This window comes from Bradyrhizobium iriomotense, assembly GCF_018129405.1.
Classification (GTDB): Bacteria; Pseudomonadota; Alphaproteobacteria; order Rhizobiales; family Xanthobacteraceae; genus Bradyrhizobium; species Bradyrhizobium iriomotense_B.
Genome location: NZ_JAFCLP010000020.1, coordinates 111,332 through 152,373 on the forward strand (window position 1 = coordinate 111,332; position 41,042 = coordinate 152,373).

Sequence of the window (41,042 nt, forward strand, 5' to 3'; positions counted from 1 at the left end):
GCGACATGGGCCGGCATCCGCAACGAAGTGTTTGCGGCATGAGCGAGCCCGACATCAGCACAGCGGATGCGGTGGCGATCGGCAGCCGTCTGGCAGCCGCCCCGGTCGCGGCCGCCCAACCGGCGCGGGCCGGCGGCAACAACAGGGTGTTTCGGCTCGAGATGGCAAAGGGACCGGCCCTCGCCCTCAAGCATTATCCGTCCGACGGGCGCGATCGCCTGGGACAGGAATATGACGCGCTGTCGTTTCTGTCGCGCCACGGCATCATGTCGACACCGCGTCCGATCGCGAGGGATGCGGATGCGTTCTGCGCGCTGTATCAATGGTTCGACGGCGAGGCGGCGGTGCTGCGCCCCCACGACGACGATGCGGATCAACTGGCCGATTTCCTGATCGAGCTGCAGAAACTGCGCAACGCCGACGGCGCGCAGACTTTGCGGAACGCGTCAGCCAGCATCTTTTCGCCCGAGGAAGCCATCGCGCAGTACGAGCAGCGCCTGGAGGGGCTGAGGCGGGCCTCGGATGATCATCCGGACCTGCGCGCATTCATCGACGGCAGCCTGGTGCCCAGCACCTCGTTCGCTATTCGAAAGCTCCGCCTGCGCTATGCGGAACTCGGCCGGGATCCCGCAGCGGATCTTGCACCCGCACATCGCGCATTGAGCCCGTCCGATTTCGGACTGCACAATGCGCTGCGCGGCGAAGATGGCCGCCTGCGATTCATCGACTTCGAATATTTCGGCTGGGACGATCCCGTCAAGCTCGTGTCCGACACCGCGCTTCACCCCGGTAGCGATCTGCCCGAAGCCAAAGCAGATCGGTTGACCGAACGCCTCACGCAAGCTTTCGCGGCTAGGGATGACGCGTTTGCGATCCGTCGTGACGTACTGTATCCTGTGTTCGGGGCGATCTGGTGCCTGATTGTCCTGAATGCCTATTTGCCGGAAAGCCGCTCCCGACGCGCATTGGCCGCGCAAGGTGGCGATCTGACGGTCCGCCTTGCTGGTCAGCTCGACAAAGCGCGCCGGCTCCATCAAACGATTTGCCAACGTGATCCAGATCTCACCCCACGCTGAAGCCGCCCTCACCTGCACGCTGGACGAGCGCAGCCTTTATTTGCGCCGCCTGGTGCTCGGTTCCGTCCGCTCGGCGGGACGCGGACATGTCGGTCCTGCCCTGTCGCTGATCGAGATGGTCCGCGTGCTCTACGACGACGTGCTGCGGATCGATCCGAAGAACCCGCGCGATCCCAATCGCGACCGCGCCATCCTCAGCAAGGGACACGGTTGTCTCGCGCTCTACGCGCTCCTGGCCGATCGCGGTTTCTTCCCGCTGTCGGAGCTGGAAGGCTTTTGCGGCCCCGACAGCATCCTAGGCGGACATCCTGAATACGGCATGGTGCCGGGGGTCGAGGCGTCGACCGGCGCGCTCGGGCATGGCCTGTCGATCGGTGTCGGCCTTGCGCTAGCCGCGCGCATGCGCGAGCGCGACTACCGGACCTTCGTCCTGCTCGGCGACGGCGAGATCAACGAGGGATCGGTGTGGGAAGCTGCGATGGGCGCGGCCAAGCACGGGCTCGACAACCTGATCGCGCTGATCGACTACAACAAGCTGCAGAGCTACGGGCCTACCGACTACGTGCTGCCGCTGGAGCCGCTTGCGGACAAGTGGCGCAGCTTCGGCTTCGCCGTGCAGGAGGTCAACGGCCACGACGTCGACGCCCTGCGCCGCGTGCTGAAGCAGGTCCCGGCCGTTGCGGGGAAACCCACCGCCATCATCTGCCATACCGTCAAGGGCAAGGGTCTTCCGGCAGCGGAATCCAACGCCGACTGGCATCACAAGAACAAGCTGACCGACAGCGAGCTCGACGCCATTCGCGTTGCTGTCGGCGATTTTTGATCGGCTCCCCATGCGCAACACCGCGATGAACATGGTCCACAAGCTCGCCACGCGCGACGAGCGTGTGCTTTACATCGGCTCCGATCCCGGCGCCGGTACGCTGCGCGCGATGAGCAAGGAGTTTCCCAAGCGCCACCTGATCGAGGGCATTTCGGAGGCGCACATCATCGGCATGTCGGCCGGCCTCGCGATGGAGGGCTTCGTGCCCTACGTCAACACCATCGCGACCTTCCTGACGCGGCGTTGCTATGAGCAGGTGGCGGTCGATCTCTGCCTGCACAATCTGCCGGTACGGCTGATCGCCAACGGCGGCGGCCTCGTCTATGCTCCGCTCGGCCCCACCCACCAGGCGATCGAGGACATCGCCATCATGCGGGCGCTGCCGAACATGACGGTGATCTGCCCGTGCGACGCCGACGAGGCGGCGCGCATGATGGAGCAGACGCTGGACTGGAAGGGCCCGGTCTACATCCGGCTCGGCAAGGGCGGCGACGCCATCGTCTCCAAGGCCGAGCACGGCTTCGAGATCGGCAAGGCCATCCTGATGCGGCCGCCCGGCGACGTCCTCATGGTGACCACCGGCATCATGCTCCAGCGCGCCCTCGCTGCAGCCGACCTGCTGGCCGCGCAAGGCATCCGCTCCGGCATCCTGCACATGCACACCGTCAAGCCGCTCGACACCGAGGCGCTGCTGCAGGCCATCCGCGGCATCAGGCTCGTGGCGACGCTCGAGGAGCACGTCCCCTCCGGCGGCCTCGGCAGCGCGGTCGCGGAGACGCTGATCGACAAGCTCGGATCAAACCTGCCCGCGATGCTTCGGCTGTCGCTGCCGGACCGCTTCATGCACAATTACGGCTCGCAGGACTCGCTGCTGAAGAAGCACGGGCTCTCCGCCAACGCCATTGCGACCTCGATCGAGCATGCGCTCGCGGCGTCGCGCACCTCCTCTCCTCAACTTCATTCCACCTGACGGGTCACATGTACGACGTTCGATATTCCTATCTGCTCGAGCAATTCGCCGATCCCGCGCCGATCCTCGCCGAGATCGGCCGCCTGGTGGCGACCGGTGACTTCACTCTTGGCAAGCCCGTCGCCGAATTCGAGAAGCGCTTTGCCGAGCTGATCGGCGTGCGTCACGCCATCGGCGTCGGATCCGGCACCGATGCGCTCAAGCTGCCGCTCAAGGCGCTCGGCATCGGTCATGGCGACGAGGTCATCACCGCCGCCAACACCTTCATCGCCACGGTCGGCGCGATCGCGGAGACCGGCGCGACGCCGGTTCTGGTCGACTGCGACGATTCCTTCTGCATGAATGTCGACTACGTCGAGGCGGCGATCACTGAGAAGACCAAGGCGATCATGCCGGTCCAGCTGACCGGCGAGGTCACCGACATGGGCAAGCTGATGGCGATCGCCCAGCGCCACAACATCCCCGTGGTCGAGGATGCCTGCCAGGGCATTCTGTCGGAGTTCGCCGGAAAGCGCTCCGGCACCCACGGCATCGCGGCGGGTTTTTCGCTACATCCGCTCAAGAACCTCAATGTCTGGGGCGATGCCGGTGTCGTCGTCACCAATGACGACGGCATGAACGAGAAGCTCCGCCTGATCCGCAACCACGGCATGAAGAACCGCGACGAGATCGCCATCCTCGGCTGCAACTCGCGGCTCGATTCCTTGCAGGCAGTTGTCGGCAACTGGCTGATCGGCCAGACCAGCGAGATCACGCGGCGCCGGATCGAGAACGCGGCCTATTACGATGCGGGTCTTGCCGGCCTGCCCGGCCTGCGCGTTCCGCCGCGCCGGCCCAACGTGAAGCACGTCTATCATCTCTACATGGTGTTCGCCGAACGCCGCGACGAGCTCTACAAGTACTGCCTGGACAACGGCATCGAGGCCAAGATCCACTATCCGATCCCGCTGTATCAGCAGGAAGGCCTCAAGCATCTCGGTTACGCGCCGGGCACGTTCCCGGTCACCGACCGCCATGCCAAGGAAGTCATCAGCTTCCCCGTCGATCAGCACCTGACACGTGCCCAGCAGGACCGCGTCATCGAGACCGTCAGGAAGTTCTGCCATGGACGCTGACACCGGCCGCCGGCGTATCGGTTACGTCAATCTTCCCGCGCAATTCGAGGAAGAGCGCGCCGAGATCATGCAGGCGGTCGAGGACGTATTCCGGCGCGGTGATTTCATCGGCGGAGCCGCGGTCGGAAAGCTCGAGGAGGAATTGTCGGCCTATCTCGGCTCGCCGCATGTGGTGACGCTGAATTCCGGCACCGACGCGCTGATCCTCGCCATGCGGGCGCTCAACATCGGTCCCGGTGACGAGGTCATCACCCCGCCGAATTCGTTCGTGGCCTCGACCGCCGCGATCGTCGCGGTCGGCGCCACGCCGGTCTTTGCGGATGTGCTGCCGGACCAGAACATCGACCCGGCCGCGGTCGAGGCCGCGGTCACGTCGCGCACCAAGGCGATCATGCCGGTGCACCTGACCGGGCGCATGGCCGACATGAACCCGCTGATGGCGATCGCGAGCAAGCATGCTCTCGCCGTGATCGAGGACAGCGCGCAGGCCGTCGGCTCGACCTATGACGGGCGCATGAGCGGCACCATCGGAACGTTCGGCTGCTTCTCCGCGCATCCCCTGAAGAATCTGAATGCCGCGGGCGATGCCGGCTTCCTCGTCACCGCCGACGCGGAGCTTGCCGCAAGAATCCGCCGGCTGCGCAATCACGGCCTGATCAACCGCAGCGACGTCCAGGAATGGGGCCTCGTGTCACGGCTCGACACGCTCCAGGCCGAGGTGCTTCGCATTCGCCTGCGCCACCTGCCCTCGGTGATCGAACGCCGGCGTCGCAACGCCGCGCAATATCGCGCCGAGCTGGCGGGCCTGCCCTTGTTCATCCCGCCCTGCCGCAACATCGAGTTCAACACCTTCCACACCTTCGTCGTGCAGACCGACCGTCGCAACGATTTCCAGAAATATCTTGCCGACAAGGGCATCGAGACCGCGATTCACTATCCGGTTCCGATCCATCTGCAGCCGGCGGCAGCGCATCTGGGTCATGGTCGCGGCGCGTTTCCGGTGACCGAGCGGCAGGCCAACCAGATCCTCACCCTTCCCATCAACCAGTTCCTCTCGGCCGCCGATATCAGCCATATCTGCGCGACCGCCCGGGAGTACTTTGCATGACGGATACCGACTTCCTCGAGGCCGATGAGCAGGCGCTGGCGCAGCGCTTCGTCGACGACGGCTTTGTCACCACGCCCGCTGACGACCGCGCCGGGCTCGACCGCATCCAGCGGCGCGCCGCCGAACTCGCGGCGGACTTTCTCAAGCTGCCGCACAGCAACGATCCCTATGCGATGCTCGACACCATCCACACGCGCGTGAGCGTGGATGCTCTCAACGGACTGCGGCTGCACGTCTTCAACGGCCTCAACGCCGAGCCCTGGTTCCGGCCGACTTATTTCCGTCTGGCGCGCTCGACGATCGAGACCATCGTCGGCAACGAGCTTTGCATGCAGCGCCGCGTCAATCTCAGCATCCAGCTGCCCGGCGACGATTCGTCCCTGCTTGCCACCCATTCCGACGTCTGGTCGGGCGACTCGCCGTTCGAGGTCGTGGTGTGGGTGCCGCTGGTCGACGTCCGCCGCACTAAAGCGATGTATCTGCTGCCGCCGTCCCAGAACGGCGACATGCAGGACCGGATGGCAAGCCTGCGCAGCGCCGAGGAGCTCTACAAGACCATCAAGCCGCACGCGACCTTCATCGAGATTCCCTACGGTCACGTCATGCTGTTCAACCAGACCTTGATGCACGGCAATCGCGTCAACGAGGAGCCCGGCACGCGCTGGAGCATGAACTGCCGGTTCAAGAGCATCATGTCGCCCTACGCGGACAAGCGCTTCGGCGAGTTCTTCGAGCCGATCCTGCTGCGTCCGGCGACGCGGGTCGGCATGCAGTACAAGCTGCCGGGAGGCTTCCATGGCTGAGCGAGCCGGTCACCGCGGCTATATCGGCGCCCGGCCGCTCAACGGCAGCCGCACCCCGCAGCACGTTCAGAACATCGTGATCCGCGACTATGCGCGGCGGAAGAACTTGCACTATCTGCTGAGCGCCGTCGAGCACATCATGCCCGGCAGCTACATGGTGCTCGAGGACATCCTGGACGAGCTGCCCCGCCTGAATGGCCTGATCCTCTACAGCATCTTCATGCTGCCGCCCGATGAGGCACGGCGACGGCAGATCTACGACCGTGTGCTGCGCGAGGGCTGTGATCTGCATGCGGCGGTGGAGGAGATCACGCTCTCGTCGCAAAAGGACATCCAGGCCGTCGAGGACATCCTGCTCGTCAACAAATTCGCGACCATCCTGTGACGAATCCGCGATCCGGTTAACGACCATGGCCGAGGTCAACCTGCTCCAGCCGATGCACGCGTCGACCAAGCGGAACTACGTTCAGCGTGTGGTCGAGCATGACAAGGCGGAATCGGCGGCCGTGGCCCGGCAATGGGGACGCGATTACTGGGACGGCGACCGGCGCTACGGTTATGGCGGATATCGCTACGACGGAAGGTGGCGCCCGCTCGCCCAGACCCTGATCGACCGCTATGGCATCAAGCCCGGCATGAGCGTGCTCGATGTCGGCTGCGGCAAGGGCTATCTGCTCTACGAGTTCACCCAACTCGTCCCCGACCTCACGATCGCCGGCATCGACATCTCCGACTATGGCATCGCCAACGCCAAGGAGGAGGTGCGGCCGCACCTGAAGGTCGGCAGCGCCGTCGAGCTCCCCTACCCCGACCACAGCTTCGACCTCGTGGTGTCACTCGGCGTGCTGCACAACCTTCCGCTCGAGGACGTCTTCCGCGCGGTGCCTGAGATCGAACGCGTCGGACGCGGCGCCTCGAAATATCTGATGGTGGAATCGTTCCGCAACGAGCGCGAGAAGGCGAACCTCCTCTACTGGCAGCTCACCTGCCTGAGCTTCCACGGTCCGGAAACCTGGGCCTGGATCTATGACAAATGCGGCTATCGAGGCGACCATGGGTTCATCTTCTTCGAGTGAGACGGCGCGTCCGCGCCCGCCGACTTCGCTGCGTGCACAAAATCCGGAAGTCTACTATTCCGACGACGCCATCGTCACCGCGGACGACGCCACGATCGCGGAGCTGAAGCGCATCGCCGCCGGCAACCCGCGTCTGCGCAGCCGGCTGTGCACGCATCCCGATCCCGCGTCCGGCCTGCACGAGATGCTGATCGTGCATCACCGCGATGCCTATGTGCGGCCCCACAAGCATCTTGGCAAACCGGAATCGTTTCACGTGATCGAGGGCACCGCGCAGGTCGTGATCTTCGAGGATGACGGCGGCATTCACGAGGTGCTCGAGATGGCGCCCTACGGCCAGGGCAAGCGCTGCTATTACCGCATGCCGGAGAAGGTCTTCCACTCGATCCTGATCACCTCGGAATGGCTGGTGTTTCACGAAACCACCGCAGGCCCGTTCGACCCCTCCCGCACGGCCTTTCCCGATTGGGCGCCTGATGGTAGCGACGCAGCCGCGGTCCAGGACTACGTGACGAGGACTGGCACGCTCGCCGCGGAGCATCTGGCGAGAAAATAGGCTCCGACCGCTATTGCTGCTCGACGAGCCCGCCGCGAACTATCGAGGACGACACCAGCCAATGAAGCCGCCTGCAAAAGCACTGGTTACTCTGGCCAAGTTCGCTGTCTCGATCGGCATTCTCGTATTGTTGCTGCGTGCCCAGGATTTGTCGTCCCTGAAAGCCGATCTTCTCGCTGTCAAATTGGACATGCTGGCGCTTGCAGTGCTGCTGCTGTTCGTCCAGACCTTCGTGCTCTGTCACCGCTGGATCCTGATCCTCCGCGCCATGAAGGTGCTCCTGGATTGGCTGCCCGGCTGGCGCATTCTCATCGTCAGCACCTTTTTCAATCAGGTGCTGCCCGCGGGCGGTGACGCGGTCCGCATCTGGATGCTGCGGCGTCACGGCGTTCAATGGTCGCCAACCATCAGCAGCATCGTGGCCGATCGCTTCCTCGCCCTGTTGGCGCTTGGTGTCGTCATATTGGCAGGAATGCCGTTCCTGCTGCCACGAGTCAGCGATAATTCGCTCCTGTTCGCTATTCTCATCGTTCTCGTAGTCGCGTGTTTCGGCCTGATCGCCCTGCTCACGCTGGATCGCTGGCCGCCCCGCATCATCGCGGCCCTGCCGGACCGGATCGTGCAGTTTGCAATGCTGGTCAGGGCTCCGCTGGCGGCTGAAGGGCGCGGGACGCTGATCACGGCTGCCATCATCATCCACCTGATCACGATCGCGGCCTGTTACGTCCTCGCGATCGGCCTCGACGCGCCGCTCTCCCCGCTTAGTGCATTCGTTCTTGTTCCGCTTGTCATTCTGTCGTCCGCAGTTCCGATCTCGATCGGAGGCTGGGGCGTGCGAGAAGGCGCAATGGTTGCTGCGCTTGGCCTGGCCGGGATCGCGTCCGACAAGGCGCTCGCGATATCGGTTTTGCTCGGCCTTGGCGGCCTGATCGTGGGACTGTTCGGCGGCCTGGTGTGGCTGGTCGCACCGGAGCGCACCAATTTCAGCACAGAGCACGCAAGGGCCGTCGCCGATCGGACCGACGCCGCATCGGTTTAGCAATGGGCAACAGCGGACAAGATCAAACCATGGGAGCCGCCAAGGTGCACTTGCCCACCAGCCTCGAGGCGTGGCTGTGGCGGGTGCTTATCTTCGCGCCGGCCGCTGTTTCGATCTGGTGCCTGAATCGGCCCGACACTTACCGAACGCTGATATTCGATGGCGGTTGGGTAACGCGATTTTACGTTGTCGCCTGGATCATCCTGACACCGTATCTTGGCTGGCTCATCATGGCGACCGGCCGCCTGACGTTCTCCCTCGTCAAGCACGAACCCGCTCAGCGGGTCGACGAATTCTTCGTCGGCGCGGCCACACTCGTATTGACGGGATTTGGGTTCGGCGCTCTTTCACTTCTCTATCCGCAAATCGTGCTCGGGTTATCGATCGCAATTCTGTTGTGGGATATTCGGAGCGTCTGGACGCCGCAGAAACTCGCGCTAAATCTCTCGCTGATCACGACATCGCTGCTCGGTCTTTGGCTTCTGGCAACGGTGTTTCTGGATCGCGCCGTCATACCTGACGTCATTTCGACCGACGTTCAGCAGCTCTATGCACCGTATCTTGCGGAAGTTGCGAGAAATCACAGCATCTGGCTTGCGGACGACAACCCCATCTTTTCCGACTTCGAAATCGGCCACGGAAATGGGCTGCACTTGTTGCTGGCGACGTTTCTGCCTCCGCACGTCGCCCAGATCATTTCATTTCTCTACTTCGTCGGCATCGGCGCGGTCATTTTCGAGCTCGCCCGCCTCATTCTGCCATTGCAGATTCTGGGACGGCGGTGGCAAGCCGCAGCGATACCGGTTGCACTCGGCTTGGCAATTCTGGGTCTTGCTTGGCCCAGAACGATGCCGAGCGTCACACCCGGTCTCCACACCATGGAGTTCGGAAAATACCACCTTCAGACCGCGGCGTTCTTCGTCTATTTCCTTCTGGTTGTCATTCGGTCCTCCCAACATCGAGACAGACTTGCCGCCGGCATTTGCGCCTTTGCCGTTGCCGCTTCCTATCCGCTCTATGTCGCGTTTGTCTTCTTGATTTCGTCATTGGGAGTGCTCACCAAGGCGCTTCAGCGCGACTTATCCGGCGTCATGACTGGCGCACTGCTCGGAGCGGGAGCTATCGCCGGGTGCATACTGGCCTTCTCTGTCAACTATCTTTACCTCGGAATCCCGGCAACCAACCCGTACTCGCTGTTCCGAAGCGTCGCGTCGGTAGAGCGCTTCTCGCAGTTCGGCAGCCTCGATATTCTCGACTACTTTGTGCTGGCGCAGTCGCTGGAGGTCAGCGACTTCCTCACCAAGGCGGGCTTGTACGCCTTCTTCGAGCAGATCAAGTCCGTTCTCCTGGTCGCTATTCTTCTCACGACGACGGCTTTGGCCGTCATTTTCATCGACTGGAAGCTGTTTCCCGACCGGTCCGACGCCTCGAAGCCGCTGACATTGCCCAATCCCGCGGGGGCTTTCATCGTTATCGTCTACTTAGCCAGCGTCCGGCTTCTGGATATGACCTTGAATATTCCGAGCCTGGTCAGACTATCCATTCATGCCAACGCACTATTCCCGCTTGCGACCGTCGCAATCGCCTGTTGGGGACTACTCATCGTTCGGCGACTGACCCCGATTTGGTTCGCCGGGCGCTACGCTCCTGATGTAGCTGTCCTGGCGCTCTTGATGGCCTGCGGCTGGGCGACCGTTTCGTATCCCTGGCGCAGCTTCAGGGATGACGGAGCCATCGCTTTTCTGACCGGGCGCCCGCTTCGTCAGATGCCGCGTGTTGAGGTGGACTGGCAACGATGTGACGTGCTGCAGCAATCGACGGGCTCTGATCGCATTCTGCCCCTCAACGGCTATCGCGCGATGGTGCCATGCTATTTCTCGCCCCTGCTCACGCGCGGCAAGGTCGTTCATACCTATGAGAGCGATGTCGCGCGCGATTTCAAAAAGATCGCGCTGGGGACTCCCGATACGGCAGAAGCCGCACTTCGTGCGTTGAAAGTGAATCTCTTTTACGTTCAGAAGGAGAATTGCGATTTTTGGCTGAACGGGTTCTCTGATCTCTTCCAGAAAGACGAACTGGCGAAGCGCTTTACTGTTCGCATCGAGACTCCGGATTACTGGCTGTTGACGTGGCAAAATGGCGATCAACCGATGAGTCCAGATGCAGAGACCGAAATCTCGATGCTAAGAGCGAGATCGAAAGACATCTACCGGGACGCTTATGGCGTGGAACCATTCGAGGCGATCAAGCACCGTCTGCCATCAAGCGACAAGCGCAGAGATCTCAGGCTTCTTGAGCAACTCTCCAAGTGCCGCTGAGGGTTGCCGATTTGATGGCGAAAAACGATCCTGCACGGAGATTTCAGATGCATTTCAGCAGATTCTTGTCTTGGAGCGGGCCCCGCTGGCAAACGAGCGCGCGCGCCGCCCTGATGACAGCTCCCCTCCCCATCGCGGCGTTCGGCCTCCTGGTGAAGATTCCTCCCGAGGTCGAATTTTTCAGCGGCGGCTTCCTGACGGCGTTGAACAGCTTGTGTCTCGCTGTCCTCGCTCCCTATGTCGTTCTCGCGTTTGTCGGAACGGGAGCCCTGCTCGTTAGCCCGCTCGCCGACGAAGATATCTACCTCGACACCGCTGACCTGCTCGTGCTGCAATTCTTCGGCGGCGCCGCTCTATGCAGTTTGATTGGCGTTAGCCTCGGTGCGGCCGGGTTGCTCTTCCCGTGGATCACCATCCCATTCCTGACGGCCATCGTAGCCTGCTACCTTGCGCGGCAATTGTGCTCGACGCGACCCGCGGTGATATTCCACAGCTTTATCTTCCGCTTCTCGCCGACCTGCAGAACCGGCACACCCTCTGGCTCAATCCCGAAGCACCGAAGCTGTTCTGGTTGCTCGCGAACAGCGTGGAATCTCTTAACTTATCAATTGAGATGAACGCTCGGGCCCTATATAGCCGTACAATGGTTGCCAGTTGCGGGCCGTAACGGCTCGGGGCCACAACTTCAGAACTTTTCCTGCAAAGAGCTAGACCCGTGACCGATCATTGCCGCCTCTGCCATTCGACCGACCTGCGACCGGTCATCGACCTCGGATTGATGCCGATTGCGCATCGGCTGCGACACAGCCGGAACGAGCAGGACGAACGGTACCCGTTCGAGGTCCTCGCCTGCGGCGAGTGCGGTCTGCCCCAGATCGTCAAGCCGATCGATCCCGACATCCTGTATCGGCAGTTCAATTATAACTTCAGCAGCTGGAAGCCTGAACCGCACCAGGTCGACGAGCTCGACACCATTGCGAAATTCTCGAAGCATCAATCCGTGTTCGAGATCGGCTGCAACGACGGCCTGTTCATGGACAAGCTTCGCGAGCGCGGCGCGAAGGTCCTGGTCGGCGTGGAGCCCAACCCGGTATCGGGCAAGATCGCCCGCGAGCGCGGCATCAAGGTCTATGCCGACATGATCAGCCCGGCGATGTGTCACGACGCCGTGGCGCAGGCCGGCAAGTTCGACCTCGTCGTCTCGCGCCAAGTGCTGGAGCACATCGTCGATTTCGAGAACTTTTTCGATTGCGTGAAGATCGCTCTCAAGGACGACGGGCTGCTGTTCATCGACGTGCCCGACTTTGATCCCGGCTCGACGGCGGGAGACCTCTCCGTCCTCTGGGAGGAGCACGTCAGCTATTTCACCGAGCCGACCCTGCTCGCCCTGCTGGCGCGCCACGGCTTCGAGGCGGTGTCCGTGAAGAAGTATAATTTCAGCGGCGGCAGCCTCGCGATCGCGGCCCGCCGCGCCGCGCATGCCGTGACACCGCCGCCCGCCCCTGCCGGCGTCGGCGAGAAGTTCGGCCAGCGCGCAAGAGAGTATGGCGCACGCCTGCGACCGATTCTCGCCAAGGCTCGCGCCAGCGGCGCCGAGATCGCCATCTACGGTGCAGGCTGCCGCGCCTGCACTTTCACCAATGCGCACGAACTGGCGGACCTCATCGACCTCTCGGTTGACGACCAGAAGGAGCGCCAGGGGCTGTTCCTGCCGGGCACCGGAATCCCGATCCGCTCGCCGGAGGACCTGACCGGCAAGTCGAACGCGCTCGTCTGTCTTCTGGCCGTGAACCAGGAGAACGAGGCCAAGGTCAGCAGCCGGTTGCGCGAGAACGTAAAGCGCCCGCTGCACATCGTCTCCATCTTCGCGCCCTCCGATATCTGGAGCGAGCTCGATCGCCTCGAAGCGGCCGCAGGGTCGCGGCATGGCTGACGACAAGCTCTTCAATTACTACGAACGTCAGAGCGTCCTGCCGACGTTCGGGAATTTCAAATCGGCCGCCGAACTCGATGCATATGCCAGACAGCGGCGCGAGCTGTTTCTGGACAAGCTCGCGCTGCCGCCGCGGCTGTTCCGCGACGCCGAGGTGCTCGAATTCGGTCCTGACTCCGGTGAGAACGCCTTGGTGTTTGCCGGCTGGGGCGCGAACATGACCCTCGCCGAACCGAACCGGCATGCTCATCCGAAAATCGAGGCCTATTTTGCGCATTTCGGCCTGACCGAGCGCCTGCGCGAACTCGCGCTGGCCGACGTCGAGGGGTTTCACAGCGATCGACGTTTCGACATCATCGATGCCGAAGGATTCATCTACACGGTGCAGCCGAGCGAAAAATGGCTCGGCATCTTCAACCGGCTGCTCAATCCGGACGGTTATGCCGTCGTTTCCTATTACGAACGTTATGGCGGCTTCTTCGAGCTCGCGCTCAAGGCGATCCATGCCGCCGGCAAGGTGCTGACGGGTCGACCGGCGCTGGAGACGGCGAAGTCGCTGTTCGAGGCGAAGTGGAACAGCATTCCGCACACCCGCAGCTTCGAATCCTGGCTGATGGACGTGCTCGAGAATCCGTTCGTCCGATACCGGTACTTCCTCGATTCGGGCGCCCTCTGCACCGCGGCACATGAGCAGGGGTTCGACATCCATTCGGCATGGCCCGCCTATCACGACAGCCTGGATGTCTACTGGCACAAGAAGGTCCTGTCGGCGGACGAGAAGCTGCGTCGCGCGGCGCGCCACCTCGACCGCAGCCGCCTGAGCTTCCTCGGCGGACGAAAGCTTTATCTGGTCGGTCAAGCCGACACAGTGAGCGCGATCTCGGCCTCGATCGAAGCGCTGGTGCTCGATGTCGACAGGATGATCGACGACCCCTTCGGCGACAGCCTGCCCCGCGTGATCGCGAGCCTCGCTTCGTTGCGCGAGACGATCCTGACGACGGACATTCTTGCCGACGATGCTTCCGACATCGAAGCCATCACCGCGACGCTCGATAGTTTCCATCGCATCTTCGGCGCGATCGGGCGGCGCGATGCGTCCGCGATCACCGCCCTCACCCAATCGGACCCGGCGTTCATCAACACCTGGGGTCAGCCGGCGCATTTCCTCGTCGTCCGGAAGCGCCTCGAGGGATCGTAGCCAGTGAGGCCAGGCATTGGCATCATCGGAACAGGCATGGTCGGCCAGATGTGCCACCTCGCCAATTTCGTTGCCAATCCCGCCTGCCGCGTCGTCGCGATCGCCGATCTCCGGCCCGACCTGGCAGCCGCCGCCGCGCAGAAATTCGGCATCTCGCGGGTCTACAGCACGCACCGGGAGCTGCTCGCGGATAGCGAGGTGTCCGCCGCCGTCGTCGTGACGAAGCGTCGCGCCACCGGCCCGATCGTGCTGGACGCGTTGAACAGCGGCCGGCACGTGCTGTCGGAGAAGCCGATGGCTTACACGACGGTTCAGGCCGCTTCGCTGGTCGAAGCTGCGCGGCGACAGCGCCTCGTCTACAGCATCGGCTACATGAAGCGTCACGACGCCGGCGTAGCGCGCGCGCTGGCTGAACTGACTCGCTTGCGCGCAGACGGCTCGCTCGGACGCATTGTCGGAGCAACAGGCTGGTGCTTCGGCGGCGAGACCGGCCGATCGCACGACAACTTCGTCATGACCGGCGAAACCCGGCCGGACGGGCTCGATCTCTGGCAGGATGGTCCCGACTGGATGCCGGGCGCGTTGCGGCCCGGCTACGACAACTTTCTGAATGTGTTCAGCCATATCATCAACCTCGCGCGCTACCTGCTCGGATCGTCACCGACAGTCGCCGCAAGCGCCGTCGAGATCGCCGGCGCAGCGACCGTTACGCTCGATTTCGACGGCGTCGCGTGTGAGCTGCAATTGTCGAACGGGTCCGAAGGTGCTTGGCGCGAGGGACTGAGGATCGAGTTCGAGCGGGGCGCGGTGACCATCGAGTTGCCCCCACCCTTTGCCGAGCAGGAGGCGGAGGTCATCATCGACCGGGACGGTCAAATCACACGTCTGACGGGCGAAGGCAGCTGGGCGTTTCGGCGTCAGGCCAATGCATTCGTCGCCGACATCGTCGAACGACGGACGCCGCTTGCGTCCGGCGAAGATTCGGTGACCGACATCGTGCTTGCCGAGACGATCTGGAAGCGGCAGGTCAGCGGTTAGGCATCGCGTCCGCTTTCGGGTGACCGAGTGGCATTATTCCCGCGATGGGCCCCGGCCTGATGGTGACCTCGGCGAGTTGCCGCAGAAGCTCTGATACGTCGCAGCGCGACAGCAGACGGCATGCGTAGTACTTGCGCGCCAGAGCCTGGTTCGGCGCCGCGCCGGGACCCGGCTGGAGCGAGATCGTCGCCTGCGGCCCCGACGGATCGAAATGACGGAACGCGCTTCCCGGCGCCGTCCGCATCATTTCCATTTCCTGGAGGACGGTCGGACGCTCGGCCCGCAACGCAAATCCGAAGAAGGATTGATTGCCCCAGGCAAGGCGGAGCATGCCGGTGACCTCGGCGACGCCGAACGGAACATGCCGTGAGGGGTAGTCGACGAAACCGTCATCGAGCGCGAAGACCGTTGCTGCCGGCTGGGCCCGGCTGACGAGGTCGTTCGCGAGGGCCTCCTGCTTCAGCGTTCTCGCCTGCATGAACATGTATGTGTTCCACAGCAGGCCGATCGACAGCACCGAGCCAAATCCAAGCACGATCGCGAAGGCTGCCTTCGGACCAATCGCGTGTTCGACCCATCGCTTGAGACCGAGGAGGATCAACGCCGATGGCAGGCCGAACATCAGCAGATGACGGCTCTCATAAAAGTGCGAGCTGTCGGGCCGCGATCCCGCGACCAGATAGGGAAGCGACAAGGCCAGAAACAAGACGACGGCGAGCAGGAGCGGCGCGACAACCATACATTTCGCGGTGGTCGGCTCCGCCTCGGACCGCAACAAAAACAAGGCGGCGCCGATGAGGAGTGCGGCCACGACGAGCGGCGCCGGTGCCTCGATCGTCATCTTGAGCACGCCGACCACGACGTCCCAACAACTCGTGATGAAGAACACTTTCCAGCCGTTCGCCAACTCGCCGAGCGTCGGGAAATGGGCGCCATAGTGCTGCGCGTACACGCCGATTCGCTTGAACCAGATATTGAGCGCGCCCCAATAGACCAGAGGAAGCACTATCAGTTCCGGATAGCCCAGGGCGCAGCGCCAGGCTGCGAGCCATGTGCGGCGAACGAAGCCGTGTGCCGCGTCCCCGCCCCGCCATATCGCGATAAAGAGACCGAGCACCACGAAGGTATAGAGCACGATCGTCGAGTTGAGCGCGAAGCTCAGAAGGAATACCAGCGCGCCGGCAATGCGAAGAAGAACGCGTCGCAGGCCATGAGCGCCGAAGGCGAGCGTCAAGATCCACGTTCCCATGAACACGAGCCCGAAGCTGAGTACATAGACCGCATTCGCCTTGCCCGCCCATAGCTGGTAACCGGGATAGGTCCAGACGATCAGCGCAAATCCAACCGCCTCGGCGCGATCGAGCAGATCCAGCCGCGTTGCGGTGAGCACCAGACACGTCGCACCGAGGAGAATTCCTGCGAAGGCCATCGCCACCATCACGGCGACGGGCGCGCCGGTCCAATTGGCGAAGGTGTCATAGCCGTAGAAGATCGGATGGCCAGCACCGGACAGGAGGAAGTCGATGTCGATCGTGTAGTCCGGACGCGGCTTAAGCACGAACCAATCGTCCATGAAGAGGCCGTCGTTCAGCAGCATCGGCGCATGCGCAACCAGCAGCAGCACCAGCAGAACGACTGTCGCGCGCAGCATTCCGGATGTACTGGGAGGGGAAAGAGACGGCATCGGTGGCAAGAATTCGCATGCCTATCTGAGCGCCGCAAGAGCCGGAAGGCCGGATATCGATTGGTCATTGACCCCCAAAATCCGACCTCCTATAGACACCGCACAGACTGGGCAGCACCGAGGCGTCCAAGGCGATCTTCCGCGATGAACTTCCTACCGGGCCCGGCGCAGACAACTGCGATCTGTCTCAGTGCCGCGCTTCCGCTGCTGTTGCTTTGCTATGCACGCATCACTGCCATTCGCGGAGCTGGCCGCCGTATTCGGCTGGGCTGTCTCAGCGTGGTCGTACTTTTTGCGATCGCCTGCATCGCAATCCCAGGTCCAAGGCATCTCGATGACGTGGTCAGCGGCCTCTTCCTCCTGACGACGGCGATGATGCTTTGCTACGTCCTGTTCAGCCTGTTGGCCTGGGGCTTCACCCTGACGCTACTCACGGCGCTCGCCCGGGCCGGATCGCCCCTCACCTTGGAGCAATGGGCTGCTGCCTACATGCAGGGGGGCGACCTCGGTAACTTCGCGCACAATCGATTGAAGCTGCTGATCGGTTCGGGGATGGTGATCATCGCCGACGGCAAATTGGCGCCGACAGCCAAGGGGCTTGCGGTGGCGCATCTCGTCAAGTTCGTTCGCTTCTCAACGGGGCTGGGATAAGCCACGATGTCATTCGCTGTCGGTTTCATCGCTGCCGTCGCATTTGCCGTGCTGGCGCCTGTCCTGCAGTCCGTTGCTCGCGCGCGGGCATGGTCGCTTGCACCGGTGATCGTGCTCGCGATCACCGCAGTCGTTTCGCATGTTATTGGCGTGCTGTTCGGCGTCTTGATCGTTCCGCAATTCCGCTATTGGGACGCCGCATCGATTTTCAGCTTTGGCGTCATGGGTTACGTTTTTGCTTTCGGCGCAGTCTCCAAATCGGTCTCGCTGGACATCCTGCTCGGTCTTGCCGAGCGGCCCGACCGGACGGCTCCGCTGTCGGACGTTGTGGAACGACAAGTTCCAGCTCTGTTCCAGGGACGGACCGGGATCTTGATTGACGGCGGCCTGGTCGAGCAGATCGATTCTCGGTTTGCCGCGACGGCGGCAGGGCAAATCATGGCAAGCCGGATCGGGCGGCTGCGGCGTGCCTTCGGCATCGGCGACACCGGACTCTACGATTTTGGGGAGTAGTTGCCCGAATGCAACGCAGTTGCGTTGACCTGACTGACAGGACCGATATTGTTGGCTGCATTCTGATCACCTAGAGTTGTGGGTGGGGTTCCAACAGTACTGAGTGGCCGGTAACGGCGGTAGACAATGACACCTTCCAGGGCGGCAAAAAGGCTTACGATCGTCATCCCTGCGCTGAACGAGCAGGAGAAGATCGCCGATACCATCGACGGCGTGCTGCCGCTCGCACGCGAGCTGCTGGACGATTTCGAGATCTTTCTGATCAACGATGGCAGCACCGACGCCACCGGCGCGATCATGGACGAATTCGCGGCCGGGGAGCCGCGGATCACAGTGCATCATAACCCCGAACGGCGGGGCGTCGGTGCCGGCTTCGAATACGCCCTGTCGCGCGCGAAGTTCGATGCCATCACCCTGATCCCCGGCGATCATGCCTTCCAGAACGAAGGCATTGAGAGGATGTTAAAGGCGGTGGGCGCCGCCAACATGGTGATCACCTACCGCGACAATCAATCGGACCGTTCCGTCAACCGTTCGATCCAGTCGCATTCGCTGCGGTTCATCTTAAACTGTCTGTTCGGCTTCTGGCTGTCCGACTACCACAGCATGATCGTGTACCCGGTGAAATGGCTGCGCCGGATCGCGGTCAAGGCCGACGGCTACGGCTATCAGATCTGTGCGTTGATCTCGCTGCTCCAGCTCGGCCTCACCCATGTGCAGGTACCGGTCAGCCTGAACGCGGAGCTGAAAGGCTCCTCCCGTGCGCTGCGGCTACACACCTATTTCGAGCTCGGCGGGACGATCTTCTCGCTGCTCCGCCGCGTTCCCATCCGACACGTCGATCTCAGCCAGATTCCCGTCGAAGCCGGCCGGACCTCCGCACGCTGATCCACGGACGTGCATAGGCCCGTCAGGATGGACCAGGTCGGCGAGCTCTGCATCGTGGGGCTCCAGGATGGCCGAATTCTAATCAAGAAGATCCAGCGCAGCCGCGCGCGCCAAGGCCTGTATCACCTCCTCTCGAACACGGAGGTTCCCATTCTCGACGTAGAGATTGAGCGGGCGGCCAAGGTGCTTAATATGGTGCCACAATAGGTGGATTTTATGTTTTCCAGAAAACGGCTGCGCGCCTTCTGGCCGCGGGAGCGATTTCCGCGGGCAAGAAGAGTTTTAGCGGGCGCATACCGCTCCAGCAACCAAATGAGATTTCTGGCGTGGAGCATTGGTTCCAAGCTGCGCTTTGGCCCCACTCGGTGGGCGACTGTCTATCAGGGCCTAAGGATTAGGGTGCTGACCGATGATTACCGTGGGTATCGCGTCGCAGTTCTGCGCGGCACTCAGCGCGAGAAGATTGACGTTTGGAATCAGATCGTTGGTTTCAAGCCGGACGTCTGTGTCGATGTTGGCGCGAATTACGGAGAGTTCTCGGTTTCGGCCGCCGCACTTGGCGCGAGACAAATGATCGCCATCGAGGCGAATCCGCTTCTAATACCATGCCTTCGAGCAACGCTCGGTCAATACCAAGCAACCGCGGTTATTCACGCTGCGATTGCCGATCGCGACGGCGAGGACACGGATTTTTTTTTCAACGCCAGGGAGACCGGCTCCGCCTCGATCGCCGCCGCCAGTCCTAGCTCCGGACCAAATCGGTACGGCACCGACGTCTCGAGCGCAAAGGTACCGACCCGGCGCCTCGATACGCTGGTTCCAGAACTACTTGGCGCGCAGCCTAGATCATTGTTGCTCAAGGTGGACGTTGAGGGATTCGAGGAGGCCGTTCTCGCAGGCGTTGGAGGACTGATCAGCCAAGCCTCATGGTGGCGCGCCATTATTGAATTCAACCCGAGCGCTTTGCGCAATTCGGGCAGTGACCCAGCGCGGGTTTGGGAGAAACTCAGGGAATTTCCAGGGTTCGTGATCGACGGCACCGCCGTTAACGAACAAAAGCTAGCTCGGCTTGAAGCAAGACTGCCTCTGGTCACGCCCGGGGAATGCGACGTCCTCATCGGATTTGGCAGCCCTCCACCATGACGTAAGATTCGCGGCCGGAAGGTGCCCTACATCGACGGTGATCTTGTGGACCGCGCCACAGTCATTGCCGACGTCGCCGAGGACGTTTTGTGGCCGGGAACGGCACCACCCATCAGCTCATGGCCATGTTCGATTGGGACTCCGTTCGGATGGCGGAGGTCTGTACCACGGCTGCAGAGCAAAAGCGCCTGGCTGGCGAGGCCATGTTCCTGATCTCGCTGGATCGCAAGGAGAACAGCGATTGTCGCACCACTGAGCCGGCGCTGTCGCACCGGCCAAAAACGTGAGGTAAATCAAATGGATGAAAATCGGGTGGCAGGAGTGGCAGGGCTCGAACCTGCGACCCCCGGTTTTGGAGACCGGTGCTCTACCAATTGAGCTACACTCCTACGAAGCTGCGTCGCCGCGGCTCAGGGCCGCTTTCAAGCACAGGGGGCGACCGGATTGCAAGGGAGAAGCGCACAAGGGCCGCTTGTTCACACTGCGACTTCTGGGCGACAGTTCGTCCCGAACGACAAGAACAACCCGGGAGCCCTCATGAACGCCGCCCAAGCCGCCCTTAATTCCGCCACCGTAGCCCGGACGCCGGCTTTGCCGGAAGCCAGGCCCGAGACACTCGGCCTGTCGCGCCCCCGCCTGCAGGCCATGTCGGACGCCTTCCAGCGCGAGATCGACAAGGGGACCATCCCCGGCGTCACCGTGCTGGTGGCGAGGGGCGGCCAGGTCGGCTGGTTCGAGGCACTCGGCAGGCAGAGCCCGGCGGGCGCAGCGCCGATGGCGCGCGATTCGATCTTCCGGATCTTCTCGATGACCAAGCCGATCGTCTCGGTGGCGGTCATGGCGCTGGTCGAGGACGGCTACCTCCTGCTGGGCGATCCCGTCGCCAAGTTCATTCCGGAGTTCGCTGACCAGAAGGTCGGCGTGGTCAGCGGCGGCAGGCTGGAGCTGGTTCCGCCCAGGCGGGCAATGACGGTGCAGGACCTGCTCCGCCATACCTCCGGCCTCACCTACGAGCACCAGGGCGACGGGCCCGTGCACAAGCTCTACCAGGAGTCCCGCGTCCGCAGCCGCAAGATCACCAATGCCGAGCACGCGGCGCTGGTGGCGAGCTTCCCGCTGGTCTGCCATCCCGGCGACGAGTTCAACTACAGCCGCTCCACCGACATCCTGGGCCGCATCATCGAGGTCGTCAGCGGCAAGTCGCTCGGTACGTTCTTGAGCGAGCGCGTCCTGGCCCCGCTCCAGATGGCCGAGACCGGCTTTGCGACCTCCGGGGCCAATGCCAACAGGCTCGCCGAGCCGTTCGCGGCCGATCCCTGGACCGGCGACAAGGTCGCCCTTTTCAACATGCTCGAGCAGCCGGTGATGGAATCCGGCGGTGGGGGTCTGGTCTCCACCACGATGGACTACGCCCGCTTCGCGCTGATGCTGCGCAACGGCGGCACGCTCGACGGCAACAGGATCATCGGCCGCAAGACGCTGGAGCTGATGGCCTCCGATCATCTCGGGCCCGGCGTTGCCACCAACGGCACGCTGCTGTCGCCCGGGCACGGTTTCGGCCTCGGCTTCGCGGTGCGCACGCAGGCCGGCATCGCGCCCTTCCCCGGCAGCGTCGGCCAGTATTTCTGGAGCGGCATCGCGGGCACGTTCTTCTGGATCGACCCGAAGGAGGACCTGTTCACCGTGTTCATGAGCCAAGGGCCAGGCCAGCGCGACTTCACGCGGACCTTGGTGCGGGATCTGGTTTACGCGGCGGTGGAGTGAGGCGACGTCGGTTAGACGCGGCGCTGCCTCCTCACACTCGCTGTCATGCCCCGGCTTGACGGGGGCATCCAGTACTCCGCAGCGGCAGTTCGTTCACATAACTTCGGCCGCGGAGTACTGGATCGCCCGCCTTCGCGGGCGATGACACCTGTGGTTATCTCAACTGATCGTCGCGCCGCCGTCGATCACCATGGTCTGGCCGGTCATGAAGTCGCCGGCCGCAGATCCCAGGAACACGGCCGCGCCGGCGATCTCGTCGGGGATGCCGATGCGCAGCAGCGGCGAGCGCGAGGTCGAGGCTTTCAGGTTCTCCGGATTGTCCCACAGCGCCTTCGCAAAATCAGTCTTGATCAGGCCGGGCGCGATGCAGTTCACGCGAATGTTGTGCTTGCCGTATTCGCAAGCGAGGTTGCGCGCAAGCTGCATGTCGGCGGCTTTCGAGATCGCGTAGGCGCCGAGGATAGTCGAGCCCTTCAGGCCGCCGATCGAGGAGACGATGATGATCGAGCCGTCCTTGCGTTCGATCATCTGCGGCACCACCATCGAGATCAGCCAGTTGTTGGCGACGATGTTGTTGTCGAGAATTTTTCTGAACTGATCGTCGGAGATGCCGGCGAGCGGCCCGTAATACGGGTTCGATGCCGCGTTGCAGACCAGCACGTCGATCTTGCCGAAGGCACGGTTGCTCTCATCGACGAGGTTTTGCAGGTTCTCCTTCGAGGAGATGTTGGCGGCGACCGCGACGGCAGTCCCCTTGCCGAACTTGTCGCTGATGCCTTTCGCCACCTGCTCGCACACATCGGCCTTGCGCGAGGAAATCACCACCTTGGCGCCGTGCTCGGCCATGCGCTCGGCGATCGCAAGCCCGATGCCGCGCGTCGATCCCGTGATGACGGCGACTTTCCCCTTCATGTCGAACAAGGTCATGTTTCTCTCCCAGATTTTGATTTTCGTAGGCGATGTCATTCCGGGACGGTCCGTAGGACCGGACCCGGAATCTCGAGATTCCGGGTTCGATGCTTTGCATCGCCCCGGAATGACAACTTAAATCACGCGAGCTTCTTGACTTCCGGTCCTGCCGGCTGATGCATCGCCGCGTGCGCGTCGTCAGCGATCCACGGTTGCTGATTGACCATCGGCAATCGCCAGACGGTGCGCTCCGGGCTTGCGAAATAGTCGAGCCGCGTGATCGAGACATTATCGATATCGAAGGACAGCGCCCGCTCCACCTGGCCGTCGAGTGCAAGGCCGATCGCAGCCTTGATGGTGCCGCCATGTGCAACCGCGATGATGTCCTGCCCGGCCGCCTCCACGTTGATCCGCTCGATGGTGCGGCGCGTGCGGTTGTAGAGATCCATGAAACTCTCGCCGCCGGGCGCGGGCTCGTTGATATCGGCGAACCAGCTCGTGCCAACGGGGCGGCTGGCGATGAACTGGGCGCGGTTCATACCCTGCCACCGGCCGAGATTCTGCTCGGCGAGGTCCGCTTCCCGTTTCATCGAGGCAGGCCGCGGAAAACCGGCCGCCCAGATCGCTTCGGCCGTCTGATGCGTGCGCATCAGATTGCTCGAATACCAGACCCCCTTGCGTGGCAGCACCTTGGCAACGGCATTGAACACGTAAGTATCGCTGGTGTCACAGGCGATGTCGCTCTGCCCGTAGATGTTGCCGCCGTCATTGCGCACCGGCGCGTGACGGACCCACCACCATCGTGTCGTGACCACATTGGGCTTGTCTTCGGCTGCCATCGAAACCCTTCCATCCCGTCTGATGTCGCTGTACGTGAGTAGGCAACGTGTCTCAAGACACTTTACCGTTTGAAATCTTGTTTGAAATTCCGTCGCGCGGCAAGCGTCACGCGAGGCACCAGAGGGAGAAACGCATGGGCCGTCTGCAAGGCAAATCCGTCATCATCACCGGCGCCGGCAGCGGCATCGGCCGTGCGGCTGCGCTGCTGTTCACCAAGGAAGGCGCAAAACTGATCGCGGTGGATCGCACCGAGGCGGTGAACGAGACCGTCGCGGAGATCAAGAAGGCCGGCGGTGTCGCGGAAGCGATGGTGGCCGATGCCGGCTCCGAAAAGGACGTGATCGCCGTCATCGACAAGGCGGTGAAGACGCACGGCCGGCTCGACGTGATCTGGGCCAATGCCGGCGTCTCCGGCGGACTCGTTCCGCTCGCCGAGCAGACCGTCGAGCATTGGCAGGAGATTTTGCGCATCAATCTGATCGGACCGTTCCTCGCGGTGAAACATGCGATGCCGCACATGGTCAAGCAGCAGTCGGGCGCGATCGTGCTGACCGCCTCTGTCGCGGGCCTCAAGGCCGGCGCGAGCGGGCATCCCTATGCCGCGAGCAAGGCTGGCGTGATCAGCCTAGTGCAGACCACCGCCTATTCGCTCACCGGCACCGGCGTGCGTATCAACGCGGTGTGCCCGGGCCTGATCGAGACCGGCATGACCAAGCCGATCTTCGACCGCGCCAAAGAGCGCGGCACCCAAGACAAGATCGGCCAGCTCAACCCGCTCAAGCGCGCCGGACAGCCACACGAGCTCGCTGCAATGGGACTGTTCCTGGCAAGCGACGAGGCCTCGTATGTGAATGGGCAGGCGTTCCCGGTGGACGGCGGTTTGACGGCGTCGATGCCGTATACGGGGAAGCCGGTGTAGTTCGCCCCCGTGTCCCGGACGCGACGCAGCGCGTAAACGTTGCGGCGCAGAGCCGGGACCCAGAGTGTCGCAAGCATGGGCCCCGGCTCTGCAGCGCACCGCTGAAAAAGCGCTGCGCTGCGTCCGGGGCACGAGACCTGAGTTTTCGTGCGCATCTGCATCAACGCCGTCATTGCGAGCGCAGCGAAGCAATCCAGAATGCCTCAGCGGAGGCAGTCTGGATTGCTTCGTCGCAAGGGCTCCTCGCAATGACGGAGTGTGAGCAAGAGCGGCGCTCGTTCAATTCGCATTGCCATTCGCAGACACACCTTCGCATCCTCGCGGCATCTTCCGCCCGAGCTTTGCTTGGCTGCCCCCGGTGAAAAGGGCGCAGGGAAGGCCGGGTGCCGGCCGGGCACCCACGGTCCACTGTGCGAAAGGCGGCAACAAGGAATTTGCACAGCGGCATACAGGTGAAGCCAAACATCCGGCCTTCCCTGCGCAGTGGTTTTACGGCTTATGTCGTGATCTCCCCGGGGAGCGATGCACTATTGCCCCCGTCGCCTTGCGGATGACTGACGTGCGGACCCGGTCGGGCCGCAACATCACCGCAAGACTTGACGCACAGACCCCGGGCGTCAGGACCACACGATTTTGCCGTACGTAAGCCGCACCTGTCGTTGGCGCGAGGTCTTCGCTCACGGCTCTCCGCCCTGCGAAGCTTTTCGCGCCGATGCGGCCCACGTCCACCGCCGCCCGGCCCGCGTTCGTGACGATCGCGATACGCCCCTCTTCCTTGGGCCGGGTTGCCGCGACACATACGCCGTTTCCGAATTTCGGTAAAGTGGAATATTTTTGGCGAGGCGTCTTGACCGATCGTTTGGGTGTTTTGCCCGACAGGCAACACAAGGTCTCGTAGCCCGGATGAGCGAAGCGACATCCGGGATTCACGGCACTCGCTTTTCCCGGGTGTCGCTACGCTCACCCGGGCTACGGGTCTGTGTTGATTTGCACCACCCGCCGCCACGTTGGTATGGTTCCTGCAGGCAACTCAGCCTCCATTCCCTGACAAGACCGTGACAATGCCAAGCTCAAGACCCGACCGCATCCGCAAGCTCCTCGCCGACCTCGTCGGCTTCGACACCATCAGCGACCGCACCAACCTGCCTCTGATTGCCCATATCGAGAGCTATCTCGCCTCGTTCGGCATCAAGGGCGAGCGCATCACCGACGAGACCGGGCAGAAAGCTTCGCTGTGGGTCACGATCGGGCCGCAGGACCAGCCGGGCTTCGTGCTCTCGGGCCATACCGACGTGGTGCCTGTCGTCGGCCAGGACTGGAGTCATGATCCGTTCAAGCTGGTGGAGCGCGACGGCAAGCTCTACGGCCGCGGCACCACCGACATGAAGGGCTTCGTCGCGGTGTGCCTTGCCATGGTGCCGGAGATGGTGGAGGCCAGGCTCAAGACGCCGATCCACCTGGCGATCTCCTATGACGAGGAGATCGGCTGCGTCGGCGTGCGGCCGATGCTGCGCGAGGTCGCGAAGAAGAGGGTCAGGCCGCTCGGCGCCTTCATCGGTGAGCCGACCCAGATGCAGGTTATCATCGGCCACAAGGGCAAGCACGGCGTGCGCGCGACGTTCCACGGGCTCGCGCGCCATTCCTCGATCGCGCCCGAGGGCGTCAATGCGATCGAATATGCCGCCGAGCTGATCGTCGAGATCCGCCGCCGCGCCGTGGCACTCGCGGCCGCGCGATCGACCGACAGCCTCTACGACGTTCCGCACTCGACGCTACTCACCAGCATCGTGCATGGCGGCGCCGCGCTCAACATCGTGCCCGACACCTGCACGGTGGATTTCGAATGCCGCGGCATCGGCATCGCCGAGTCGCGCGAGGTGACGGATGCGATCGTCGCCTGGGCCAAGGCCGAACTCGAACCGGCGATGAAGGCGAGACATCCGGAGTGCGGCATCGATTTCGAGGAGATCCTCGACTATCCCGCGCTCGATACGGCCGCCGATGCGGCGATCGTCACGCTGGCCAAAAGCCTTGCCGGCCGTAACGACCACGCCAAGGTCGCCTTCGGCACCGAAGCGAGCCTGTTCGCCAGCATGGCCGACATCCCGTCCGTGGTGATCGGCCCCGGCGCGATCGCGCAGGCGCACACGCCGGATGAGTTCGTGGAGATGGCAGAGCTGGAGAAGTGCGCAGGCTTCGTGGAGAGGCTGATCGCGCATTGTACGAAGTAACAACCGCCAGCGTGGCCGCGTAGCCCGCCATGAGCGAAGCGACATGCGGGACCACCTGCCCCGGATATCGCTTCGCTCATCCGGGCTACGGCAGCACGCTGCCGCTCAGCGCTCCTGCAAGGCCAGCCGGACGCCGACGGCGCAGTAGATCGTCCCGACCACCTTGCCCTGCCACTTCACCACTGCGGGATGTCTGCGAAGAACGTCGCCAAGACGCCCGGCGCCGACGGCGAACACGACGGTGCTGAGCAGGCCGAGCAGCACGAAGACGGTGCCGAGGATTGCAAGCTGAACTGCGATCGCACCGTGCTCCGGCCGCACGAATTGCGGCAGGAAGGCGAGGAAGAACAGCGCGGTCTTGGGATTGAGCACTTCAGTCAGCACGGCCTGCCGGAAGGCGCGGCCCGCGCCGATCGCGGGCGCGCCGCCCTTCAGCTCGATCGGCGCCTTGTCGAGCATGGCGCGAATGCCGAGATAGATCAGGAACGCCGCGCCGGCATATTTGACGACGCTGAAGAGCAGCGCGGATGTCGCGATGATCGCCGAGAGGCCTACGATCGCCATGCTGGTGTGGATCAAGTCACCGGCCGCAATCCCCGCGCCCGTCGCGACGCCCACCTTCGTTCCCGAGCTGACGGCCCGCGCCATGGTGAGCAGCGTTGCCGGGCCCGGAATGAACACGAAACCGAGCACGATGAGGACGTACGTGATGAGAGTGGCGTGATCAATCATAGTCGCGGCTCCGAAGGCGGATCAGTGCTGGAGGCTGAGCGACGGCGAGTAATCCACCGGCACAAGCAAGCGGTCCTCGATCTGACCTACCATGAGTCCATGCTCCACGTGAGTGACCCGCTTGATCTCGCTCCACTCGGCATCCGCCATGAAGGCCGTCCATGCCGATGTCTTGGTCGCCTCGTCCGGCCATTCCAGCAGATAGGTGAACTCGGTGCGGTCGCCGAACTTGGTTTCCCACATCGCCACGATCCGGAAGCCATATCTGGTTCGCATGATGCGTGCGGCGTGATCGCGAAAGCGGGCGTGGAATGCGGCCTTGTTCTTCTCGAAGATTTCGTAGATGCGCAGTTGCTGGATCATGATCGGTCTCCGTGCCTGGCGGAGATAGGATCGAGCCGCGGGATATCAAAGGTCGCGATCTCGGAGACATGGTGGGCACAGCGCTATGCGCCTTTGCATGCCCTACAGGTGTCATGCCCCGGCTTGACCGGGGCATCCAGTACGCCGCGGCTTCTCGGTTCAAGCACTGCTGTCTCTGGAATACTGGATTGCCCGCCTTCGCGGGCAATGACGCGGAGTGTGTGGGAACGGCGGCGTACCACAAAAAAGGCGCGGCCACCAGCCGCGCCTTCACCATTCCTACACCGCGCCCGCCTTCTGCGCGTAGTGCCATGAGGCCTGCGACAGCGGCACGGTGCGCTTGGCTGACTCCAGCGCCTTGGCGTTGGCGGCGGTGCCGTCGCGGATGCGGCCGGCGATGCCTTGCGTGATGCCCGCGAGGCGGAACAGATTGTAGGAGAAATACCAGTTGAGGTCGGGGACGCTCATCTGGGTGACGTTGCAATAGATCTGCGCCGCCTCTTCCAGGCTCGGGATGTTGAGCGCCTTGAGGTCGACGCCCTGCAGGCCCGGCATGATCCACTGCATGAGCAGATAGGTGAAGTCGGCCATGGGATCGCCGAGCGTCGACAGCTCCCAGTCCAGCACGGCCTGCACGCGCGGTTCCGTTGCGTGGAAAATCATGTTGTCGAGGCGATAGTCGCCGTGGACGATCGAGACGCGCGCCTGCTCCGGCACGGTCTTGGGCAGCCATTCGGCGACCTTCTCGAACTCGGGAATGTGCTGGGTCTCGGACGCCCGGTACTGCTTGGTCCAGCGGTCGATCTGCCGCGCGAAATAGTTTCCGGGCTTGCCGAAGTCGCCGAGACCGATCGCGACGGGGTCGAACATGTGCAGCTTGGCCAGGGTCTCGATCTTGCTGGTGAAGATTTTTCGGCGCGCGTCGGGATCCTGGCTCGGCAGCGTCGGATCCCAGAACACCCGGCCCTCCTCCATCGACATGATGTAGAAGGCAGCGCCAATGACGCTGTCGTCCTGGCACAGCGCAAAGGCATGCGCGACCGGAAAGCCCTGCTTTCCAAGCGCCGCAATGACGCGATATTCGCGATCGACCGCATGCGCCGAGGGCAACAGCTTGCCGAACGGCTTGCGGCGCATCACGTAGGAACGCTTCGGCGTGTTGAGGCGGTAGGTCGGATTGGACTGGCCGCCCTTGAACTGCAGAACGACCAGCGGGCCTTCAAAACCTTCGACGTGCTCGTGCATCCACGCCTCGAGGCGCAGCTCGTCGAAACGATGCCGCTCCTCGACCGGCTTGGTGCCCGAGAACTCCTCGTCTTTCCTGACGCCGTCAGCCACGGTGACGCTCCCTCTTCTCATTGTCGTCATTCCGGGGCTCGCACAGCGAGAACCCGGAATCTCGAGATTCCGGGTTCGATGCTTGCGCATCGCCCCGGAATGACGGTGTGGGGAGCACGCAGCCCTCCCCTGTTTTAGTGCGTGGAGGAGTTTGCATACTTCCGAAGTTCAAGTCTGGCAATGGCGCGATTGTGCACCTCGTCCGGACCGTCGGCGAGACGGAGCGTGCGGATGTGGGCGTAGTCCTTGGCAAGGCCTGCCTCGTCCGAGACGCCGGCGCCGCCAAAGGCCTGGATCGCCTGATCGATGATCTTCAAGGCCATGTTGGGACCTGCGACCTTGATCATGGCGATCTCGAGCTGCGCGGTCTTGTTGCCGACCTTGTCCATCATGTCGGCGGCCTTGAGGCACAGCAGGCGATTCATCTCGATGTCGGTCCGCGCCTCGCCGATGCGCTGCTCCCACACACTGTGCTCGATGATCTTCTTGCCGAACGCGGTGCGCGAGGCGAGCCGCTTCACCATCTTCTCCAGCGCCTCCTCGGCCTTGCCGATGGTGCGCATGCAGTGGTGGATACGGCCGGGGCCGAGGCGGCCCTGCGCGATCTCGAAGCCGCGCCCCTCGCCGAGCAGGATGTTCTCCTTCGGCACCCGCACGTTCTCGAGCAGGACCTGCGCATGGCCGTGCGGCGCGTCGTCGAAGCCGAACACCGGCAGCATCTTCTCGACCTTGATGCCGGGCGTGTCGAGCGGAACCAGGATCTGCGACTGCTGCAGGTGCTTGGCGGCCGAAGGGTCCGTCTTGCCCATCAGGATCGCGATCTTGCAGCGGGGATCGCCGACGCCGGAGGACCACCATTTGCGGCCGTTGATGACGTAGTGGTCGCCATCCTTCTCGATGCGGGTCTCGATGTTGGTCGCATCGGACGAAGCGACCGCGGGTTCCGTCATCAGGAAGGCCGAGCGGATCTCGCCGTCCATCAGCGGACGCAGCCATTTGCGCTTCTGCTCCTTGGTGCCGTAGCGCATGAACACTTCCATGTTGCCGGTGTCGGGCGCGGAACAGTTGAACACTTCCGAGGCCCAGGTGATGCGGCCCATCTCTTCCGACAGCAGCGCGTATTCGAGATTGGTCAATCCCGCGCCGCGGAATTCATCGTCTTCATGCTCGTTCGGCGGCATGAACATGTTCCAGAGGCCTTCGGCCTTCGCCTTCTTCTTGAGGTCCTCCAGCACCGGAATGACCTTCCAGCGCTCGCCGCTGCGATCCTGCTCGTCATAAACAGGCACCGCCGGGCGCACATGCTTGGCCATGAAGGACCGCACGCGGTCGAGCCATTCCTTCTGCTTGGGGGACAGGTCGAAATCCATGGGACGCTCCTCGTTTCTCTCTCGCTGGTCGTTTTGTGCCGGACTGTCCTCCCGCCGCGCGCGGCCCGCAAGCGCGAATGCGCTGGCCCTGCGGACGTCCCGGAACCCAGCGCAGTTGCGAACGAGTCCCGATTGCGGATTGACTTTTCCCGGCCTTCAAACGATAGTTTCATACAACTGTTTGAATTGCAACTCCCTCGCTCACGACGTCATTCCGGGGCGGCCCGCAGGGCTGAACCCGGAATCTCGAAATGTGGCGCGAGATTCCGGGTTCGACGCTGGCGCGTCGCCCCGGAATGACGGGACAAGAGTCATGGCCAGCGATCATACGAGGTCTGCCATTCTCGCCGCCGCCGAACGGCTCTACGCCGATCGCGGCTTCGGCGACGTGACGCTGCGCGACATCGTCGCGGAGGCCGGCGTCAACCTCGCCGCGGTGAACTATCATTTCGGCTCCAAGGACGAGCTGATCGCGGAATTGTTTGTCACCCGTTCGATCGCCACCAACCGCGAGCGCCTGCGCGAATTGAAGGCGGCGGAGGAGCAAGGCGGCGGCCGCGCGCCGATCGAGGTGATCTTGCGGGCGCTGGTGGGGCCGACCTTGCGGGGCTGCCTTGGACCGGAGAACCAGCGCTCGACCGCGGCGCGCTTCATGATCCGCGCCTCGATCGAATCCGTGCCGCCGATCCGCCGCATCAAGAACCGCGAGATCGACCATTTGCGCAAATTCGCCGGCGCGATGCGCAGGTCCCTGCCCGACCGCAGCGACGTCGATATCTATTGGGGCCTCAACTTCGCGCTCGCCATGGCGCACCACACCATCCGCGAGAGCGAGCGCCTGACGAAGCTGTCGGAAGGCAAATGCGACCTCGACGACGTCGAGGACGTGGTCGCGCGCGTCGTCAGCGTCGCGACGATGGCGCTGACGGCGGGGCGGAGCGAGGCAAAGGCGCCGTCAAAGGTGGCGGCGCGCTAAGGACCCGTGAAGGCTGAAGCCGCGGCGACGGTGTGCTCCCTCGCCCCGCTTGCGGGGGCTTGCGGGGAGAGGGTTGGGGTGAGGGGGAGTCTCCCCGGGGACGGTGGCAGCAGGACTCGCGGAGAGTCCCCCTCACCCGGAATCCGCGCTACGCGCGCATTCCGGCCTCTCCCCGCACGCGGGGAGAGGCGAAGCGACCACTCACATCATCGCGATGCAGTCGATCTCGACGTCGAAGGGGGCGAACCATTCCGGCGTGCAGACGAAGATCCGCGCCGGCGGGTCATGCGGGAAGTAACGCGCATAGACCGCGTTGAATGCGGCGAAGTGCTTGGTCGAGGTGCAGTAGACGTTGCACTTCATGACGTTGTCGAGGGAGGCGCCGGCCGTCTCGAGGCACAGCTTCATCTGCTCCATGACGATCTCGCTCTGGCGCTCGATCGGAGCGGCGGCGATCTCGCCGGTCGCGGGATCGAACGGCGGCAGGCCGGCGACGAAGATCATGTTGCCGGCGCGCGTCACGGGCGAGGTCGGCGCCTTCCAGCGATCGAGAAACGACGAGATCGGTTCGACGCGGAGCGCTTCGCGTTTCATGGCGGCCACCTTCGGTTCGAGCGAGACTAACGCCTTGCTACATCATTCTGCAGCCGGCATGCTTCGCTTAAGCCCGAAGTGTGGTTGGCGCGGGCCTAGGCCCGCTGCGGCATCTCCTCGGCCTCTTCCTTGGCGAGCAGCAGCAGCATCTCGATGCCCATCTCGCCCTCCTGCGGCGAGCGGATGAATTTTATTTCGTCGGCGCTTTGCCGCAGCGCGGCAATGATGGCGACGGCCTGATTGGCGGTTGCCGCCTCAGTCGCCAGAATGGACTTCTGGTTCTTGGACTGAAACCCGATGGTGTAGGACATTCGTTCCCTCCCGCGCTCACGTGGAGAGATCGAATCAGAGTCGCGCGCAGAGTGGAAGCCTGTGCGACTACGGACCGGGATTATCTGGGGATTGCGCGCAAGCCCCACGCAAGGCCGCGCCAGCGCCACGTTGTCGTCACCAATCTATGCGAGGCGACCCGGTGCGGGGCACCGGCTGTCTTCACTTCTCCCCTTGCCGGCGAGCCACTCTCCCGCAACTCGCCGCTTCGCCGAAGCTAGATAATCCCCTGCTTCTTCAGCTCCTCGATCTTCGCCGCATCATAGCCGAGCTTGCCGCCGAGCACCTCCTTTGTGTGCTCGCCCAGCAGCGGCGGGGCGCGGTAAGTCTTGATCGGGGTGTCCGAGAAGGTCAGCGCGTTGCGGATCAGCGACAGCTCCGGCTCGAACTTGTGCTCGGTCTTCACCCGCATGCCGCGCGACTGGACGTGCGGATCGGAAAACACCTGCTCAAAATTGTTGATCGGACCTGAGGGCACGCCGGCCTCCTCCAGCTTCTCCAGCCAGTAGGCCACCGGCTTCTTCAGGAACAAGCCGGCGAAGATCGCCATGATCTCCTTGCCGTGCACGACGCGGTCGTTGTTCTTGATGAAGCGCTTGTCATTGGCGAGCTCGGGCTCGCCGAGCACGGCGCAGGTGCGCTGGAACTGGCCGTCATTGCCGACCACCAGCATCAGCTCGCCGTCGGTGCAGCGGAACACGCCGGCCGGCATGCCGCCATTGCCCCAGGTGCCGCGGCGCGGCGGGGTCTTGCCGTTGACAAGGTAGATCTGCAGCCAGTGCGAGAGCGAGGCAATGACGGTGTCGAACAGGCAGACGTCGATGTGCTGCCCCTGCCCGTCATTGGCGTCGCGATGGTAGAGCGCCGAGAGGATGCCGATCGAAGTGTTCATGCCGGTCATGTAGTCGACGATGGACGGGCCGACCTTCATCGGTCCCTCGCCGGGCTCGCCGTCCATATGGCCGGTGACGCTCATCAGCCCGCCCATCGCCTGCAGGATGGCGTCATAGCCGGCGCGCGGCGCGTAAGGGCCGGTCTGGCCGAAGCCGGTCACCGAGCAATAGATGATGCCGGGGTTGATCGCCTTGATCGTCTCGTAGTCGAGGCCGTAGCGCTTGAGATCGCCGACCTTGTAGTTCTCCATGAAGACGTCGACGTCCTTGGCGAGCTCGCGGATGATCGCCTGCCCTTCCGGCTTGGCGATGTTGACGGTGACCGACTTCTTGTTGCGGTTGGCGCAGAGGTAGAACGAGTTGTTGTTGTTCGCCTTGCCCTCGGGATCGGTCAAATAAGGCGGGCCGAAGGCGCGCGCATCGTCGCCGGTGCCCGGCCGCTCGATCTTGATGACCTCCGCGCCGAGATCGCCCAGCATCTGGGCCGACAAGGGCCCGGCAAGCACGCGGGTGAGGTCAAGGATCTTGATGCCTGAGAGCGGCAAGGCCGACATGTCGGTTTCCTCCGGGGAACTGGTGTTGGCGCGGCGGCTCCAGCCAGGCCGCGCTCCCTGCGGATACACCATTTTCGTTCCCCGAGCACTGCGCTCCGGGCATACGGCCATCCGCGCCCCGGCAGCAGTGGCGGCCCTGCGGCGGCGAATTTCCGTGCCGCGAATATAGCGTCAGGTCGCGGCCGCCGCGGCGACCTGCGGCCGGCGCCTCCCGAGCATGATCAGGATCAGCACCGTCGCGCAGGAGCAGACGAAGGTGAGACCGAGCGCACTGCGGCTGCCGAACTGGGTGAGCAGGCCGGCCAGCAGCGGCGGAGACAGCGCGGAGGCGAGATTGAGCGGCAGAGCGATCATCGACATCGCCTTGGCGAACTCGGCCTGGTCGTAGAACACAAGCGGGATGGTCGCCCGCGCCACCGCCATCGCGCCGCTGCCGGCGCCATAGAGCAGGATGAACACCGCGACCGCCCAGGTCGCCCCCTCGCTCAGCATCAACAGCAGCATGGCCACGGGCAGCGCCGTGCCGGCGACGAGCCCCGTCGTAATGCCGTCCCACCGCCCGGCGCCGAGGAAGTCGAGCCCGCGGGCGCTGACCTGGATGACCCCGAGCATCGAGCCGAAGGCGACCGCCTGGGCCGGCGACAGACCCTCCGCCCGCAGCAGCTCGATGAACACGGCGCCGAGGCCGAAATTGACGAAGGCATTGAGGGTGATTGCGGACACGACAAGGCCGAACGTGGTGCGCGCAACCGGCGGCACATCCGCGTGCTTCGCCGGTGTGGGGCCCTCGTCCTTCGCGACGCTCCGGCGCGGCGCGGCCAGCGCATAGAGCGGGAGCGAGACCACGATCAGCATGGCGGCGTAGACGAGGCACGTCCAGCGCCAGCCGACGAGACCATTCAGGAACGATGTCGCGGGCCAGAAGATGCTGCTCGAAAGCCCAGTCACCAGCATGAGCGCACCGATCGCGCTCTTGGCCTGCCGCCCGGCGACCTCGTTCAGCATGATATAGGCACCGGTCGAGAGCGTGGCGCTGCCGGCAAGGCCGAAGACGATCCAGGCGGCGAAATAGAGCACGGGGTCGCGCGCGAAGAACAGCAGCACGAAGCCGGGCACGCTGACGACCGTGCCGATCATCATGACCTTGCGCGCACCATGCCGCGCGAAAGTCTTGGCGAGCCACGGCGCGCACAGCCCCATGGTGACATAAAGTGTCGAAGTGCCCGCAAACACCATCGGCAGGCTCATGCCGAGATCGGCGGCAAGGTCGCGGCCGATGATGGGCGGAAGGCCGATCGTACCCCATCCAATGAGCTGGGTAATTGCAAGCACCAGCAGGACCCCGATGAGCCTGCCGTTAGATTTCAAGAATCGCATTCCAAACGTCGCCTGCCCGGCAGGCGCCGATCACGCCTGTGGCACCCGTCTTACCCGGAGACTCAGCGCGCGGGAACGCCGGCCACCGAATGGCAGCAGGCAGCCGGGAGCATGTCAGGAGGAGGCAGTAGCCCCTATCCCGCAATCCCTAGCAACGATCGCGCCTCGGCGGCGGTCGCGACGCGCCGGCCGTGGCGCGCGACCGCCTCGCAGGCGACGGTCACGAGCTCCGCGTTGCTGGCGGCGAGGCGCGTCTTGTCGATCCTGATATTGTCCTCGAGCCCGGTGCGGACTGCGTCGGCGCCCCGCGCGAGCGCCCAGCCCATGACCTCGGCCTGATGGCGTCCGATCCCGGCGGCCGTCCACGTCGCTTGCGGGACCAGCCGCTTGAGCTCTCCCAGGAGAATGTCGAGGACATGCTCGTCCGCGGGCATCGCGTTCTTGACGCCCATGACGAACTGCACATGCGGACGCGCGTCGATCAGCCCGGCCTCGATCAGGCGGCGGGCCCCGTGCAGATGCGACAGATCGAAGATCTCGATTTCCGGCCGGATGCCATTGGCCTTCATGCCGGTCGCGAGCGTTTCGACCAGAGCAGCGCTGTTCTCGTAGACGATCGTCGGAAAGTTCACCGAGCCCGTGGAGAGCGAGGCCATGTCCGGCTTGAGATAGAGCGATGAGCCGCGCGCCGAGGGATCGCGCCCTCGCCCGCCGGTCGAGAACTGAACGATCATCCCCGGACAATGTATCCTGATGCCCTCCTGCACCAGGGCAAAGCGCTCGGGATCCGAGGACGGCGTCTCGTCATCGTTGCGAACATGGATATGGGCGAGCGTGGCGCCGGCCTCGAAGGCCTGGTGCGTCGACTCGATCTGTTCGGACGGCAGGATGGGCACCGCCGGATTGTCCTTCTTGCGCGGAACGGAGCCGGTGATGGCGACAGCAACGACGACGGGGTTCATCCCTGGACCTCATGATGATCGCGCTCGCGCGCATACAGTCGAATAGACACATAACGCCGGAAGCCCTGCCGCTGCAAACATCATCCGATCGCAGCGGCATTGCCTCGTCAGGTGGCCATCAGGTCGGGACTGCGGCCGCACCGCTCGCCGCCTGCGCACGCTGCCGCTCATAGTCGGCCCGCGGCATCGGAACGGCCTTGGGATTGCCGAGATCGTCGATGCGAATCCGATAGGTTTCCCGCGCCGAGACGGCCGCCAGCGCCGCGATGACCGTGATGCCGAAGGCGATCGCCCCCACCGTCAACGGAATGTTGGCCGAGCCGGGAGGCGCCACGGTCGCAAACAGGGCCGGAAGCAACGCGGTGATCGTCGTTCCGATGTTCTGCGAAATCGCCATCGCCGACACCCGGGTGCGCGTCGGAAACAGCTCCGGGTAGAAGCTCGGAAAGATCGCGTTGTAGCCCTGGTAGACGACGCCCCACATCAGGAGCGACAGCAGGATCGCGAGCGGCACGTTCCTGATGCTGATGGCATAGAGATAGCCGAAAGCGAGCAAGCCGGAGAGCAGCGCGCCCACGATGATCGGAGGCTTGCGGCCGACCTTGTCGGAGAGATTGCCGACGAAGGGAATGACGAACACCGCCAGCATGTTTCCGAGCACCGGGATCCACAGATAGACGTCCTTGGCAAAACCGATGCCATAGGCCGGCTGGACCGCATAGGCCGCACCGAAGATGGTCGCAACGACCGGGATGACGTTCATCAGGGCCATGCAGATGACCCTGAGCATGTCGCGCCAGCTCAGCTTGATGGCCTGGACGATGGGCGCCCGCGGCGTTTCCCCCTGCTCGCCCTCGCGGGTGAAGGCCGGGGTTTCGTCCACTTCGCGGCGAATGATGTAGCCGGCGACGATGACGAAGAAGCTGAGCAGGAAGGGAATCCGCCAGCCCCAGCTGTTGAAGGCCTCCGTCGGCATATAGGCCGCCAGCGGCAGGAAGACGGCTGCTGCGAGAATTTGTCCGGCCTGAACGCCCTGAAGCGCGAAGCTCGCGTAGAAGCCACGCCGGCCGAACGGCGCGTGCTCCAGGATCATCGAGCTCGCGCCGGAGATTTCACCGGCAACGGCAAATCCCTGCACGAGGCGCAGGATGACGAGCAGGATCGGCGCCAAAATGCCGACCTGCTGATAGGTCGGCAGAAGACCGACGGCCATGGTCGAGATGCCCATCAGGAACATGCAGACGATGAGCACGGTCTTGCGGCCATGAGTGTCGCCCCAATGTCCGAGGACGAAGGCGCCGATGGGACGCGCCACATAGCCGACGCCATAGGTCGCCAGCGATGCGACGATTGCGACGGTGGGATTGTCCGAGGGGAAGAAGATTTGCGGGAAGATCAGCGAGGCGGCAGTCGCGTAGATGAAGAAGTCATAATATTCGAGAGCCGACCCAATCCAGCCGCTCGCAGCAGCCTTCTTGGACTGACTCCTGTCATGGATCGCGCGAGTCGTGGTCATTTCAGAAATTCCTCCTCTGGGTTTATCGACGTCCCGTTGGCGGGCTTCGTTCGAAATCGGACAGCACTCTCCAGGCGCTCTGCGGAGCTTCGCGGAGCGCTTGTCACTTGCCGATGGCTGTCTGATTGGTCGCAACAATAGGCTTTCGCCGGGCTAACACAATTACCCAGTTATGCGATAAACCTAACATGATGTTATCTTGGCCGGAGGACGTTGACCGACCGCCGTTGCGATACACCACGCTGTCATCTATCAAATCGAAGGAGCCGACATGAAAAGAACCACACTCATCAGCGTCGCAACGCTCCGGTCTTCCGCCGACGCTTCGCCGCAACACGCTGTCGCGAGTTGACCAGGGAATTTCAGATGCACCCCACCGATCTGCCAGTTCAACCCGGCGTCGTTCGTCCTGGCGCGATCGGCCACAGCCGCGCAGTCATCGGCCGCAATTTCGCGTTCATCCCGCCTGAAGGCGTGTTGAAGAGCCGCCTGCCGGCGTGGTCATCAACGACGGTGCGTTTCCTGGCGGCGCCGACGCTTGGAGCCGAGTTTGCGCAGTTCATGCTGGAGATCGACCCCTCGGGCGGCACAGCCCAGCCAATCTGCGTGGATCTTCAGCATTTCTTCTACGTCGTGACGGGAGCCGTCGACATCAGCGTTGGGAGCGACGCCCTGACCTCGCTGACGCAAGGTGGCTTTGCCTATATTCCGCCGGGCACGTCTTTCAAGATGCACTGTCAACCCAGCGCGCCCGCCCGCGTGATCGCGGTCAAGAAGCGCTATGAGGCGGCCGAGGGCATCGCGGCACCAACGGCCATCATCGGTCAACAGCAATCGATGCCGATGACGAACCACACCGGACTACAGGGGCGCGGCTTCAAGCACCTGCTGCCGATGGGCGACTTGCGATTCGATTTTGAGATGAACCTGATGTTCTTCCAACCCGGCGTCTGTTTTCCAGCCGTCGAGACCCACATCATGGAGCACGGATTGCTCATGCTGGAGGGCCAAGGTTTGTACTATCTTGGCGATAGCTGGCATGAAATCTGGGTTGATGACTTCATCTGGATGGGATCGTTCTGCCCGCAGCAATTCTATCCCACCGGCTCGAGCCAGTCGGTCTATCTCTTGTATAAAAACGTCAACCGGGATGTTGTGCTCTGACAGAGGCTGCCAAGCGACGCGGGCGGCTCGTCGTGTGCGGCTGCTAGCTTCCCGGCGCATTCTCGCCGGCTTCGCGGCCGGGCACGCTGACATGAACTTCGTGGCCCTCACGTAAGGCCAGCGACGCCGCCGCGACTGCCGACTCGAACGCAGCTTCCTTGGTGGCGTATCTGCTCTTGACGTCGCCGTCGTGCAGCACGCCCCATTCGTGCTGCACCGGCACGACCGCGTATTGGGCAAGGCCCATGGTCTCCTCCTCCAGCTCTCTAACTAATCCATGCTCTATCGCTGCGTAAGCTGCGGATGCGCCGCGCTTACCCGCCACACCGTGTTGCCGCTGTCGTCGGCGACCAGCAGCGCGCCGGTCTTGTCGATGGCGACGCCGACAGGACGGCCGCGCGCCTGGTTGTCGCTGTTGAGGAAGCCGGTCACGACGTCCTGCGCCGGTCCGCTCGGCTTGCCATCGCTGAACGGCACGAACACGACCTTGTAGCCGTTCAGCACCTGCCTGTTCCAGCTGCCGTGCTCGCCGACGAAGGCGCCGCCGCGATAGACGCTCGGCAGGCTGGTCCCTGTATAGAAAGCCATTCCGAGCGGGGCGACATGCGAGCTCAGCGCGTAGTCGGGCACGATCGCCTTGGCGACGAGGTCAGGCCGCTCCGGCTTGACGCGGGGATCGACGTGCTGACCGTAATAGCTGTAAGGCCAGCCGTAGAAGCCGCCGTCCTTCACCGATGTCATGTAGTCGGGCACGAGGTCGGGGCCGAGCTCATCGCGCTCGTTCACCACCGTCCACAGCGCACCGGTCTGCGGCTCAAAGCTGAGGCCATTCGGATTGCGCAGGCCGCTTGCAAAGATGCGCCAGCGGCCGCTGTCGCGGTCGACCTCGAGGATCGCGGCGCGATTGTGCTCGGCCTCCATGCCGTTCTCGGTGATGTTGCTGTTGGAGCCGACGCCGGCATAGAGCCTTGAGCCGTCGGGGCTGGCGACCAGGCTCTTGGTCCAGTGATGGTCGATCGGGCCACCCGGCAGCGGCGTCAGCACCGTGCCCGGCGCGGTTATCTTCGTGTCACCTTCGGTGTAGGGATATCTGACGATAGCGTCGGTGTTGGCGACATAGAGATCGTTGCCCACCAGCGCGACGCCGAACGGCGAATTGAGATGATCGAGGAAGGCGCTCTGCGTATCGGGCACGCCGTCGCCGTTCGTGTCACGCAGCAGCGTGATGCGATTGCTCGGACCGGTATCGCCGCCTGACGTCGCCCAGGACTCGACATAGCCGATCACGATTTCCTTGGGCCGCTTGATCGGGGCGCCCTTCGGCGACTTGGATTCCACCACCAGAACGTCGCCGTTGGGAAGCACATAGAGGAAGCGCGGATGCTGCAAGCCCGTCGCGAACGCCTTGGCCTGCAAACCTTCCGCGACCGTGGGCGTCTCGTCCTTCTTCCAGCCGACGATACGCGCGATATGCATCGGCGGCAGCAGGTATTGCTGGATCTCGGGGAGCTTCGGGTTGGCGCCGATCTGCGCCTTGGGATCGCCGCTGCCGTCATCGCAGCCGGCGAGGCACAACAACGAGCAGCACGCAAGCGCGCGGGCAATCGAGGACTTCATCGCGCAACTCCCACGCCGTGGCGATAGACCATGGCCCAGCCGAGCCAGCCGGTGACCGGCAGGATCAGCACGGTGATCACCGAAAGGATGAGCCCGGTCGGCCACACCGAGGTCCAGCCATCGCGCGTGTGGATCAGGGCATTGATGATGGCGAGGACCAGCGCCACCACGTTGCCGAGCAGATGCGGCCAGGCCGGCGGCTGCGCGCGCACCAGGCGGTTGCCGAGGAAATCGGTCAGGCCCGCGATCGCCGCCAGTACGCCGAAGATGACGCCGACGAGCAGCAGCCAGGCGGAGAAATTCGCCCACATGATCTCGGCGCTGACGACATAGGCAATGTCGGTCAGCAGCGCCCCGATGAAGCACGCGATCGGGATCGGCACCAGCATCGGATGAATCGGATGGCCCGCGATCTGCGCGGTGCTGTACACGCGCCCGTCTTGCTGCACGGTCCTGCCTCGTATGGCTTTCGCCCTGCCCGACCGGCCAACTCGCGCTTGCGGCGAAGGTTCCTACTGCAGCGCGGTCAGAGCGCGCCTGCCTGATACGCCGCATATGCGCGTTTCAAGCCGTCGCGAAGCGAGGTCGTGGCACGCCAGCCGAGCTTGTCGAGACGGCTGACGTCGAGCAGCTTGCGCGGGGTGCCGTCAGGCCGCGAAGT

Annotated in this window: 42 protein-coding genes, 1 tRNA gene and 1 pseudogene (1 of these 44 cut by a window edge); 26 read left to right on the plus strand and 18 right to left on the minus strand. The window is 63.5% G+C overall.

Features of this window, described 5'->3' with window-relative positions:
- From JQ592_RS30725 to JQ592_RS30800, 16 genes are all read left to right on the plus strand, one after another.
- Window positions 1-42, plus strand: partial view of a hypothetical protein gene (locus JQ592_RS30725; protein WP_246820769.1) — the end only. Its footprint begins 570 nt before the window's first position; 42 of the gene's 612 nt are visible here — the last part of the coding sequence; its start codon lies off the left edge, out of view; it ends in the stop codon at window positions 40-42.
- Complete coding sequence (locus JQ592_RS30730; protein ID WP_246820770.1) at window positions 39-1,076, plus strand: aminoglycoside phosphotransferase family protein; 1,038 nt, start codon at window positions 39-41, stop codon at window positions 1,074-1,076. The genes JQ592_RS30725 and JQ592_RS30730 overlap by 4 nt, the downstream gene beginning before the upstream one ends.
- Window positions 1,051-1,899 (plus strand): transketolase, encoded by an 849-nt coding sequence (locus JQ592_RS30735; RefSeq protein ID WP_211406483.1) that lies wholly within the window; start codon window positions 1,051-1,053, stop codon window positions 1,897-1,899. Before JQ592_RS30730 ends, JQ592_RS30735 begins: the two co-directional genes overlap by 26 nt.
- Window positions 1,900-1,909: 10 nt before the next feature.
- A complete protein-coding gene (locus JQ592_RS30740) occupies window positions 1,910-2,869 on the plus strand; it encodes a transketolase family protein (protein WP_211406484.1) in 960 nt (319 codons plus the stop codon).
- 8 nt (window positions 2,870-2,877) lie between these two features.
- Window positions 2,878-3,984: a DegT/DnrJ/EryC1/StrS family aminotransferase gene (locus JQ592_RS30745; RefSeq protein WP_211406485.1), complete on the plus strand. Its 1,107-nt coding sequence runs from the start codon at window positions 2,878-2,880 to the stop codon at window positions 3,982-3,984.
- Entirely contained in the window at window positions 3,974-5,092 is a 1,119-nt protein-coding gene (locus tag JQ592_RS30750; RefSeq protein WP_211406486.1) for a DegT/DnrJ/EryC1/StrS family aminotransferase, read from the plus strand. The genes JQ592_RS30745 and JQ592_RS30750 overlap by 11 nt, the downstream gene beginning before the upstream one ends.
- Window positions 5,089-5,895: a sporadic carbohydrate cluster 2OG-Fe(II) oxygenase gene (locus JQ592_RS30755; protein WP_211406487.1), complete on the plus strand. Its 807-nt coding sequence runs from the start codon at window positions 5,089-5,091 to the stop codon at window positions 5,893-5,895. The genes JQ592_RS30750 and JQ592_RS30755 overlap by 4 nt, the downstream gene beginning before the upstream one ends.
- Window positions 5,888-6,280 (plus strand): LIC12192 family sporadic carbohydrate cluster protein, encoded by a 393-nt coding sequence (locus tag JQ592_RS30760; protein ID WP_211406488.1) that lies wholly within the window; start codon window positions 5,888-5,890, stop codon window positions 6,278-6,280. Before JQ592_RS30755 ends, JQ592_RS30760 begins: the two co-directional genes overlap by 8 nt.
- A gap of 25 nt (window positions 6,281-6,305) precedes the next feature.
- Window positions 6,306-6,971 carry a class I SAM-dependent methyltransferase gene (locus tag JQ592_RS30765; RefSeq protein ID WP_211406489.1) on the plus strand — a complete coding sequence of 222 codons (666 nt, stop codon included), beginning with the start codon at window positions 6,306-6,308 and terminating at the stop codon, window positions 6,969-6,971.
- The gene (locus tag JQ592_RS30770; RefSeq protein WP_211406490.1) at window positions 6,949-7,527 is read left to right on the plus strand and encodes a WbuC family cupin fold metalloprotein; all 579 of its coding nucleotides are present in this window, start codon (window positions 6,949-6,951) and stop codon (window positions 7,525-7,527) included. Before JQ592_RS30765 ends, JQ592_RS30770 begins: the two co-directional genes overlap by 23 nt.
- A 61-nt stretch (window positions 7,528-7,588) precedes the next feature.
- Window positions 7,589-8,566: a lysylphosphatidylglycerol synthase transmembrane domain-containing protein gene (locus JQ592_RS30775; protein WP_211406491.1), complete on the plus strand. Its 978-nt coding sequence runs from the start codon at window positions 7,589-7,591 to the stop codon at window positions 8,564-8,566.
- A 29-nt stretch (window positions 8,567-8,595) separates the two neighbouring features.
- Window positions 8,596-10,884 carry a hypothetical protein gene (locus tag JQ592_RS30780; RefSeq protein WP_211406492.1) on the plus strand — a complete coding sequence of 763 codons (2,289 nt, stop codon included), beginning with the start codon at window positions 8,596-8,598 and terminating at the stop codon, window positions 10,882-10,884.
- A 47-nt stretch (window positions 10,885-10,931) separates the two neighbouring features.
- On the plus strand, window positions 10,932-11,501 hold the full coding sequence (locus JQ592_RS30785) for a hypothetical protein (protein ID WP_211406493.1): 570 nt from the start codon (window positions 10,932-10,934) through the stop codon (window positions 11,499-11,501).
- 98 nt (window positions 11,502-11,599) lie between these two features.
- Window positions 11,600-12,817, plus strand: a complete 1,218-nt coding sequence (locus tag JQ592_RS30790) for a class I SAM-dependent methyltransferase (protein ID WP_211406494.1) — start codon at window positions 11,600-11,602, stop codon at window positions 12,815-12,817.
- Window positions 12,810-14,015: a class I SAM-dependent methyltransferase gene (locus JQ592_RS30795; protein ID WP_211406495.1), complete on the plus strand. Its 1,206-nt coding sequence runs from the start codon at window positions 12,810-12,812 to the stop codon at window positions 14,013-14,015. Before JQ592_RS30790 ends, JQ592_RS30795 begins: the two co-directional genes overlap by 8 nt.
- Before the next feature lie 3 nt (window positions 14,016-14,018).
- Window positions 14,019-15,053: a Gfo/Idh/MocA family protein gene (locus tag JQ592_RS30800; RefSeq protein WP_211406496.1), complete on the plus strand. Its 1,035-nt coding sequence runs from the start codon at window positions 14,019-14,021 to the stop codon at window positions 15,051-15,053.
- Here the strand turns inward: JQ592_RS30800 and JQ592_RS30805 are convergent.
- Entirely contained in the window at window positions 15,043-16,704 is a 1,662-nt protein-coding gene (locus JQ592_RS30805) for a hypothetical protein (protein WP_211406497.1), read from the minus strand. The genes JQ592_RS30800 and JQ592_RS30805 overlap by 11 nt on opposite strands.
- 177 nt (window positions 16,705-16,881) lie before the next feature.
- Between JQ592_RS30805 and JQ592_RS30810 the strand changes: the two genes are divergently transcribed.
- From JQ592_RS30810 to JQ592_RS30830, 5 genes are all read left to right on the plus strand, one after another.
- Window positions 16,882-17,388 carry a hypothetical protein gene (locus tag JQ592_RS30810; protein WP_211406498.1) on the plus strand — a complete coding sequence of 169 codons (507 nt, stop codon included), beginning with the start codon at window positions 16,882-16,884 and terminating at the stop codon, window positions 17,386-17,388.
- A 48-nt stretch (window positions 17,389-17,436) separates the two neighbouring features.
- Entirely contained in the window at window positions 17,437-17,901 is a 465-nt protein-coding gene (locus JQ592_RS30815; RefSeq protein ID WP_349630509.1) for a hypothetical protein, read from the plus strand.
- 126 nt (window positions 17,902-18,027) lie between these two features.
- Window positions 18,028-18,789, plus strand: a complete 762-nt coding sequence (locus JQ592_RS30820; protein WP_211406500.1) for a glycosyltransferase family 2 protein — start codon at window positions 18,028-18,030, stop codon at window positions 18,787-18,789.
- A 216-nt stretch (window positions 18,790-19,005) separates the two neighbouring features.
- Entirely contained in the window at window positions 19,006-19,932 is a 927-nt protein-coding gene (locus tag JQ592_RS30825) for an FkbM family methyltransferase (RefSeq protein WP_211406501.1), read from the plus strand.
- An 89-nt stretch (window positions 19,933-20,021) separates the two neighbouring features.
- Window positions 20,022-20,219, plus strand: a complete 198-nt coding sequence (locus tag JQ592_RS30830) for a hypothetical protein (protein ID WP_211406502.1) — start codon at window positions 20,022-20,024, stop codon at window positions 20,217-20,219.
- A gap of 26 nt (window positions 20,220-20,245) precedes the next feature.
- On the opposite strand, the gene JQ592_RS30835 is transcribed toward JQ592_RS30830, so the two are convergent.
- Window positions 20,246-20,321 (minus strand) — tRNA-Trp (locus JQ592_RS30835).
- Window positions 20,322-20,469: 148 nt separating this feature from the next.
- On the opposite strand from JQ592_RS30835, the gene JQ592_RS30840 reads away from it, so the two are divergent.
- Complete coding sequence (locus JQ592_RS30840; RefSeq protein ID WP_211406503.1) at window positions 20,470-21,696, plus strand: serine hydrolase domain-containing protein; 1,227 nt, start codon at window positions 20,470-20,472, stop codon at window positions 21,694-21,696.
- Between the two features lie 159 nt (window positions 21,697-21,855).
- On the opposite strand, the gene JQ592_RS30845 is transcribed toward JQ592_RS30840, so the two are convergent.
- Together JQ592_RS30845 and JQ592_RS30850 are read right to left on the minus strand one after the other, a co-directional pair.
- Entirely contained in the window at window positions 21,856-22,623 is a 768-nt protein-coding gene (locus JQ592_RS30845; protein WP_211406504.1) for an SDR family NAD(P)-dependent oxidoreductase, read from the minus strand.
- Between the two features lie 122 nt (window positions 22,624-22,745).
- A complete protein-coding gene (locus JQ592_RS30850) occupies window positions 22,746-23,444 on the minus strand; it encodes a histidine phosphatase family protein (RefSeq protein WP_211406505.1) in 699 nt (232 codons plus the stop codon).
- A 134-nt stretch (window positions 23,445-23,578) separates the two neighbouring features.
- Between JQ592_RS30850 and JQ592_RS30855 the strand changes: the two genes are divergently transcribed.
- Together JQ592_RS30855 and argE are read left to right on the plus strand one after the other, a co-directional pair.
- Window positions 23,579-24,364, plus strand: a complete 786-nt coding sequence (locus tag JQ592_RS30855; RefSeq protein ID WP_211406506.1) for an SDR family NAD(P)-dependent oxidoreductase — start codon at window positions 23,579-23,581, stop codon at window positions 24,362-24,364.
- Window positions 24,365-25,425: 1,061 nt separating this feature from the next.
- The gene (argE, locus tag JQ592_RS30860) at window positions 25,426-26,595 is read left to right on the plus strand and encodes an acetylornithine deacetylase (protein ID WP_211406507.1); all 1,170 of its coding nucleotides are present in this window, start codon (window positions 25,426-25,428) and stop codon (window positions 26,593-26,595) included.
- Window positions 26,596-26,700: 105 nt separating this feature from the next.
- On the opposite strand, the gene JQ592_RS30865 is transcribed toward argE, so the two are convergent.
- The 4 genes from JQ592_RS30865 to JQ592_RS30880 form a co-directional block, all read right to left on the minus strand.
- Window positions 26,701-27,327, minus strand: coding sequence for a LysE family translocator (locus JQ592_RS30865; protein ID WP_211406508.1), 627 nt, complete (start codon window positions 27,325-27,327; stop codon window positions 26,701-26,703).
- A gap of 21 nt (window positions 27,328-27,348) precedes the next feature.
- Window positions 27,349-27,690 carry an NIPSNAP family protein gene (locus JQ592_RS30870; protein WP_211406509.1) on the minus strand — a complete coding sequence of 114 codons (342 nt, stop codon included), beginning with the start codon at window positions 27,688-27,690 and terminating at the stop codon, window positions 27,349-27,351.
- A 279-nt stretch (window positions 27,691-27,969) separates the two neighbouring features.
- Window positions 27,970-29,028, minus strand: coding sequence for a phosphotransferase family protein (locus JQ592_RS30875; protein ID WP_211406510.1), 1,059 nt, complete (start codon window positions 29,026-29,028; stop codon window positions 27,970-27,972).
- Between the two features lie 134 nt (window positions 29,029-29,162).
- Entirely contained in the window at window positions 29,163-30,398 is a 1,236-nt protein-coding gene (locus JQ592_RS30880) for an acyl-CoA dehydrogenase family protein (RefSeq protein WP_211406511.1), read from the minus strand.
- A 313-nt stretch (window positions 30,399-30,711) separates the two neighbouring features.
- Here JQ592_RS30880 and JQ592_RS30885 point away from each other — a divergent pair, with 313 nt between their 5' ends.
- Window positions 30,712-31,374: a TetR/AcrR family transcriptional regulator gene (locus tag JQ592_RS30885; RefSeq protein ID WP_211406512.1), complete on the plus strand. Its 663-nt coding sequence runs from the start codon at window positions 30,712-30,714 to the stop codon at window positions 31,372-31,374.
- 201 nt (window positions 31,375-31,575) lie between these two features.
- Here the strand turns inward: JQ592_RS30885 and JQ592_RS30890 are convergent, their stop codons facing one another.
- The 6 genes from JQ592_RS30890 to JQ592_RS30915 all read right to left on the minus strand — a co-directional run bounded on the left by JQ592_RS30890 (window position 31,576) and on the right by JQ592_RS30915 (window position 37,600).
- Window positions 31,576-31,968 (minus strand): RidA family protein, encoded by a 393-nt coding sequence (locus JQ592_RS30890; protein ID WP_211406513.1) that lies wholly within the window; start codon window positions 31,966-31,968, stop codon window positions 31,576-31,578.
- 95 nt (window positions 31,969-32,063) lie between these two features.
- Window positions 32,064-32,279 carry a hypothetical protein gene (locus JQ592_RS30895; RefSeq protein ID WP_063682708.1) on the minus strand — a complete coding sequence of 72 codons (216 nt, stop codon included), beginning with the start codon at window positions 32,277-32,279 and terminating at the stop codon, window positions 32,064-32,066.
- A 236-nt stretch (window positions 32,280-32,515) separates the two neighbouring features.
- Window positions 32,516-33,745, minus strand: coding sequence for a CaiB/BaiF CoA transferase family protein (locus tag JQ592_RS30900; RefSeq protein WP_211406514.1), 1,230 nt, complete (start codon window positions 33,743-33,745; stop codon window positions 32,516-32,518).
- Window positions 33,746-33,916: 171 nt separating this feature from the next.
- Window positions 33,917-35,122 carry an MFS transporter gene (locus JQ592_RS30905; RefSeq protein WP_211406515.1) on the minus strand — a complete coding sequence of 402 codons (1,206 nt, stop codon included), beginning with the start codon at window positions 35,120-35,122 and terminating at the stop codon, window positions 33,917-33,919.
- Between the two features lie 134 nt (window positions 35,123-35,256).
- Window positions 35,257-36,084, minus strand: coding sequence for a 3-keto-5-aminohexanoate cleavage protein (locus JQ592_RS30910; protein ID WP_211406516.1), 828 nt, complete (start codon window positions 36,082-36,084; stop codon window positions 35,257-35,259).
- Between the two features lie 118 nt (window positions 36,085-36,202).
- Window positions 36,203-37,600, minus strand: coding sequence for an MFS transporter (locus JQ592_RS30915; protein WP_211406517.1), 1,398 nt, complete (start codon window positions 37,598-37,600; stop codon window positions 36,203-36,205).
- Between the two features lie 366 nt (window positions 37,601-37,966).
- Between JQ592_RS30915 and allE the strand changes: the two genes are divergently transcribed.
- Window positions 37,967-38,764 (plus strand): (S)-ureidoglycine aminohydrolase, encoded by a 798-nt coding sequence (gene allE, locus JQ592_RS30920; RefSeq protein WP_211406518.1) that lies wholly within the window; start codon window positions 37,967-37,969, stop codon window positions 38,762-38,764.
- A 43-nt stretch (window positions 38,765-38,807) separates the two neighbouring features.
- On the opposite strand, the gene JQ592_RS30925 is transcribed toward allE, so the two are convergent.
- The 4 genes and pseudogenes from JQ592_RS30925 to JQ592_RS38395 form a co-directional block, all read right to left on the minus strand.
- On the minus strand, window positions 38,808-39,011 hold the full coding sequence (locus JQ592_RS30925) for a hypothetical protein (protein WP_211406519.1): 204 nt from the start codon (window positions 39,009-39,011) through the stop codon (window positions 38,808-38,810).
- Window positions 39,012-39,046: 35 nt separating this feature from the next.
- Window positions 39,047-40,381, minus strand: coding sequence for a PQQ-dependent sugar dehydrogenase (locus JQ592_RS30930; protein ID WP_211406520.1), 1,335 nt, complete (start codon window positions 40,379-40,381; stop codon window positions 39,047-39,049).
- Complete coding sequence (locus JQ592_RS30935; RefSeq protein WP_211406521.1) at window positions 40,378-40,830, minus strand: DUF2231 domain-containing protein; 453 nt, start codon at window positions 40,828-40,830, stop codon at window positions 40,378-40,380. The genes JQ592_RS30930 and JQ592_RS30935 overlap by 4 nt, the downstream gene beginning before the upstream one ends.
- 77 nt (window positions 40,831-40,907) lie before the next feature.
- A pseudogene (locus JQ592_RS38395) lies at window positions 40,908-41,042 on the minus strand (GDP-L-fucose synthase); the annotation flags it as partial.

Bases quoted from the DNA above. Each gene is read 5' to 3' on its own strand.
- JQ592_RS30730 (WP_246820770.1), top strand. From the start codon at position 39: ATGAGCGAGCCCGACATCAGCACAGCGGATGCGGTGGCGATCGGCAGC.
- JQ592_RS30740 (WP_211406484.1), top strand. From the start codon at position 1,910: ATGCGCAACACCGCGATGAACATGGTCCACAAGCTCGCCACGCGCGAC.
- JQ592_RS30745 (WP_211406485.1), top strand. From the start codon at position 2,878: ATGTACGACGTTCGATATTCCTATCTGCTCGAGCAATTCGCCGATCCC.
- JQ592_RS30750 (WP_211406486.1), top strand. From the start codon at position 3,974: ATGGACGCTGACACCGGCCGCCGGCGTATCGGTTACGTCAATCTTCCC.
- JQ592_RS30755 (WP_211406487.1), top strand. From the start codon at position 5,089: ATGACGGATACCGACTTCCTCGAGGCCGATGAGCAGGCGCTGGCGCAG.
- JQ592_RS30760 (WP_211406488.1), top strand. From the start codon at position 5,888: ATGGCTGAGCGAGCCGGTCACCGCGGCTATATCGGCGCCCGGCCGCTC.
- JQ592_RS30765 (WP_211406489.1), top strand. From the start codon at position 6,306: ATGGCCGAGGTCAACCTGCTCCAGCCGATGCACGCGTCGACCAAGCGG.
- JQ592_RS30770 (WP_211406490.1), top strand. From the start codon at position 6,949: ATGGGTTCATCTTCTTCGAGTGAGACGGCGCGTCCGCGCCCGCCGACT.
- JQ592_RS30775 (WP_211406491.1), top strand. From the start codon at position 7,589: ATGAAGCCGCCTGCAAAAGCACTGGTTACTCTGGCCAAGTTCGCTGTC.
- JQ592_RS30780 (WP_211406492.1), top strand. From the start codon at position 8,596: ATGGGAGCCGCCAAGGTGCACTTGCCCACCAGCCTCGAGGCGTGGCTG.
- JQ592_RS30785 (WP_211406493.1), top strand. From the start codon at position 10,932: ATGCATTTCAGCAGATTCTTGTCTTGGAGCGGGCCCCGCTGGCAAACG.
- JQ592_RS30795 (WP_211406495.1), top strand. From the start codon at position 12,810: ATGGCTGACGACAAGCTCTTCAATTACTACGAACGTCAGAGCGTCCTG.
- JQ592_RS30805 (WP_211406497.1), bottom strand. From the start codon at position 16,704: ATGCTGCGCGCGACAGTCGTTCTGCTGGTGCTGCTGCTGGTTGCGCAT.
- JQ592_RS30810 (WP_211406498.1), top strand. From the start codon at position 16,882: ATGAACTTCCTACCGGGCCCGGCGCAGACAACTGCGATCTGTCTCAGT.
- JQ592_RS30820 (WP_211406500.1), top strand. From the start codon at position 18,028: ATGACACCTTCCAGGGCGGCAAAAAGGCTTACGATCGTCATCCCTGCG.
- JQ592_RS30825 (WP_211406501.1), top strand. From the start codon at position 19,006: ATGTTTTCCAGAAAACGGCTGCGCGCCTTCTGGCCGCGGGAGCGATTT.
- JQ592_RS30840 (WP_211406503.1), top strand. From the start codon at position 20,470: ATGAACGCCGCCCAAGCCGCCCTTAATTCCGCCACCGTAGCCCGGACG.
- JQ592_RS30845 (WP_211406504.1), bottom strand. From the start codon at position 22,623: ATGACCTTGTTCGACATGAAGGGGAAAGTCGCCGTCATCACGGGATCG.
- JQ592_RS30850 (WP_211406505.1), bottom strand. From the start codon at position 23,444: ATGGCAGCCGAAGACAAGCCCAATGTGGTCACGACACGATGGTGGTGG.
- JQ592_RS30855 (WP_211406506.1), top strand. From the start codon at position 23,579: ATGGGCCGTCTGCAAGGCAAATCCGTCATCATCACCGGCGCCGGCAGC.
- argE (WP_211406507.1), top strand. From the start codon at position 25,426: ATGCCAAGCTCAAGACCCGACCGCATCCGCAAGCTCCTCGCCGACCTC.
- JQ592_RS30865 (WP_211406508.1), bottom strand. From the start codon at position 27,327: ATGATTGATCACGCCACTCTCATCACGTACGTCCTCATCGTGCTCGGT.
- JQ592_RS30870 (WP_211406509.1), bottom strand. From the start codon at position 27,690: ATGATCCAGCAACTGCGCATCTACGAAATCTTCGAGAAGAACAAGGCC.
- JQ592_RS30880 (WP_211406511.1), bottom strand. From the start codon at position 30,398: ATGGATTTCGACCTGTCCCCCAAGCAGAAGGAATGGCTCGACCGCGTG.
- JQ592_RS30885 (WP_211406512.1), top strand. From the start codon at position 30,712: ATGGCCAGCGATCATACGAGGTCTGCCATTCTCGCCGCCGCCGAACGG.
- JQ592_RS30890 (WP_211406513.1), bottom strand. From the start codon at position 31,968: ATGAAACGCGAAGCGCTCCGCGTCGAACCGATCTCGTCGTTTCTCGAT.
- JQ592_RS30895 (WP_063682708.1), bottom strand. From the start codon at position 32,279: ATGTCCTACACCATCGGGTTTCAGTCCAAGAACCAGAAGTCCATTCTG.
- JQ592_RS30900 (WP_211406514.1), bottom strand. From the start codon at position 33,745: ATGTCGGCCTTGCCGCTCTCAGGCATCAAGATCCTTGACCTCACCCGC.
- JQ592_RS30905 (WP_211406515.1), bottom strand. From the start codon at position 35,122: ATGCGATTCTTGAAATCTAACGGCAGGCTCATCGGGGTCCTGCTGGTG.
- JQ592_RS30910 (WP_211406516.1), bottom strand. From the start codon at position 36,084: ATGAACCCCGTCGTCGTTGCTGTCGCCATCACCGGCTCCGTTCCGCGC.
- JQ592_RS30915 (WP_211406517.1), bottom strand. From the start codon at position 37,600: ATGACCACGACTCGCGCGATCCATGACAGGAGTCAGTCCAAGAAGGCT.
- allE (WP_211406518.1), top strand. From the start codon at position 37,967: ATGCACCCCACCGATCTGCCAGTTCAACCCGGCGTCGTTCGTCCTGGC.
- JQ592_RS30925 (WP_211406519.1), bottom strand. From the start codon at position 39,011: ATGGGCCTTGCCCAATACGCGGTCGTGCCGGTGCAGCACGAATGGGGC.
- JQ592_RS30930 (WP_211406520.1), bottom strand. From the start codon at position 40,381: ATGAAGTCCTCGATTGCCCGCGCGCTTGCGTGCTGCTCGTTGTTGTGC.